The sequence below is a fragment of the Bacillus sp. Root920 genome (assembly GCF_001429445.1).
In the GTDB taxonomy this organism is placed as follows: domain Bacteria; phylum Bacillota; class Bacilli; order Bacillales; family Bacillaceae; genus Bacillus; species Bacillus safensis.
Genome location: NZ_LMJV01000011.1, coordinates 1 through 56,796 on the forward strand (window position 1 = coordinate 1; position 56,796 = coordinate 56,796).

The 56,796-nt window shown below is 41.7% G+C and carries 61 protein-coding genes, 6 tRNA genes, 6 pseudogenes and 1 riboswitch; of the genes and pseudogenes, 60 read left to right on the forward strand and 13 right to left on the reverse strand.

The features are described from left to right. The 7 genes and pseudogenes from ASE42_RS16970 to ASE42_RS16990 form a co-directional block, all read left to right on the forward strand. Positions 1-1,078 (forward strand): pre-toxin TG domain-containing protein (locus ASE42_RS16970; protein ID WP_082580803.1); only part of this gene is annotated, 1,078 nt, incomplete at its 5' end. Positions 1,079-1,099: 21 nt separating this feature from the next. Next, a complete protein-coding gene (locus ASE42_RS16975) occupies positions 1,100-1,417 on the forward strand; it encodes a hypothetical protein (RefSeq protein WP_025093598.1) in 318 nt (105 codons plus the stop codon). 571 nt (positions 1,418-1,988) lie between these two features. Further along, positions 1,989-2,368 (forward strand): annotated as a pseudogene (locus ASE42_RS19285) (pre-toxin TG domain-containing protein); the annotation flags it as partial. Between the two features lies 1 nt (position 2,369). Beyond that, positions 2,370-2,705: pseudogene (locus tag ASE42_RS19290) on the forward strand (T7SS effector LXG polymorphic toxin); the annotation flags it as partial. A gap of 139 nt (positions 2,706-2,844) precedes the next feature. Then, positions 2,845-3,216, forward strand: a complete 372-nt coding sequence (locus ASE42_RS18960) for a hypothetical protein (RefSeq protein WP_235566812.1) — start codon at positions 2,845-2,847, stop codon at positions 3,214-3,216. 14 nt (positions 3,217-3,230) lie between these two features. Next, entirely contained in the window at positions 3,231-3,584 is a 354-nt protein-coding gene (locus ASE42_RS16985) for a hypothetical protein (protein ID WP_056768331.1), read from the forward strand. A 246-nt stretch (positions 3,585-3,830) separates the two neighbouring features. Next, on the forward strand, positions 3,831-4,055 hold the full coding sequence (locus ASE42_RS16990; protein ID WP_024425367.1) for a hypothetical protein: 225 nt from the start codon (positions 3,831-3,833) through the stop codon (positions 4,053-4,055). Between the two features lie 40 nt (positions 4,056-4,095). On the opposite strand, the gene ASE42_RS16995 is transcribed toward ASE42_RS16990, so the two are convergent. The 4 genes from ASE42_RS16995 to ASE42_RS17010 form a co-directional block, all read right to left on the reverse strand. After that, a complete protein-coding gene (locus ASE42_RS16995; protein WP_008346966.1) occupies positions 4,096-4,359 on the reverse strand; it encodes a hypothetical protein in 264 nt (87 codons plus the stop codon). A gap of 98 nt (positions 4,360-4,457) precedes the next feature. Further along, positions 4,458-5,027: a GNAT family N-acetyltransferase gene (locus ASE42_RS17000; protein WP_024427358.1), complete on the reverse strand. Its 570-nt coding sequence runs from the start codon at positions 5,025-5,027 to the stop codon at positions 4,458-4,460. A gap of 71 nt (positions 5,028-5,098) precedes the next feature. Then, on the reverse strand, positions 5,099-6,376 hold the full coding sequence (locus ASE42_RS17005; protein ID WP_056768339.1) for an Nramp family divalent metal transporter: 1,278 nt from the start codon (positions 6,374-6,376) through the stop codon (positions 5,099-5,101). Positions 6,377-6,598: 222 nt separating this feature from the next. Beyond that, the gene (locus tag ASE42_RS17010; protein ID WP_024427360.1) at positions 6,599-6,859 is read right to left on the reverse strand and encodes a GlsB/YeaQ/YmgE family stress response membrane protein; all 261 of its coding nucleotides are present in this window, start codon (positions 6,857-6,859) and stop codon (positions 6,599-6,601) included. 156 nt (positions 6,860-7,015) lie between these two features. Between ASE42_RS17010 and ASE42_RS17015 the strand changes: the two genes are divergently transcribed. Then, a complete protein-coding gene (locus ASE42_RS17015; RefSeq protein ID WP_056768341.1) occupies positions 7,016-7,846 on the forward strand; it encodes an EcsC family protein in 831 nt (276 codons plus the stop codon). A gap of 25 nt (positions 7,847-7,871) precedes the next feature. On the opposite strand, the gene ASE42_RS17020 is transcribed toward ASE42_RS17015, so the two are convergent. Further along, positions 7,872-8,969 (reverse strand): TRAP transporter substrate-binding protein, encoded by a 1,098-nt coding sequence (locus tag ASE42_RS17020; protein ID WP_056768344.1) that lies wholly within the window; start codon positions 8,967-8,969, stop codon positions 7,872-7,874. Positions 8,970-9,036: 67 nt separating this feature from the next. Between ASE42_RS17020 and ASE42_RS17025 the strand changes: the two genes are divergently transcribed. The 8 genes from ASE42_RS17025 (at position 9,037) to ASE42_RS17060 (ending at position 17,714) form a co-directional block, all read left to right on the forward strand. Further along, positions 9,037-10,656, forward strand: coding sequence for a sensor histidine kinase (locus ASE42_RS17025; protein ID WP_056768421.1), 1,620 nt, complete (start codon positions 9,037-9,039; stop codon positions 10,654-10,656). Then, a complete protein-coding gene (locus ASE42_RS17030) occupies positions 10,653-11,336 on the forward strand; it encodes a response regulator (RefSeq protein ID WP_024425373.1) in 684 nt (227 codons plus the stop codon). The genes ASE42_RS17025 and ASE42_RS17030 overlap by 4 nt, the downstream gene beginning before the upstream one ends. A gap of 123 nt (positions 11,337-11,459) precedes the next feature. Continuing rightward, entirely contained in the window at positions 11,460-12,728 is a 1,269-nt protein-coding gene (gene dctP, locus ASE42_RS17035; RefSeq protein WP_024425374.1) for a C4-dicarboxylate transporter DctP, read from the forward strand. A 197-nt stretch (positions 12,729-12,925) separates the two neighbouring features. Beyond that, positions 12,926-13,948, forward strand: coding sequence for an AI-2E family transporter (locus tag ASE42_RS17040; RefSeq protein ID WP_024425375.1), 1,023 nt, complete (start codon positions 12,926-12,928; stop codon positions 13,946-13,948). 63 nt (positions 13,949-14,011) lie between these two features. Then, positions 14,012-14,144: riboswitch (cyclic di-AMP (ydaO/yuaA leader) on the forward strand. A 76-nt stretch (positions 14,145-14,220) separates the two neighbouring features. Further along, positions 14,221-15,462, forward strand: a complete 1,242-nt coding sequence (locus ASE42_RS17045) for a dicarboxylate/amino acid:cation symporter (RefSeq protein WP_024425376.1) — start codon at positions 14,221-14,223, stop codon at positions 15,460-15,462. Positions 15,463-15,589: 127 nt separating this feature from the next. Then, on the forward strand, positions 15,590-16,501 hold the full coding sequence (locus ASE42_RS17050; protein ID WP_025093589.1) for an ABC transporter ATP-binding protein: 912 nt from the start codon (positions 15,590-15,592) through the stop codon (positions 16,499-16,501). Continuing rightward, positions 16,494-17,261 (forward strand): ABC transporter permease, encoded by a 768-nt coding sequence (locus tag ASE42_RS17055; protein WP_024427365.1) that lies wholly within the window; start codon positions 16,494-16,496, stop codon positions 17,259-17,261. Before ASE42_RS17050 ends, ASE42_RS17055 begins: the two co-directional genes overlap by 8 nt. A 117-nt stretch (positions 17,262-17,378) precedes the next feature. Next, positions 17,379-17,714, forward strand: coding sequence for a hypothetical protein (locus ASE42_RS17060; protein WP_024427366.1), 336 nt, complete (start codon positions 17,379-17,381; stop codon positions 17,712-17,714). A gap of 97 nt (positions 17,715-17,811) precedes the next feature. Here the strand turns inward: ASE42_RS17060 and fbpB are convergent, their stop codons facing one another. Together fbpB and ASE42_RS17065 are read right to left on the reverse strand one after the other, a co-directional pair. Continuing rightward, positions 17,812-17,961, reverse strand: a complete 150-nt coding sequence (fbpB, locus tag ASE42_RS18860; protein WP_065215285.1) for a Fur-regulated basic protein FbpB — start codon at positions 17,959-17,961, stop codon at positions 17,812-17,814. A gap of 314 nt (positions 17,962-18,275) precedes the next feature. Further along, positions 18,276-18,596: a thioredoxin family protein gene (locus ASE42_RS17065; RefSeq protein WP_012008983.1), complete on the reverse strand. Its 321-nt coding sequence runs from the start codon at positions 18,594-18,596 to the stop codon at positions 18,276-18,278. Positions 18,597-18,780: 184 nt separating this feature from the next. On the opposite strand from ASE42_RS17065, the gene ASE42_RS17070 reads away from it, so the two are divergent. The 7 genes from ASE42_RS17070 (at position 18,781) to ASE42_RS17100 (ending at position 26,233) form a co-directional block, all read left to right on the forward strand. Further along, complete coding sequence (locus tag ASE42_RS17070) at positions 18,781-19,863, forward strand: D-alanine--D-alanine ligase (RefSeq protein WP_034622594.1); 1,083 nt, start codon at positions 18,781-18,783, stop codon at positions 19,861-19,863. 80 nt (positions 19,864-19,943) lie between these two features. Beyond that, entirely contained in the window at positions 19,944-21,308 is a 1,365-nt protein-coding gene (locus ASE42_RS17075; RefSeq protein ID WP_044334729.1) for a UDP-N-acetylmuramoyl-tripeptide--D-alanyl-D-alanine ligase, read from the forward strand. An 18-nt stretch (positions 21,309-21,326) separates the two neighbouring features. Further along, entirely contained in the window at positions 21,327-22,019 is a 693-nt protein-coding gene (locus ASE42_RS17080) for an alpha/beta hydrolase (protein ID WP_024427369.1), read from the forward strand. 127 nt (positions 22,020-22,146) lie between these two features. Further along, entirely contained in the window at positions 22,147-22,485 is a 339-nt protein-coding gene (locus tag ASE42_RS17085; RefSeq protein WP_056768347.1) for a hypothetical protein, read from the forward strand. 165 nt (positions 22,486-22,650) lie between these two features. Then, positions 22,651-24,150, forward strand: a complete 1,500-nt coding sequence (cshA, locus tag ASE42_RS17090; protein WP_024427371.1) for a degradosome RNA helicase CshA — start codon at positions 22,651-22,653, stop codon at positions 24,148-24,150. A 117-nt stretch (positions 24,151-24,267) separates the two neighbouring features. After that, the gene (locus tag ASE42_RS17095) at positions 24,268-24,747 is read left to right on the forward strand and encodes a PH domain-containing protein (protein ID WP_024425383.1); all 480 of its coding nucleotides are present in this window, start codon (positions 24,268-24,270) and stop codon (positions 24,745-24,747) included. Then, the gene (locus ASE42_RS17100) at positions 24,737-26,233 is read left to right on the forward strand and encodes a PH domain-containing protein (RefSeq protein ID WP_056768349.1); all 1,497 of its coding nucleotides are present in this window, start codon (positions 24,737-24,739) and stop codon (positions 26,231-26,233) included. Before ASE42_RS17095 ends, ASE42_RS17100 begins: the two co-directional genes overlap by 11 nt. Before the next feature lie 54 nt (positions 26,234-26,287). On the opposite strand, the gene ASE42_RS17105 is transcribed toward ASE42_RS17100, so the two are convergent. Further along, positions 26,288-26,893, reverse strand: a complete 606-nt coding sequence (locus tag ASE42_RS17105) for a rhomboid family intramembrane serine protease (RefSeq protein ID WP_024425384.1) — start codon at positions 26,891-26,893, stop codon at positions 26,288-26,290. Positions 26,894-26,987: 94 nt separating this feature from the next. On the opposite strand from ASE42_RS17105, the gene acpS reads away from it, so the two are divergent. From acpS to ASE42_RS17175, 14 genes are all read left to right on the forward strand, one after another. Next, positions 26,988-27,353, forward strand: coding sequence for a holo-ACP synthase (gene acpS, locus ASE42_RS17110; RefSeq protein ID WP_041089202.1), 366 nt, complete (start codon positions 26,988-26,990; stop codon positions 27,351-27,353). 160 nt (positions 27,354-27,513) lie between these two features. Then, complete coding sequence (locus ASE42_RS17115; protein WP_087975235.1) at positions 27,514-28,530, forward strand: outer membrane lipoprotein-sorting protein; 1,017 nt, start codon at positions 27,514-27,516, stop codon at positions 28,528-28,530. Positions 28,531-28,671: 141 nt separating this feature from the next. Further along, positions 28,672-29,853 carry an alanine racemase gene (alr, locus tag ASE42_RS17120; protein ID WP_056768353.1) on the forward strand — a complete coding sequence of 394 codons (1,182 nt, stop codon included), beginning with the start codon at positions 28,672-28,674 and terminating at the stop codon, positions 29,851-29,853. A gap of 294 nt (positions 29,854-30,147) precedes the next feature. Beyond that, complete coding sequence (locus tag ASE42_RS17125; protein ID WP_003214273.1) at positions 30,148-30,429, forward strand: hypothetical protein; 282 nt, start codon at positions 30,148-30,150, stop codon at positions 30,427-30,429. Positions 30,430-30,433: 4 nt separating this feature from the next. Next, the gene (gene ndoA, locus ASE42_RS17130; RefSeq protein ID WP_024425388.1) at positions 30,434-30,784 is read left to right on the forward strand and encodes a type II toxin-antitoxin system endoribonuclease NdoA; all 351 of its coding nucleotides are present in this window, start codon (positions 30,434-30,436) and stop codon (positions 30,782-30,784) included. Between the two features lie 116 nt (positions 30,785-30,900). Further along, positions 30,901-31,731 carry an RsbT co-antagonist protein RsbRA gene (locus ASE42_RS17135; protein ID WP_034622604.1) on the forward strand — a complete coding sequence of 277 codons (831 nt, stop codon included), beginning with the start codon at positions 30,901-30,903 and terminating at the stop codon, positions 31,729-31,731. Positions 31,732-31,735: 4 nt separating this feature from the next. Then, positions 31,736-32,104, forward strand: coding sequence for an RsbT antagonist protein RsbS (gene rsbS / locus ASE42_RS17140; RefSeq protein ID WP_003214235.1), 369 nt, complete (start codon positions 31,736-31,738; stop codon positions 32,102-32,104). A gap of 2 nt (positions 32,105-32,106) precedes the next feature. Further along, the gene (locus ASE42_RS17145) at positions 32,107-32,508 is read left to right on the forward strand and encodes an anti-sigma regulatory factor (RefSeq protein WP_024425390.1); all 402 of its coding nucleotides are present in this window, start codon (positions 32,107-32,109) and stop codon (positions 32,506-32,508) included. A 10-nt stretch (positions 32,509-32,518) separates the two neighbouring features. Continuing rightward, on the forward strand, positions 32,519-33,526 hold the full coding sequence (locus tag ASE42_RS17150) for a PP2C family protein-serine/threonine phosphatase (RefSeq protein WP_056768356.1): 1,008 nt from the start codon (positions 32,519-32,521) through the stop codon (positions 33,524-33,526). A 59-nt stretch (positions 33,527-33,585) separates the two neighbouring features. Then, the gene (locus tag ASE42_RS17155; protein ID WP_024425392.1) at positions 33,586-33,915 is read left to right on the forward strand and encodes an anti-sigma factor antagonist; all 330 of its coding nucleotides are present in this window, start codon (positions 33,586-33,588) and stop codon (positions 33,913-33,915) included. Further along, complete coding sequence (rsbW, locus tag ASE42_RS17160) at positions 33,912-34,400, forward strand: anti-sigma B factor RsbW (protein WP_024425393.1); 489 nt, start codon at positions 33,912-33,914, stop codon at positions 34,398-34,400. The genes ASE42_RS17155 and rsbW overlap by 4 nt, the downstream gene beginning before the upstream one ends. After that, positions 34,366-35,154 carry an RNA polymerase sigma factor SigB gene (gene sigB / locus ASE42_RS17165; protein WP_024427378.1) on the forward strand — a complete coding sequence of 263 codons (789 nt, stop codon included), beginning with the start codon at positions 34,366-34,368 and terminating at the stop codon, positions 35,152-35,154. The genes rsbW and sigB overlap by 35 nt, the downstream gene beginning before the upstream one ends. Next, on the forward strand, positions 35,154-35,753 hold the full coding sequence (locus ASE42_RS17170; protein ID WP_024427379.1) for a PP2C family serine/threonine-protein phosphatase: 600 nt from the start codon (positions 35,154-35,156) through the stop codon (positions 35,751-35,753). Before sigB ends, ASE42_RS17170 begins: the two co-directional genes overlap by 1 nt. A 76-nt stretch (positions 35,754-35,829) precedes the next feature. Further along, positions 35,830-37,989: a Tex family protein gene (locus ASE42_RS17175; RefSeq protein WP_056768359.1), complete on the forward strand. Its 2,160-nt coding sequence runs from the start codon at positions 35,830-35,832 to the stop codon at positions 37,987-37,989. A gap of 19 nt (positions 37,990-38,008) precedes the next feature. On the opposite strand, the gene cmpA is transcribed toward ASE42_RS17175, so the two are convergent. Continuing rightward, a complete protein-coding gene (gene cmpA / locus ASE42_RS18965) occupies positions 38,009-38,143 on the reverse strand; it encodes a cortex morphogenetic protein CmpA (protein WP_008346893.1) in 135 nt (44 codons plus the stop codon). 99 nt (positions 38,144-38,242) lie between these two features. Between cmpA and ASE42_RS17180 the strand changes: the two genes are divergently transcribed. From ASE42_RS17180 to ASE42_RS17235, 12 genes are all read left to right on the forward strand, one after another. After that, positions 38,243-38,716 (forward strand): SprT family protein, encoded by a 474-nt coding sequence (locus tag ASE42_RS17180; RefSeq protein ID WP_056768360.1) that lies wholly within the window; start codon positions 38,243-38,245, stop codon positions 38,714-38,716. Positions 38,717-38,915: 199 nt separating this feature from the next. Further along, positions 38,916-39,893, forward strand: a complete 978-nt coding sequence (locus tag ASE42_RS17185; protein WP_056768361.1) for a thiamine pyrophosphate-dependent dehydrogenase E1 component subunit alpha — start codon at positions 38,916-38,918, stop codon at positions 39,891-39,893. A 19-nt stretch (positions 39,894-39,912) separates the two neighbouring features. Continuing rightward, a complete protein-coding gene (locus ASE42_RS17190) occupies positions 39,913-40,950 on the forward strand; it encodes an alpha-ketoacid dehydrogenase subunit beta (RefSeq protein WP_008346887.1) in 1,038 nt (345 codons plus the stop codon). A 17-nt stretch (positions 40,951-40,967) separates the two neighbouring features. After that, on the forward strand, positions 40,968-42,098 hold the full coding sequence (locus ASE42_RS17195) for a dihydrolipoamide acetyltransferase family protein (protein ID WP_056768362.1): 1,131 nt from the start codon (positions 40,968-40,970) through the stop codon (positions 42,096-42,098). Positions 42,099-42,116: 18 nt separating this feature from the next. Then, positions 42,117-43,496, forward strand: a complete 1,380-nt coding sequence (gene lpdA / locus ASE42_RS17200) for a dihydrolipoyl dehydrogenase (RefSeq protein ID WP_056768423.1) — start codon at positions 42,117-42,119, stop codon at positions 43,494-43,496. A gap of 103 nt (positions 43,497-43,599) precedes the next feature. Continuing rightward, positions 43,600-45,447 carry a sigma-54-dependent Fis family transcriptional regulator gene (locus tag ASE42_RS17205; RefSeq protein WP_056768365.1) on the forward strand — a complete coding sequence of 616 codons (1,848 nt, stop codon included), beginning with the start codon at positions 43,600-43,602 and terminating at the stop codon, positions 45,445-45,447. A gap of 223 nt (positions 45,448-45,670) precedes the next feature. Further along, positions 45,671-45,745, forward strand: a tRNA-Asn gene (locus ASE42_RS17210). A gap of 4 nt (positions 45,746-45,749) precedes the next feature. Continuing rightward, positions 45,750-45,840 (forward strand) — tRNA-Ser (locus ASE42_RS17215). A 67-nt stretch (positions 45,841-45,907) separates the two neighbouring features. After that, a tRNA-Gln gene (locus ASE42_RS17220) sits at positions 45,908-45,982 on the forward strand. A 31-nt stretch (positions 45,983-46,013) separates the two neighbouring features. Next, positions 46,014-46,089: transfer RNA gene (locus tag ASE42_RS17225), tRNA-Lys, on the forward strand. 7 nt (positions 46,090-46,096) lie between these two features. Beyond that, positions 46,097-46,179 (forward strand) — tRNA-Leu (locus ASE42_RS17230). Positions 46,180-46,227: 48 nt separating this feature from the next. Next, positions 46,228-46,311 (forward strand) — tRNA-Leu (locus ASE42_RS17235). Positions 46,312-46,423: 112 nt separating this feature from the next. Here the strand turns inward: ASE42_RS17235 and ASE42_RS19415 are convergent. Further along, positions 46,424-46,598: pseudogene (locus ASE42_RS19415) on the reverse strand (site-specific integrase); the annotation flags it as partial. A gap of 120 nt (positions 46,599-46,718) precedes the next feature. Between ASE42_RS19415 and ASE42_RS19420 the strand changes: the two are divergent. The 3 genes and pseudogenes from ASE42_RS19420 to ASE42_RS19295 form a co-directional block, all read left to right on the forward strand. Then, a pseudogene (locus tag ASE42_RS19420) lies at positions 46,719-46,858 on the forward strand (hypothetical protein); the annotation flags it as partial. A gap of 149 nt (positions 46,859-47,007) precedes the next feature. Then, complete coding sequence (locus ASE42_RS17240) at positions 47,008-47,553, forward strand: HAD-IIIA family hydrolase (RefSeq protein ID WP_008346879.1); 546 nt, start codon at positions 47,008-47,010, stop codon at positions 47,551-47,553. A 254-nt stretch (positions 47,554-47,807) separates the two neighbouring features. Then, positions 47,808-47,885: pseudogene (locus ASE42_RS19295) on the forward strand (hypothetical protein); the annotation flags it as partial. Positions 47,886-48,072: 187 nt separating this feature from the next. On the opposite strand, the gene ASE42_RS17250 reads toward ASE42_RS19295, so the two are convergent. Then, positions 48,073-48,636, reverse strand: coding sequence for a GNAT family N-acetyltransferase (locus ASE42_RS17250; protein ID WP_056768368.1), 564 nt, complete (start codon positions 48,634-48,636; stop codon positions 48,073-48,075). A gap of 205 nt (positions 48,637-48,841) precedes the next feature. Here ASE42_RS17250 and ASE42_RS17255 point away from each other — a divergent pair, with 205 nt between their 5' ends. The 3 genes from ASE42_RS17255 to ASE42_RS17265 all read left to right on the forward strand — a co-directional run bounded on the left by ASE42_RS17255 (position 48,842) and on the right by ASE42_RS17265 (position 50,436). Further along, positions 48,842-49,354, forward strand: a complete 513-nt coding sequence (locus ASE42_RS17255; RefSeq protein WP_056768372.1) for a GrpB family protein — start codon at positions 48,842-48,844, stop codon at positions 49,352-49,354. Between the two features lie 212 nt (positions 49,355-49,566). Next, a complete protein-coding gene (cspC, locus tag ASE42_RS17260) occupies positions 49,567-49,770 on the forward strand; it encodes a cold shock protein CspC (protein WP_008346765.1) in 204 nt (67 codons plus the stop codon). 282 nt (positions 49,771-50,052) lie between these two features. Continuing rightward, positions 50,053-50,436 (forward strand): hypothetical protein, encoded by a 384-nt coding sequence (locus ASE42_RS17265; RefSeq protein WP_056768375.1) that lies wholly within the window; start codon positions 50,053-50,055, stop codon positions 50,434-50,436. 120 nt (positions 50,437-50,556) lie between these two features. On the opposite strand, the gene ASE42_RS17270 is transcribed toward ASE42_RS17265, so the two are convergent. After that, on the reverse strand, positions 50,557-51,606 hold the full coding sequence (locus ASE42_RS17270; protein WP_056768386.1) for an NAD(P)-dependent alcohol dehydrogenase: 1,050 nt from the start codon (positions 51,604-51,606) through the stop codon (positions 50,557-50,559). Positions 51,607-51,801: 195 nt separating this feature from the next. On the opposite strand from ASE42_RS17270, the gene ASE42_RS17275 reads away from it, so the two are divergent. Continuing rightward, positions 51,802-52,203 carry a MerR family transcriptional regulator gene (locus tag ASE42_RS17275; protein WP_008346757.1) on the forward strand — a complete coding sequence of 134 codons (402 nt, stop codon included), beginning with the start codon at positions 51,802-51,804 and terminating at the stop codon, positions 52,201-52,203. A 43-nt stretch (positions 52,204-52,246) separates the two neighbouring features. Here the strand turns inward: ASE42_RS17275 and bglS are convergent, their stop codons facing one another. After that, positions 52,247-52,975, reverse strand: a complete 729-nt coding sequence (gene bglS, locus ASE42_RS17280) for a beta-glucanase (protein WP_025093569.1) — start codon at positions 52,973-52,975, stop codon at positions 52,247-52,249. 268 nt (positions 52,976-53,243) lie between these two features. Between bglS and ASE42_RS17285 the strand changes: the two genes are divergently transcribed. From ASE42_RS17285 to ASE42_RS19300, 4 genes and pseudogenes are all read left to right on the forward strand, one after another. Continuing rightward, positions 53,244-53,819, forward strand: coding sequence for a TetR/AcrR family transcriptional regulator (locus ASE42_RS17285; RefSeq protein ID WP_206698596.1), 576 nt, complete (start codon positions 53,244-53,246; stop codon positions 53,817-53,819). A gap of 79 nt (positions 53,820-53,898) precedes the next feature. Further along, positions 53,899-55,338 carry a DHA2 family efflux MFS transporter permease subunit gene (locus ASE42_RS17290; RefSeq protein WP_034622733.1) on the forward strand — a complete coding sequence of 480 codons (1,440 nt, stop codon included), beginning with the start codon at positions 53,899-53,901 and terminating at the stop codon, positions 55,336-55,338. Positions 55,339-55,531: 193 nt separating this feature from the next. Beyond that, positions 55,532-56,425, forward strand: a complete 894-nt coding sequence (locus ASE42_RS17295; protein ID WP_056768387.1) for an alpha/beta hydrolase — start codon at positions 55,532-55,534, stop codon at positions 56,423-56,425. Between the two features lie 102 nt (positions 56,426-56,527). Beyond that, positions 56,528-56,656: pseudogene (locus ASE42_RS19300) on the forward strand (MmcQ/YjbR family DNA-binding protein); the annotation flags it as partial. Positions 56,657-56,796 lie beyond the last annotated feature (140 nt).

Genomic DNA, 56,796 nt, shown 5'->3' on the forward strand with positions numbered 1-56,796 from the left:
ATATGCTTTGTCAGAGACGGAGCAGCAAGCTACAATGGCATTGTACGCTGAAATGATGAATGCGACAAATGACGGAAAAGCGATTTCGCCTATGAATTTTGACAAGAAAGCGTATCAAAATAGCGAAATCTACAAGGCAAAAAGCGATATTGAAAAACAAACTTCTGAATATCTGAAAATCAAAAAAGAACAAGAAGAAGCCCGCAAGATCGCAAAGGAACAAGAAGCCCTCGCCAACCGCCCTTGGTATGAAAAAGCCCTCGATTATGGTGGAAACATCGTGAATGAACTAACAGGTGTGAACGATGCAAAACGTGCCGCAACAGGCGTTGATCCAATCACAGGCGAGGAACTCACTGCAGGCCAGCGAGTCGCGGCAGGCGGCATGGCAGCAGCAGGCTACATCCCAATCGTCGGCTGGGCAGGCCGCATTTTCAAAGGCGGAAAAGCTGTCTATAAAACCACCCAAGCCACATCAGCCGCAGTCAGGGCAGTCGACATTTACAAGACAACACAAAAATCCTTTGACGCCTTAAAAACATCTCAAAAAGGTTTATATGGTCTCACCGCCACCAACGGCTTCAGCGAAGCGATCACAGGCCGAGACATGTTTGGAAACAAGATCTCAAAAGAACAGCAGGAAGCAAGTATGAACGCGGCGCTTGGAATGCTTTTGCCGTTTGGAGCGAAAGGGTTTCATGGTAAAATGGGGATTAAGGGTACGGGTGAAATTGGTTGGAATATGTCAAAAGGTGGAGGAGAAATAAATGGAAGAAAGTATTCTCAGCATGCTTTGGAAAGAATGGCACCTGATATTCCTGAAGTACAAGCTACTTTAACAAGTAGAGCAATTAAAAAAGCTGAAGAATTAGGATTTAAACCACAAACAAAAGAATTTAGTGATTTCATCAAAAAATATGTTGATCCAAGAAATATTCCACCTTCAGTTATTGAAGACGCTATAATGAATACGAAAAAGATACCTGGTAATAGAAGCGGAACGTTTGTTCATGAAACAATGGATGTCAAAGTAATTATAAATGAAGCTGGCGATGTTATCACAGTTATACCGAAATAATTAATAAAAGGATGAATACGAATGTTTATCAAGTATGATGAATATGATCTATTAGAACTTTTTCAAAGTGAGCCGGTGAGTATAACAGGCAATATAGATGATGGAGAATTAATCTATACTTACAAAGATGACCAAAATTTCAAGGTGATTTTAACTTTAGATGTATATAAGCAAACGAGTAGTCTAAGTATTACATTTAATGATTCTATAGTATTTACAGGTGATTTTAATAATGTAACAAGTATAAAAAAAGATGACAATGCTATGGTAATGAACGTGGGCGAAGAAGAGAAGCTAAAAGTTAAATTTTATAAACAAGTTGGAGTGGAGTTACTTTAAAATAGCCTTATTATATTAGAAAGAAATATAAAACAATTATGATATTCTCTCAGATAAATCAGTAGGTGAAGTAGTTGATACTTCTAAATATAATGTTATTGTTATCATACCTTGACTGGCTATATGCCTTTCAAGGTTTTTGTGTTTATTGGCTTTCATACCGAGAAAAACCGTTAAAATGGGAATCTTTTTCCTGAGTGGTTCATCGTATGATAGAGACAAGCAAAACGAACGTATTGAGCACTCTAAGTGCCTTGGTTGGTGTCCCCTGTTTTTATTGGGAGACGCGCCTCTCCCTTATCAATGGCATATCTGGATACGGAACAAAAGTGTTGAGGAATGTGGCTATACGAGAGGGACATTCTGAGCCTGAATAGCAGCTGGTCTGCGGCAGCCGTATCGAGGACAGTTTTTCATTTCAATTGATATTGACTGTAATTGGCATCCTCTCGGAGTGTAGTCATCATTTCAAAATCTATTTAAGCGAATAGCGTAAGGTGGTGTTTATTCAGCTAACAGTGTTCTGTTTCGAAAGAGACAATAAAGCAATCGAAAAGCATTGCAGCTTGATCAAAATAGCGAAATCTACAAGGTAAAAAGCGATATTGAAAAGCAAACTTCTGAATATCTGAAAATCAAAAAAGAACAAGAAGAAGCCCGCAAGATCGCAAAGGAACAAGAAGCTCTCGCCAACCGCCCTTGGTATGAAAAAGCACTCGATTATGGTGGAAACATCGTGAATGAACTGACCGGCGTGAACGATGCAAAACGTGCCGCAACAGGCGTTGATCCAATCACAGGCGAGGAACTCACCGCAGGACAGCGAGTCGCGGCAGGAGGCATGGCAGCAGCAGGCTACATCCCAATCGTCGGCTGGGCAGGCCGCATTTTCAAAGGCGGAAAAGCTGTCTATAAAACGACCCAAGCCACATCAGCCGCAGTCAGGGCAGTNGCAGGCTACATCCCAATCGTCGGCTGGGCAGGCCGCATTTTCAAAGGCGGAAAAGCTGTCTATAAAACGACCCAAGCCACATCAGCCGCAGTCAGGGCAGTTGACATCTATAAGACATCACAAAAATCCTTTGACGCCCTGAAAACATCGCAAAAAGGTTTATATGGAATCACCGCCACCAACGGCTTCAGCGAAGCAATTACAGGCCGAGACATGTTTGGAAACAAGATCTCAAAAGAACAGCAGGAAGCGAGTATGAACGCAGCTCTTGGAATGCTTTTGCCGTTTGGGGCTAAAGGGTTTCATGGGAAGATGGGGATTAAGAGTACAGAAAAAACTTTGAGTAATAAAAAAGTAGCAGTAGGTGAAGAAATTATTGCTCAGAGGGTACAGATAGTAGAATTAGATTTAACTACAAAAGTTACACCTTACAAATCGTTAAGTCGGAATCAGCAGAAGAAAATAAAGGAAAAGATTGAAAATCGTACTGTTACAAAGGAAGAGTATAAACGATATCAATGGGATAAAAGATTCTCCAAAAGAAGGGCTGCAGGGGTTACTGAATTCTGGAAACAAGAAAAGAATTTTAGATGGAGAATCTACAACAAGGAATTGGACTAATGAACAAAAACAAGAGATTTTAAAAAGCAAAAAACCACAATATAATGGGAAATCCATTATCGGACACCATACTTACAATGCTATGAATTATCCACATATCAGTAATAGAGGAGAATTAATTTATCCTGTGACTGGAAGAGAACATTTAAAGGGTTGGCATGGAGGAAGTTATAGCAAAAATGCACCTGGTAGACCTGTTAATCCAGATTATTTAGAGGAATTTTAATAGGGAGGAAAAATATGAGTAAGATAGCTATTAAGATAAGCTCAAAAGATCCAATTAATAAATATGTATTACCTTTAAGAAAGTACACCGGTTTAGGAATTACAGATATAAAAAGTGGGATTGAAAACAAGGACTTTTTTTCCGAAACGGATGCAAATGATATTGATAGTATGGAAAGTTTAAAGGAATTAGTTGATGCTTTACTGTATTTGGGAGCGGATGTGAAAATCTTTGATAGTGATGAATATGGTGAAGGAATATTTAATTATCAAGAAATTTCTTACGATGAATTGATCAATAGTATTGAGCGATTAAAAGAAATAATGGAAGAATTACGGGATTACGACGATGCTATATCTGATGAGTGAAAGTGAACAATTAATAAAAGAATAATGAATGGAGCTTTGCCAGTAAAAGAACCTATGTAATTTTAACGTCTAAATGATGACATAAAAACTAAAAGATTACGATACTATGTTAACCTTGATTTTTTTACGAAATATCAAGGTTTTTTAAACTGAAAATGCACTTGCAAACTCAATCACCCACTCATATTTGGAAATTACATGTTAAACTTAAACTAATCCAATCACCACAAAAAAGGAGCTAAAACCATGCTATGGATTTTCACACAAAACCAGCAAAGTTTCGTTCATGTCCACGAAATCACAGTAGCCGGCAAAAAGATTGAAGGGATGATCGCAGGAAGCGATACTTGGGTCAAGACGCTCGGTAAGTATGACTCAAACGATCGTGCAGCAGAGATTCTTCAAGACATTGTGAAAGTAATTGAAGCCAATCAAGATGCCACTGTGACTTACAGAATGCCAAATCAATAAAAAAGAAACCACCTTTCCATTGAGAAAAGGTGGTTTTTGTTTATGATGGTGTTTTTGTAAAGGCTAAAAATAAAGGGATGCCTGTGCCGACAAGGGTGGTGGCAAATAGGAACATACCGCAAATGAATAGAAAATGGCTGGCTGAAAAGACAAGTGCCAGAATGAGAAAAACGATGCTGAGTCCTGCCATGCTATATGATGGGACAAAGCGGCGTTTGTATGTGGCTTTCTTTGTTAAGAATGAGAAGAAAATGCCAAATAATAAAGGGACAATCCATAAGTAAAATAAAATAATAAGAGACATACTTCATACCTCGATTTTTCCTTCTATTTTATCAGATGCTGATCGCAATCGATACTACAAAGCTTCACTTTGTAAAATAATTCATGCAATCGACACAATTACGTGGGCTGATTCATAGAATGCGTTTTTTCTTTCATATATTCAGGCTGCAAAAGGGCGTATACACAATGATCCGTAAAGCGGTCGCCCAGCCATTCACATTGTCTCAAAATGCCTTCAAGCGAAAAGGATAATCGCTCTGCGATGCGTCTGCTCTTCAGGTTATCGACAGCAGCCCTGATTTCAATGCGGTGCAGTCCACAATCTTCAAATAAATAATGAATGACTGCTTTGCACGCTTTTGTCATAATGCCTTTTCCTTGATAGCCTTCTCCGAGCCAATAGCCAATTGAAACAGTTCTGTCGATCCAATGAATTTGGTGGGTGCCGATGATCCCGACAAGTTCTCCATGTGACCAGATGCCCGCTTGAAAACCGTTGTTCTGCATGGCTTGCTGCATTGCGCCTTGAATGAACGCCATGCTGTCTTCTTCTGTTTTCGTTGAATCCACCCAAAGCATCCATTCACGTAAATGCTCTCTTGACCGCTGAATGAGCAAATATAGACTTCGTGCGTCTCTTGGCTCAAGCAGCCGCATGGATATCTCTTGATCTTGATAAAAAAACATGTGCCCACATCCTCTCAGGGGAATTTTACCATAACCATATGAAAAGAAAAAGACAGCATCACTACTGTCTTTTACATAAATGTATCCACAATTAAAAAGAGATTGAGTGCGACAACAAGAGCTGCTATCACCCAAGATATTCCTGTTACCCAGCGGGCATTCGTTAATTCGCCCATAATTCGTTTTTTACTTGTAAATAAAATGAGCGGAATTAAAGCAAAGGCAATACCAAAGGATAAGACCACCTGACTCATCACAAGTGCGGATGTCGGATTCACCCCAGATGCAATGATCACAATAGGGGGAATAATAGTAATCAGCCGGCGGACATACAGTGGAATGCGGTATTGAATAAAACCCTGCATAATGATATCGCCTGACAATGTACCGACAGAAGAGCTGGATAGTCCGGCTACAAGCAGGCCTACACCAAATAAGATAGCTGATACAGGACCTGCGAGTGTGCTAAAATGCTGGAACGCAACATCCAGATCTTCAACAAAGAGACCATTTTTATAAAATAGAGCGGCTGCCACAATCAACATACTGGCATTGATGGCTCCAGCGACTAGCATCGCAATGAGGATATCTAAAAACTCAAAGCGGAAAATCTGTTTTTTCTCCTTTTCCGTTCTGCCGACGACTCTTCTTTGGGTTAATGCTGAATGTAAATAGATCGCGTGCGGCATCACAGTGGCACCTAAAATTCCAGCTGCAAGCAGTACACTATCTGTGCCTTCAAATTTTGGAATGAAAAGCCCGCCTGCGACACTTGCCATATCAGGCTTGGCGACAAAGGTTTGCACAGCGAAAGCGATTACGACAACGAACAGCATGCCGGTGATGCCGGCTTCTAATGCTCGATATCCACGTCTTTGCAACTCTAAAATCGCAAATGATCCGATGGCTGCAATAATAGATGCTTCAAGCAAAGGAATCCGAAAGAGCAAGTATAAACCAAGTGCCGCTCCAATAAACTCAGCTAAATCTGTGGCAATAATAACGAGTTCGCCCTGAATCCATAAACCGATGGAGACGGGTTTTGGAAACTCTTCACGTGCGATTTCAGGTAAATTTTTCCCTGTCGCTATTCCAAGCTTTGCGGATAAGGATTGGATGAGCAGCGCCATGAGATTTGATATGAGAATGACCCATAAGAGAAGATATCCATATTTAGAGCCAGCCGCAATGTTGGTGGCAAAATTCCCTGGATCAATATATGCAATGGCAGCGATAAAAGCAGGGCCTAGAAAAGGAAGAAGCCTTCTAAATCCTTTGACCTTACCTTCAAGTGCACGCTCAGCTGCCGCTGACATGTGTGCCTGTGCCTCGATGTATTTGTTTGTCATATGTCATCACCTAGATTCTACAAAGTTTTGCTTGGGCACAAAAAGTTTCCTTCATGCAATTTTCAATCATCATATGCCCATCTTCATGAAAAGTCAACTATCTGAACTAATAGGTTTGTTTATCATATGTAAGTGAAAAAAATAGATACCTTGTCAACGCGCAACATAAAAAACACCGCCCCTTAGACGGTGTCCCTACTGCTTCCTCTTTTATTTGTTTTTTTAAGATACCCTTGATCCCACGCTGCGGAAGATCAGGCTTAAAATAATGACAAAGATGGCTGCTCCTAAGATCGCTGGAATGATCGCAAAGCCTGCCAGACTAGGACCCCACGTTCCAAGTAATCCATGACCAATCCAAGCGCCTACAAACCCGGCAATCATTGAGCCGATCCATCCTCCTGGTACACTGCCTCCAGCGAGTGCACTCCCAATGAGACCAATGACAATCGCCACAACTAATGAAATTAGAAATCCTAACATGTTGATCACTCCTCTTTTGTTTGTTTATTAAGCAATAACCGTTTTGAAAAAGATTAAAACCTTTCGGAACCGCTTCAATGTTCTATACGTATGATGGACAAGGATTGTGTATAATAACAGACAAATACTTCAGCGGCATCTAAGGAGGCATATTGCATGGAGGAAAGAGAGTGGCTAAAAGCACAATTAAAAGAGATTGAAAAGTGGGAGAAAGACCAGCAAAAGGTATGGTTCTGGGAGAAGCTCAGCCGCCTTCCATTTCAAATGCTGGACAAGCTGACGCCTGCTTTTATTCAGAAAAAAATCGGTGTGCTGCTAGACGAAATGGGTCATTACATTCAATCTGGCGGTGCCTATTTGACGTCGGAAAAAGGCATCATTCATCAATTTCAAAAGAAGTGTGAGGGCGAATCCATTCAGCGTATAGAGGATATTAGAAAGGCCCCGATCGACATGATGGATGCCATTAGTGAACATATGGGGAAAAACAGAACGAATCTCGCGACTGTGCAAGGGGCGACAACTGGTGTCGGCGGAATGTTTACGCTAGCTGCTGATATTCCTGCGGTCCTGGGCCTCTCTCTGAAAACATTACAGGATATTGCCGTCACCTATGGCTATGATCCTAAAAACAAAGAGGAGCGGGTCTTCATCATTAAATGCTTGCAGCTGAACTCTGCGGATGTCGTTGGAAAGAAATCGATTCTAAAAGAGCTGAAAAGCTATCATGCATCCGAAGGGAAGCATGAAAACATGATTTCCCAAATCCAAGGGTGGCGTGAGGTCGTCTATAATTACCGGGATTCGTTCGGCTGGAAGAAACTGTTTCAGCTTGTGCCTATCGCTGGGATTTTGTTTGGTGCCGTTTCGAACCGCTCACAATTAAAAGGAATTGCCGAAACCGGCATGATGCAATACCGAAAGCGAAGAATTTTAACAAGATTAGAAGAGCTCACGCAGCAAGAACAGAGTGAGTCCGGCGCATAAAAAAATCCCATATCAAAGGGATTTTTTATTTGCTCTCATCCTCTTCCTGAAAAGCATGAATAGGTGAGTGTTCATAACGTGCACGCAGTTCGCGGATCTGTTTGATGAGGGTGGAGCCGATCGTTTTTTCGGCTTCATCATACAAAGGATCAAGGGCTTTCATCCATTTTTGTCTTTCAGCTGGCGTCAATTCATGAATGGCAATCGGCGATTCACGTTTAATGTCCTCCAGCTGTTCTTTGTTCATCTGTTCTGCATGCTTTTCATTCCAAGCCGTTGTTTCTTCCATGGCTTCAAGTAAAATTCGTTTCGTTTCGGGTGTCTGGCGGTCAAAGAAAGATTGATCTGTTAAGACCACATAGCCTAAATACCCGTGATTGCTGATCGTCATATAGTCTTGTATATGATAGAATTTTTTTGAATAAATATTTGAAATGGTATTTTCTTCACCGTCTACTTTTTTGGTTTCTAATAGCTGAAACGTTGAATTAAATGATTCCTGATAGGGCTTTGCGCCAAGGAGTTTGAATTGTTTTTCAATCATGTCGCTTTGCATAATGCGGAGAGACTGGTTTTTTAAATCAGCCGGCTGTTTGATTGGCCCTTTATTAGAAGTAATTTGCTTAAAGCCATTTGTCCAATAAGCCATTCCCTTTAACCCATCTTTTTGCAGCGTGCCAAACAACCTTTGTCCAATTGCACCTTGCAGGCCTTCTTGAACCGCATTGTAATTTGAAAAAGCAAAGGGAAGATCAAGTGCCAGCCACTCAGGGGACAGCATGCCGAGCTTCGAGGTAGACGGAGCAATAAATTGAACTTGATTCTCTTTGAGTGCATTTATTTCTTCAATATCAGAATAAAGGCTTCCATTGGAGAAAATTTGAATGCTGATCTTTCCATCGGATTTTTCGTGCACGAGCTCAGCAAATTTCTTTGCGGCAAGTCCTTTAGGTGTATTGTCTGCCACGACATGGCTGAATTTGAATACAAGCTGGTCCTTCAGCCCTGTCTGTTCATCATCAAAAGTTGTCGCTGATTTTGGCATCATATGATAAAAACCAAAGTATAAAGCGGTTACAAAACCGATCATGAGCAATAGTGTATAAGCGAGTAAATTCTTCATGCGTCAGATCCCCCTTATGTCAAGCATACTTGACAGAGGAAGAATCCGTAAAGATACAGGTGAAAAAATGATGAGAAATCGATTGAAATTACAACAATTATCTATTAGATGGAAGCTTACCATCCTCACATATTTCGTTGTCATTTTCGCCCTTTTAATCGGAGGAATTGTCCTTGTTGGGGGAATTCAGCAGACAGAGGAACGGGAGCTTCGAAAAAGACTCATGAACACGGCGAGAACCGTGGCTGAGATGAATGAGGTGAAGCAGGCGTTAGCTGATCAGACAAAGGATCGTGATCAATTACAGCATGCAATCGAAGAGATTCGGATTATTCAAGATGCTGACTATATTGTCGTGATGGATATGGATCATGTGAGATTAACGCATCCAGTGAAAACGAGGATTGGCCAGCGCTCAGAAGGAACTGATGAAGAGCCGGCTTTTGCAGAGCATATTTATTTCTCAGAAGCACAGGGAGAGCTTGGAACAGCCATCAGAGCTTTTTATCCAGTCAAGGATGATCAATTTAATCAAACAGGGGTTGTGCTTGTAGGAAGAACTCTGCCAAGTATGGCAGATATATTAGGAGAAATGAAGCAGGATATCCTCATGATCCTCCTGCTGACGCTCAGCTTTGGGCTTGTGGGTTCATTTTTGCTCGCCCGTCATATTAAACAGCAAATGTTTAAGCTGGAGCCGCATGAGATTGTCAGAATGCTAGAGGAACGTACTGCAACCTTTCACTCTATTAATGAAGGGGTCATCGCCATTGATAATCAGCACATGATCACCATTTTTAATGAGAAGGCGAAGCAGATTTTTGGCGTAACAGGTGATGTCGTGGGCCGGAATATTTGGGGTGTGCTGTCTGATACGAGACTTCCTGAGATTATTGATCGCGCAGAACCCGTCTACAATGAAGAAATTCATATGAGCGGAAAGCGGATCATGAGCAGCCGGATTCCGATTGTCATGAAAAAGAAGATCATCGGAGCGGTCGCCATTTTTCAGGACCGGACAGAAGCGGCAAAATTGGCGGAGGAGCTCACAGGGGTTAAGAACTTTGTGGACGGTTTGCGGGTGCAAAACCATGAACATATGAATAAGCTTCATACGATTGCCGGGCTGATTCAGCTTGGTAAAGCCGATCAGGCGCTCGATCTAGCCTTTCAAACAACAGAGGAGCAGGAACATGTGACGGACTTTCTTCATCGCGTCATAGAGCATGATGCTGTCGCAGGGTTATTGATGAGCAAAATCAGAAGGGGCAAGGAGCTTGGCATCATGGTCGAAGTAGATGAACATAGCTGTCTGCGTGATTTCCCTGAACGGCTTGATCAGCATGATATGACAAAGCTGCTCGGAAATCTCATTGAGAACGCCTTTGCTTCGTATGATACTGTAGAAAGAGACACAAAAGTCATTTCCATTAGTATCGATCAAACGGAGGATGTTCTCGCAATTTTAATTGAAGACAATGGATCCGGGATCGAAGAAGAAATGATTCCTTCTATTTTCGATAAAGGCTTCACACATGGCAAAGAGGGTGGAACAGGCTATGGCCTGTATATTGTAAAAACGATTATCGACAAAGGGATGGGAAATGTAGAGGTCACATCAAGCATCGGCATTGGTACCACCTTCTCAATCGAATTCCCAATGACCATAGAGGAGAGAGACAGATGACTCAGATTAAGGTGCTGTTAATTGAAGATGACCCGATGGTGCAAGAAGTGAATAAAGAGTTCATTATGAGTGTTCCTGGCTTTCAAGTAGCAGCTGTCGCTGGAAATGGGGAGCAGGGCATCCAGCTGATCAAAGAAATTCGTCCAGACCTCGTGGTACTTGATGTCTATATGCCAAAAAAGGATGGCGTCAAAACGCTGCAAGACATCAGAAAACAGAAGATGAAAGTGGATGTGATTGTCATTTCAGCAGCGAAGGACAAAGAGACCATCGGCATCATGCTTCAAAATGGTGCGCGGGATTATATTATTAAACCATTCAAATTTGAACGAATGAAAGAATCACTTGAAAGCTATAAGGCGTTTAAATCAAAAATCCAAACTGCAGCAGAATTCTCTCAGGAGATGCTCGATGATATCATACGAAAGCCTGCTGTCAAGCAGGAAGATACTTGGCTTCCTAAAGGGCTGAATGTGCATACGATGAACGAAATTAAAGCGTATATGGGCTTGCAGGAAGGCGCGCAGTCTGCAGAAGAAGTCGCCAATGCACTTGGCATTGCCCGCGTCACGGCACGCCGGTATTTAGACTTTCTCGTTAAAGAAGGCGAGCTGAAATTAGATATGCAATATGGCGGGGTAGGACGGCCTGTGAATAAATATATCGTACATTCTGACTAAGAGACCAAAAAGACCAAAATGTACGATATGTCCATAAGCTTCACAGCCTTTGATGAAATCGCTATCATTTATCTACAGATAATAGTTAAGCGTTTACATCAAAGGGGAGGGAGTTGATTTTTTATGAAAAGGATTTTTAAGAACCTGACATTTCAGGTAATTGCAGCTGTCATTATCGGGATCATTGTCGGAATGGTTTGGCCAAACGTCGGAAAAGAAATGAAGCCGCTTGGTGACACCTTTATCAATGCCGTTAAAATGGTCATTGCACCAATTATTTTCTTAACCATTGTTCTTGGTATTGCCAAGATGGGTGATATGAAAAAGGTTGGGAAAGTTGGGGGAAAAGCATTTATTTATTTTGAAGTTGTCACGACACTTGCTCTAGTCATCGGTCTTTTTGTGGTGAATATCATGAAGCCAGGTGCTGGTCTTGACTATAGCAAGCTTGAAAAAGGGGACGTTTCACAGTATACCCAAAATGGGGGACAGGGTATCGACTGGATGGAATTCGTCACACACATCGTTCCTTCTAACATGGTAGACGCCTTTGCGAAGGGTGATATTTTACAGGTCTTATTCTTCTCTATTCTATTCGGTGTCGCGCTCGCTGCTCTTGGCGAGAAGGGGAAAGGCATCATCGAATGGCTTGATAAGCTGTCACTTGTTTTCTTTAAAATCATTGGTTATATCATGCGTGCTGCGCCTCTTGGTGCATTTGGGGCGATGGCTTATACGATCGGACACTTTGGAGTGTCATCGATGAAGCAGCTGGGATTTCTCATGCTGTCTGTTTATATGACTATGTTTCTTTTCATTTTTGTTGTACTATTTAGTATTTGTAAATTATATGGTTTCAGCCTGTTTAGCTATCTGCGATTTATCAAGGATGAAATTTTGATTGTTCTTGGCACAAGTTCTTCAGAATCCGTGCTGCCAAGAATGATGGATAAAATGGAACGCTACGGGTGCTCTAAGTCTGTTGTTGGTCTTGTCATTCCAACAGGTTATTCCTTTAACCTAGACGGAACTTCCATCTATTTATCGATGGCCGTGGTCTTCTTGGCGCAAGTGTTTGGCGTAGACCTGTCGATCGGTCAGCAGATTACCATTATTCTTGTGCTGATGCTCACATCCAAGGGAGCAGCTGGGGTGACAGGAAGCGGATTTATCGTGCTCGCATCTACTCTTGCTGCAATTCAAGTTATCCCCATTGAGGGGCTTGCACTGCTGCTTGGGGTTGACCGCTTCATGAGTGAAGGAAGAGCGATTACAAACCTCATTGGAAATGGAATCGCAACAATTGTTGTCGCGAAGAGTGAAGGTGAATTTGACGAAGCGAAGAGCAAAACAGCACTTCAGGAAATGCGGAATATGAAGCAAGCTGTTTAGTATAAAAACAACCAAAAACCGAAACCTTATGTTCTACATGGGTTCGGTTTTTTTGTGTAAAAAAGAAAAACCAATAAAATTAATACAAATCGTAAGACCTCTTTGACCTTTTATTATATAATTTACAGAAAGATCCGATATAATGTATATCAGATACGATGAAAAATAGACTTTAGTCCTGGCAGGTGTGTAACGTAATGACGGCATTTTTAAAATTGTTCGAAAAACCCGGTGTTAAGCGGTTTTCAGTATTTGTAGTATTAGCTACAGCATTATATCTATTAAGAGGAATGATGAATTTAATTCTTTTGACCTTCATTTTCACCTTTTTGATGAATCGGTTGGAAGAGGTCATTAGAGGCTTTTTAAATCGCTTCCTGAAAATAGGACAGAAATCGGTCATTACCATTTTGTATATTCTTCTGGCTGGTGGATTGACATTTGGCGGATTCGTTTTTGTACCAATCATCGCCAAACAGGTAGAGCAGCTATTCCATTTAGGAAAGAAAATTGCAGATCACCCACAAGATTTACCCTTCTTTGACGTCATCACGAACGTATTCGGAGATTTCAAAATATCAGCTTTCTTTGAGAAAGGGTTTAATTTCCTCTATACATACATAACCGATTTCAGCACGTTCAGTATCCAGGTCATTATGTCCTTAATATTAAGCATGTTCTTCCTGTTCGAAAAAGAACGCCTCATTCAATTCATGAACAAGTTCAAAACGAGTAAAATCTCCGTATTCTATCATGAAATTGCCTTCTTTGGACGTAAATTTTCCCGAACGTTTGGAAAAGTACTCGAAGCACAGTTTATTATTGCAACCGTTAATTGTGTGCTAACGACCATTGCGCTAGGCATTATGGGCTTCCCGCAGTTATTTGGATTAGCGGTCATGGTCTTTTTGCTAGGCTTAATCCCAGTAGCGGGTGTGGTTATCTCTCTTATTCCACTCAGCATCATTGCGTATACACTCGGAGGCGGAATGTATGTCCTGTATATTGTGCTGGTAATTGTGATTATCCATGCTATTGAAGCATACTTCTTGAATCCGAAGCTCATGTCAGCTAAAACAGAACTCCCTATTTTCTTCACGTTTATTGTGCTGATCTTCTCTGAACACTATATTGGCATTTGGGGACTTATTATCGGTATCCCAATCTTTGTGTTTATTTTAGATATTCTTGAAGTGACAAATAGGGAAGAAAGTAATTAAAAAGTTCATATGAACCTGTTTACAATTTTCTAAAAATAAGGTATAAATGGTATGAAAATATCATATTACCACACGCTTAATCCTTCTAAAGGAATGGGGGACCCATGTTTTTGGGGTGAATTTTTCTTATCTGAGAAAAAGGACATCTCTTCGTCCTAACCCGTCAGCTAACCTCATCAGCGTGAAGAGAGTAGACAGTGGTACACGTATGGACACGCAGGCCCACGAGAAGACTCTCTCGTGGGCTTTTTGACGAGGAAGGGGAGATTTTATTGAAGCTGGCGACGAAAATTATTATTGCCTTGTTTGTAGGTGCAATCACAGGATTGCTGCTCAACCTTTTTGCTCCAAATGTATTCAAAGTGTTAGACCCTTATTTATTTACACCTCTAGGTCAAATCTTCTTAAACCTGATTAAAATGCTGGTTGTGCCCATTGTATTCTTTTCGATCACGCTCGGTGTAGCAGGCCTTGGCGATCCGAAGAAGCTAGGCAGAATCGGCGCAAAAACCATTACTTATTTCCTGCTCACTACGACTTTTGCCATCATCATTGGCATCTCATTAGCCTTATTGATCAAGCCGGGAGCCTTCGGCGATTTTGATACAAAAGCGGCTGATTATTCCGCAGAGGAAGCCCCATCAATGGCAGAAACACTACTCAACATTATTCCAACCAATCCAGTCCAATCGTTAGTTGAAGGAGATATGCTTCAAATTATCGTCTTCTGTGTATTTTTAGGTCTTGGCATAGCCATGCTGGGTAAAAAAACGGAAGGCTTACTGAAGCTGTTTGAACAAGGAAATGAATTAATGATGTATCTTGTCGGTGTTGTGATGAAATTTGCACCGTACGGGACATTCGGTTTGATTGCAACGGCAATCGGCAGTCAGGGGCTGGATGCCATGAAAGCGATGGGACTTTACTTCTCGGTCGTGTTAATTGCGCTTATCCTGCATTTCTTCCTGACATATGGATCAACCATTGCTATCTTAGCTAAACGAAATCCAATGGCATTCTTTAAAGGATTTTCACCAGCGATGGTTGTTGCGTTTAGTACATCAAGCAGTAACGCAGTACTGCCGGTATCAATGGAAACAGCGCAAAAACGCTTAAAGGTGCCAGAGCCGATTTCAAGCTTTGTGCAGCCGCTGGGTGCAACCATTAATATGGATGGCACAGCCATTATGCAAGGTGTTGCGACCATTTTTATCGCTCAAGTGTATGGGGTTGAACTGACGCTTGTTCAAATGCTGACGGTTGTCTTAACAGCTGTTTTAGCAAGTATCGGTACAGCAGGTGTCCCAGGGGTAGGACTCATCATGCTGGCCATGGTGTTAAATTCCGTGAATCTTCCTGTTGAGGGAATAGCGCTGATCCTTGGTATAGACCGCTTATTAGATATGGCAAGAACCGTAGTTAATATTACAGGTGACGCAGCATGTGCGGTCATTGTTTCTGAAACTGAAAAGAAACACGAGAAAGAAGCACCGACACCTAACTTATCACTGTAATAAGCAAGAAGGGCTGACTGGATCAGTCCTTTTTTTCATGGATTGATTTGTCTCGCGTGATATACTTTTTACAGGATGAGCGGTCATAACTGCCGCCACAGGCTTTACATCAGAAGGAGGAACCACTTTGCAGTCTGCTGTTTTAAAAGTAGAGAAAGTCGATAAACAAATTGGCCGGAAAATGATCTTGCAGGATATTTCTATAGATATTGGGCAAGGAGAAATTGTTGGATTACTTGGACCCAATGGGTCTGGAAAAACAACTTTGATTCGATTGATCGTTGGCTTGATGAAAAAAAACAATGGCAACATCATGATCAATGGATATTCCCAAGATGAGGATTTTCTTAAGGCGATGTCGTCTGTTGGTGCGATCATAGAAAACCCTGAATTTTATTCGTATTTAACGGGCTTTGAAAACCTTGAAATGTATGCAGCGATGCACGATGGCGTGACGGAGGAACGCATTCAGGAAGTGGTGGAAAGAGTTCGTCTTGAGGATGCCATTCATCAGAAGGTCAAGACGTATTCACTAGGGATGAAACAAAGGCTTGGGATTGCACAAGCTATTTTGCATCGGCCGAACCTGCTCATTTTAGACGAACCGACAAATGGACTGGACCCTGCAGGAATGAAGGAATTCCGGGAGCACTTACAAATGCTTGTAAAGGAAGAAGGAACCTCGGTGTTATTTGCGACGCATTTATTGCATGAGGTAGAGGAGCTATGTGACCGAATGATTATCATTCAAAAGGGACAGATCAAAGCTAGTACTCATCTCCGGGATATGGAGGGGAAAGAGCAGGTGCTGATGAATATTCAGCCAGTAGAAAAGGCGGTCTCATGGCTTGACGCACACGACTATACATATGAACGAAATGGAGCGCGTGTACTGCTTCAACTGAACAAAGAACGTGTGCCAGAGCTGAACAAACAGCTTGTGCTGGCGGGGTTTGATGTACTTGAAATGATGCCTCAAAAGCAGTCAATTGAAGAGGCATTTATGAAATGGACGGAAGGCGGGACGACAGATGCTTAACCTCATCAAGAATGAGCATAAGAAAATCATGAAGAAAAAGATCACATTCATTGCTCTTTTATTGATCGTTGTATTTCAACTGGCCATGGCTCTAACCTTGAAACGAGTCATATCAAGCTTTGGTGGACAAGACACAGTCGCGAACTATTTTGCTTATTCCACGAACGTCGTGTTTATTTTGCAGGTACTTGCTGTTGTTATTGGCGCGACCTTGATCTCAACAGAGTTTCAGAAAAGGACGATCAAGTTTCTATTGATCCGGCCAAAAACAAGACTGCACATTTTTCTGTCAAAATACATCACACTTGTACTGACAGTCATTTATTTGTTTGTTTTTTATTATGTTTTGGCTTTTCTATTTGGTCTTATTTTCTTCGGTACTGATTTTGATGAAAGAACGGGGCAATTATTTCAGCATACGTTTGCCGTCATTGGATCTCAGTGGGTGGAAGTGATCATGATGGCAAGCTTTGCTTTTATGTGTTCCAGTTTGTTTAGAAACAGTCTTGTTGCCCTTGTGACCTCGTTTTTTGTTTTATATGCGGCGAAATCACTTGTACCCATCATGTCTCTCTTAGAAAATCAGTGGGGGAAAATCCTCCTTTTCGCGAATACGGACTTTACTCAGTACAGCTTTCAAGGACCGCCGCCTTTTCATGGGATGAGCATTCTGTTTTCTCTATTTATAGTAGGGGCGCATTTTGTTTTCTTTATTGGATCGGCTTGGATTCTTTTTTGGAAACGTGATGTAAATGTGTAAAAATTGTGTCAAATAACAAGAAAAATTCGTGACATCTTTGTGAAAACGAGTCTGTATTTCACGATAACCGGCTGATTTTGTCTTATAATAAGAAGGAGTCATGGAGGTGGCACTATCGTGAAAAATTTCATTACGGCTTTACCAATTTTGTTGCTGCTGTCGTTTTCGTTTGTGTCTTTTGCCTTCCAGTTTGATCACCTTGTTTATTTCAGACTAGCGCTGGGGATCTTTTCGTTAGCGGGTCTTTTCTTTCTGTATACACTTAAAAGAAACATGAAATGGTTCATGGTCTATTTATATGCGAGCTGGATCGTTCTTGCTGCCGTCACGACATTTGAGGAACCAGTCTTTTCTCAATTTTTCTTCGGTGGTTTAACGATGACAATGGGTTATCTCACATATATGCTCATTTATTTAGGAATGAAGCAGGACCGTGTAGCGAAAGCAAATTAAAACAAAAGCCGATAAAATCGAATAACAGATTTTATCGGCTTTTTTATTTTATTGAAGCAGACAAAAGAGCAGCCAGCGATGACTGCTCCTCTTGTACTTATGATTCACGCCCAGCAGCTGCAAGCTGCTTCTGGTGTTTTTTGTCAATGGTTTCGTAAATACTTTCCATCATTTGAGGATCGCGCATGATGGCCTTTTTGTTCTCTTCAATCAATTGCTGATAGGTTTTAATTTTCTTCTTAGACATGTGACTTATCGCTCCCTTATTAGAATGGACGTCTATAGGATTTCACATAGATGAAATTGATAATCATTTTCAATTAGCAACTCCATTATACAAAGACAAATGTCAGAAGTAAAGATTCAATTCAGAAAATTCACGTAACCGACATATTCCAAGCTGGTTCGACGCTGCATTCTTTCCCAGGAAATAATTTGTCATGACTTGTCGTAAGTGAAACATCAATTTGAAACGTTTTGGCTGTGCAGCTCGTCTTATGAAGAGATTTAAAAAGAAAAAAGACATCAGCAAGTGTTTGCTGATGTCCTTCGTTTCATCAATTAAGAAACGTGCTCTTGAAGAAATTCTGTCACTTCTTCAGGCGATTTTGCATTTGCACTGTGTAAATGACCTGTTTTTTCACCATTTTTGAAAATTAACAGGCTTGGAATGCCCATTACCTGATACGTTTCAGCTAATTCTGGGAAATCATCTTTATTTATTTCAAACCATTCATGGTGAGCATAAGCTTCTAGGATGTCTGGAATGAACATGTCCATTCTTGTACAGTCAGGACACCATGTTGCAAAGAATTTAACGATGACTTCTTTGTCTGATTGAATAATTTCATTGAATTGTTCAGTACTTGTGATTTTTTTCAATTTGTCACAACTCCTTTTCAATGTCATTTTAATATAAAATAAAGGCGAATGACATACAAATGCTCGGGAGGCGCTTACAACCTTTACAAATCATTTCAATTACGTAACAACAAAAATTAATTAGAGCATTTTTGCTTGAAAGTGATAAGATAGTAAAGATGAATTTTAGTGGGGGGAGTATCCATTGAAAATAAGTTTAGGATTGATTTACGGCGGAAAGTCAGCCGAACATAATGTATCACTGCAAACAGCCCTTGCAGTTACAAAAGCACTTAACACTGAGAAGTTCGATATACATCCAATTTATATTACAGAAGAGGGTGAATGGTTAAGAGGAGAAAAACTCACTGAACCAGTATCAAACGTCAAAATGCTTCAATTTGAACAGAACGCAAAGACGTTTTTACCAACTTCTTTAAATGAAAGCATGTTTCCACAGCCTGCATCGGCTGATGAGAAAATTGATGTTGTCTTCCCGTTGCTGCACGGACCAAATGGAGAAGATGGCACAATGCAAGGATTACTTGAACTGTTAAATATCCCGTATGTCGGCAACGGCGTTCTCGCGTCTGCCGCGGGTATGGATAAAGTCATGATGAAAGATGTTTTTGCACAAGCAGGACTTGCACAAGCAAAGCACCTTTCTTTCAATAAAAAAGACTACGAGAAAGCGACACGAGACAGCTTAGAACAGGTGGAAAAAGTACTGGGCTATCCATGCTTTGTGAAACCTGCCAACATGGGATCAAGTGTTGGAATTAGCAAATGCCGCAGCAAAGAAGAACTCCAGACTGCATTTGACCTCGCTTTCCAATATGATCGTCGTGTGGTCGTAGAAGAAGGCGTCGTTGGAAGAGAAATCGAGATTGGTGTATTAGGCAATGATGAGCCGAAGTGCTCTGTCGTTGGTGAGATTGCACCTAAAACAGATTTTTATGATTACAAAGCAAAATATGAAGATGGCGATACAGATTTGATCATTCCGGCGAGTGTGTCAGAGGATGAATATAAGACGATTCATGACATGGCGATTAAGGCATTTAAAGCCCTCGATGGATCTGGTCTCGTACGTGCAGACTTCTTCCTGACAGAAAAAGGTGAAGTGTTGATCAATGAAGTGAATACAATGCCTGGATTCACACCATTTAGTATGTTCCCATTACTTTGGAAGCACACTGGTGTAGAGTATCCAGAGTTAATTGAAAAGCTGGTGTCACTTGCAATTGAACGCCATCGAGAAAAACAAACCATTAAAACAACTTTTTAATGTGAGCAGCAAGCAGACACTATCCTTAGATAGTGTCTCTTTTCCTTCAAACGTGAAATGAGAAAGAGAGGCGAAAAATCATGATCAAACGTACAGTGAAACAAATCGCCCAAATGGCTGGTGGAACCCTATCTAATCAAGCTTTTGGCGAAGAACAGATTCACGGAGTGACAACAGATACACGAAAAGTATCAAACGGCGCCCTGTTTATCCCGCTTATCGGAGAACATTTTAACGGTCACACATTTGCTTCAAAAGCAGTGGAGCTAGGAGCCTCAGCTGTTCTTTGGAATCAAAAAGAAGCCAATCCGCCAGAAGGCGTTCCAGTAATTCTTGTAGAGGATACACTAGCTGCGCTTCAACAGCTGGCGAAATCATACTTAAAAGAAGAAAACCCTCGTGTTGTCGGTATTACAGGAAGTAATGGGAAAACCACAACGAAAGATATGATTCATTCCGTCTTGCAAACAGCGTATCGAGTTCATAAAACAGACGGTAACTTTAATAATCATATCGGTCTTCCGCTCACCATTCTTGCAATGCCAGAAGGAACCGATATTGCGGTTTTGGAGATGGGCATGAGTGCAAAAGGCGAAATCGAATTTTTATCAAATCTCGCTGAGCCGGATGCGGCAGTCATCACAAATATCGGGGAATCTCATATGCAAGATTTAGGATCAAGAGAAGCCATTGCTGATGCAAAATGTGAGATCGTCAAAGGGTTAAAAGAAGACGGCATCTTTTATTACTTAGGTGATGAGCCTTTGCTTCGCGAAAGAGCAAGTTCACTCTCTCAGCGTGTAAAAACCTTTGGAGAAGCAGAGGACTGTGATATCAAGGTAACGCACATCAACCAGCTTGCAGAAGGAACAGAATTTCAGGTCGAAGGGTATGCCCAAGGTTTTCTCATTCCTGTATTAGGGAAACATAATGTGAAGAATGCACTTGCTGCTATTGCTATTGGCCAGCATTTTGGGCTGAATGAAAGACAAATAGCCCAGGGACTGATGCAAACGAAGTTGACGGGGATGCGTCTTGAGCTGTTTAAAACAGATAAAGGAATCACTGTCATTAATGATGCGTATAATGCAAGTCCTACTTCTATGAAAGCAGCCATTGATCTAGTGGGAGATATGGACGGCTTCGCCAATCGTATTCTTGTACTTGGAGATATGCTCGAAATGGGCAGTGAAGAAGAAACGTATCATTATGAACTTGGCCGTTACATCAAGCCGGAATTTATTGATCATGTCATGACATATGGCCGTCTAGGTGCATTCATTGCTGAAGGAGCGAAAAAATCATTCGGGGCTGAGCACGTATTCTCCTTTATGGACAAAGAGGACCTGAAGAAAAAACTAGCTGAAGTGGCAGGGCCTGACGATGTTGTGCTTGTCAAAGCCTCACGCGGTATGAAATTGGAAGAAGTCATTACTGCACTATAAAAGTGAGAAGGTGACAGAATGATTGGCTGTTTATGTATCCACGGTTTTACGGGTGCCCCTTATGAAGTAGAACCGCTGGCGCAATATTTAAAACAGACGGCAGATTGGGAAGTGCAGTCTGTCACGCTTCCGGGGCATGGGGATGAGCTTCAGTTAAAAGGCATTCTTTATCAAGAATGGATAGCGACAGCTGAACTCGAACTTCTATCACTTTACAGAACTTGTGACACCGTGTATTTGATCGGCTTTTCTATGGGCGGAATGATTGCTTCTTACTTAGCAGCGAAGTACCCAGTTGCCCGTCTCGTCCTATTAAGTGCTGCGGCTAAATATGTGAACCCAAAACAAATGATGCAAGACACAAGGCAGATGGTGAAGGAGTCCCTGTCAGGGATCATTGATACAAACCCTTTATATGATCGATACCGCCATAAGCTCACAAGCACGCCGCTGTCAGCCGCGATAGAATTTATGAAGCTGGTAAAGCAAACGAAGAATTCGCTTGAGAAGCTTCATCTGCCTGTGTTAATTGTTCAAGGTGAAAGCGACGGGATTGTGCCTGCTTCAAGTGCAGAATTTATTTATCATAAAGTCCCGTCTCGCCAGAAAGAAATGTTTTATTTGCCCGATTGTAAACATCATGTTTGTCATGAGCCATGTGCCCAGCAATTGTTTGAGAAAGTAGAACATTTTCTAAAAAAAGCAATTTAATATATAGAAAAGCTAAAATGTGGCTAAACTAATATAAATTGAATCCCACTTGTTAAAATTTGCATCATTTTTGTCGAATGAGTGACAGGCATATGGTACAATAGGAAAGAAAAGGTGGTTGATTCGGTTGTTTCAATATGACGGAAAAACCTTTATCCCGCAGTCTAATTCGAGTAACGGAGAAGTATCAGAAGGAACCATATTTCAATATCGTCAGGACGGGAATATATTAACGGGCACATATCAAGGCGGCAGTATTGTATCTGGCGTACTTGTAGGAACTGTGAATGAGGATGGAACACTTCATTTTAGATACCACCATGTAAGCAAGGACGGCAGTATGAGAAGCGGGACTTGCAATTCCACTCCAAAGCAGCTGGATAACGGAAAAATTCAACTGTTTGAAAAGTGGAAATGGATGGACGGAGATCAAAGTGAAGGTGAATCTGTCATTGTAGAACAGTAGATATATCCATTTCTGTCTTGTTGAAAAACAAATAGTGTAATGGTAAGATATAAGGTAGGGTAATTCGGGCTTTGTATATAATGGACCTGTCCTTTCAGAAAAGGGCAGTTTTTAATGATCATTCACGAGATTACTGAAACAGCAATTAGAAGGAGTTTGAATAAATTGACTATAACGTTTCAAGATTTTCAATTAAGCGAAAGTCTCATGAAGGCTATTAACCGCATGGGATTTGAAGAAGCAACACCGATTCAAGCAGAAACGATTCCTCTCGGTCTTCAAAATAAAGATGTCATCGGACAAGCACAAACAGGAACAGGAAAAACTGCAGCATTTGGTATTCCTCTGGTTGAAAAAATCGACCCAGCGTCTCCAAATATCCAAGCGATTATCATTGCGCCAACAAGAGAATTAGCGATTCAAGTATCTGAAGAGCTATATAAAATCGGCCAAGACAAGCGTGCACGCGTACTTCCTATTTACGGTGGACAAGATATCGGCCGTCAAATCCGTTCGCTCAAGAAAAATCCTCATATCATCGTAGGGACTCCAGGACGTTTACTCGATCACATTAACCGTCGTACAATGCGTCTTCAAAACGTTGAAACAGTTGTGCTAGATGAAGCAGACGAAATGCTAAACATGGGTTTCATCGAAGACATTGAAGCGATCCTTTCAAATGTACCAAGTGAACACCAAACACTTTTATTCTCTGCGACAATGCCTGCACCAATTAAGCGCATTGCAGAGCGTTTCATGACAAACCCAGAACACGTAAAAGTAAAAGCGAAAGAAATGACAGTATCTAACATCCAACAGTTCTATTTGGATATTCACGAACGTAAAAAGTTTGATACATTGACTCGTCTTCTTGACATTCAATCACCTGAGCTTTCAATTGTCTTCGGCCGTACGAAACGCCGTGTTGACGAATTGACTGAAGCACTTAACCTTAGAGGTTATACAGCTGAAGGAATTCATGGTGACCTGACTCAAGCAAAACGTATGGTTGCGCTTCGTAAATTCAAAGAGGGTTCAATCGATGTGCTTGTCGCAACAGACGTTGCAGCACGTGGACTTGATATCTCAGGCGTAACACACGTGTATAACTTTGACGTACCGCAAGATCCAGAAAGCTACGTGCACCGTATTGGACGTACAGGACGTGCTGGACGTACAGGTATGGCGATGACATTCATCACACCACGTGAAAAAGATATGCTTCGTGCGATTGAGCAAACGACTAAACGTAAAATGGATCGTATGAAAGAGCCTACACTAGATGAGGCGATTGAAGGACAACAGCAAGTAACAGTTGACCGTCTACGCACAATCATCAGTGAAAACAACTTGAACTTCTACATGACAGCTGCTGCTGAATTGTTGGAAGATCATGATTCTGTAACAGTGGTTGCAGCTGCGATCAAAATGATGACAAAAGAGCCGGATGCAACGCCTGTTCGTTTGACAGATGAAGCACCAATGATTTCTAAACGTCATCGTAACAACCGCAGCTCTTCTAAACGCAGAGACGGCGGCGGTGGCGGAGGCTACCGTGGAAAAGGCAAGAACAGCCGTTCATCTTATGGTGATAAAAAGCGTTCTTCAAATGACCGCAATCGTTCTTCTAACGATCGTCGTCAAAAGAAATCTTATAACAACTAACATACAAGAGCGAATCCTTTGCAGGGTTCGCTTTTTTTTTTAATAAGCTGAAATTGAAACTTTTTAGGCTTTGTTACGTAATATATTGATAGAAAAGTAAGAGAATGGGGGAAGAATGTGAGAAAACAGCCGCAACGTCAAATTAGTTTAAATGGTTTAAAGGTATGGCGTCTTCAAAATGGAATTATCTCATTGATTTTCTTACTCATCATCATTGGGGTATTTGTTGCCAGCTACTATTTTCAATGGCCATATTGGATTGGAGCGATCCTTTCTGGTTTATGGGTCTTACAGGTCATTTTTGGCATTTGGCTCATACCAAAAATCCGCCACCACATCTGGCGCTACGAAGTATTCGAAAATGAAATTGAAATACAGCATGGACTCATTCGCGTCACACGTGTCATTGTGCCAATGGTTCGTGTTCAGCATGTTGATACATCTCAAGGGCCGCTTTTAAGGCGCTACCGTTTGGCATCTGTTCAAATTTCGACTGCTGCCACAGTTCATGATATACCGGCGCTAGAATTAGAAGAGGCAGATGAGCTTCGTGATTACATATCTCGTTTAGCAAGGGTGACGGAAGATGATGTCTGAACCAAAACGTGTACATCCCATTTCGATGTTCATTGATTTTATATCAGATGCTGTATCCATGATCAAAAACTTCATTATCCCTTTTTTCGTGTTGATTTTTGTGAACTCGAATTCGAGCATTCGCTTTTATGCATTTATTATTCTTGGTGTGCTTCTTTTGTGGAAAGCCGTTTTTACCATTTTAGAATGGAGACGATTCACTTACCGGATGGAAGACGATGAATTTCGTGTGGAATCGGGTGTGATTACGAAAAAGAAAAAATATATCTCGTTAGAACGAATTCAAACGGTTAATACAAGTGAAGGCATTTTTCAGCGGATTTTCGGTTTAGTGCGGGTTCAAATCGAAACGGCAGGCGGAACGGATGGTCCAGAAGTGAGCCTGACCGCGATTACAAAAGCAGAAGCGGAACAATTAAAGCAGTCGATTTTCAACCGGAAGAAAAGCTTGCAGGAAGAAGAAATGACGGATGAAGCAGGTGATCTGAATGGCCATTTGACTGCGCAAAAACCTATGCAGGAAGAAATCAATGTCTCCTATCGTATGGGTGTGCCAGAATTGCTTTTGGCTGCCACCACTTCAAGCGGTATCGGTGTCATTATCTCAGGGTGTCTCGCCATCTACACGCAAATAGATGAAATTCTCCCTTTGGACGGGTTCTTCAAGCAGTTCTCTTTTTTAAGCCATGCGAGCATTGAAATCTATGCGATTTTGATATTTCTTGCCGTATTGATCGCTTGGATCTTGAGTGTTGGGGTAACAGCACTTCAGTATGCAAATTTTGCTGCAAAACGAAAAGGGAATGACATCATCATTACAAGAGGGCTCATCGAGAGACATCAAATGACCATTCCACTTGCGAGAATTCAAGCAGTGAAAATCAAAGAGAATATGATCCGTGAGCCTTTTGGTTTTGCGACCGTGATGCTTGTTAGTGCAGGAGGTTCAATTACAGAGAAAGAAACCTCTTCCGTCTTATTTCCGCTCATTCGGAAGAAAAAAATAAATGAATTGCTGTCACAATTCACCGATCATTATCATGTAGCACCAGAAACAGAGCTGAAAAAAGTGCCAAAGCGTTCACTCAAACGCTACCTGATCTCATATGGCTTTGTGCCGTTACTTGCAGGTGTCATCCTGTCGGTACGCTTTCCACCATGGGGGTATTTGGGACTCATTCCGTTACCGCTTGCTCTATTCTTCGGCTATTTAGCTTATAAACAATCAGGATATACAATCAAAGGTTCATTGATTCAAATGACATCAAGAGGCATTGGCAAGACCACTGGCATTGTCCTTAGAAAACGAATGCAAAACTATACGATGACGCAATCTTTTTTCCAAAAGAAAGGCCGGGTCGCAAGTATTCACACCTTTGTGAAATCCTCTGCGCTGCTTGATTCCTTTGGTGTGCATCACCTTGAGGAAGAAGATGCGGCACGTGTATTTGATTGGTATTCATATGAAAAAAATCAATCGTCTTAAACGAAAAATGTCGATCAGCTCCTGCTTGAGGAGTGATCGACATTTTTTATGAGATTAATAGCGTCTTTTTTTCGAATGGAAAAGCAGCGTAATCGGTGCTAGAAGCATACCGCCGATCAATCCAAATAAGTGAGCCATGATATTGATGTTTGAATTGACGAACGTCATGATGACAGAAACAGCAAGAATCGTTAAAATCACTTGTGAATTCCCCCGGTCCATCATGTGCGGTTTAAACAGGACAAGGTATAGATAAACCCCAAACAAACCGAAGATCGCACCAGAAGCGCCAACATGTACATACTCTAAAGGCTCCACCCAATAGGTTCCGAGATTGCCAATGAATCCTGCACCAAGATAAATGATCAGAAATCGAACCTTCCCAAGCAAATGTTCAAGCGCTGGGGCGAATAAGAAAAGGGACATGGAATTAAATAAAATATGCGTGAGACTTCCGTGAAGAAAAATAGGTGTAACGAGCCGCCACCATTCCCCAGCCGCTACACCATAATTGAAACCGACGAGATGATCCTGTCCAAGCTGTATAATAGGGATAGGAACCGCAAATATAAGCCACAGGCCAATTTGTAAAGCAAGGATCGCTGTTACGATTGGATACGATCTAATAAATTGTTGAAAGCTCTCCGTTCGAATAAACATAACAAACCCCTTTTGACTAGATAATGGTAAGTTTATAGTAACACGTTTATGAAGCGAACACTTAAATTAGTACGAGTATCATAGGAGGTACCTCATGATTAAAGGAATAGGCATTGATATTGTAGAGATCGACCGTCTTTCGCGAGTACTCAGCAGACAGCCTCGTTTACCGGAACGCATTTTGACTTTAAGTGAACAGGACGTCTTTCGTACACTGAGTGAAAAAAGACAGCTGGAATTTTTGGCAGGGCGCTTTGCGGCAAAAGAAGCTTTCGCTAAAGCATACGGAACAGGAATCGGTCAGCATTTAAGCTTTCATGACATAGACATTCAAAAAGACGATAAGGGAAAACCCTTTATCAAAAGCAAGAAAGCGGAGGGAGATCAGGTTCATGTGTCCATTACCCATACAAAGGAATATGCTGCTGCACAAGTTTTAATTGAAAGGTTGTCAAGCTAGTCTGCATATTGTTTGTCCCCCCTTCATATATTGGGTAGTGCGATAAGGAAGGGCGAGTTGCTAACAGGCTTTGATGGTTCGCGGTACGCAGTTAACTCTTGAGGCGTACTGTTAAAGTCAAACAAGCGGTTTCTTCCTTTTAACACAATTAACGAAGGGGTTGAAAAGGGTGAGAAAAAGCTTTGTTTTGCTTGTAACGGGAATCCTTTTTGTACTGATTCTCTCCGCATGCGGTCAAAAATCTCAGCAAGATATCGTTGGAGATTTAAACAAAAAGGCAGAGGAAATGACATCATACAAAGCCAAAGCAAAAATGACCATTGAGACAGGAAATGACCCGCAGGAGTACCAGGTAGAAATTTGGTACAAAAAGCCGGAGCTTTACCGTGTCTATTTAGAAAATCCGAAAAAGGATCAGAGTCAAGTCATTTTAAGAAATGGCAATGGTGTGTTTGTGCTGACACCTTCATTGAACAAGAGCTTCCGTTTCCATAGTGATTGGCCGAATAATAGCAGTCAGGTCTATTTATTCGAATCACTTGTGAAGGATATTAAAAATGACAGCGCAGCTCAGTTCAAAGCGAAAGAGTCAAAGTATGTGTTCGAAACGAAGACCAATTATCAGCACAACCAAATGCTGCCTACCCAAGAGATTACCTTTCATAAGAAAACAATGGCGCCTGCCAGTGTGAAAGTGCTGGATAGCGACAAAAAGCCAATGGTGAAAGTGGAATTCTCTCACTTTGAATTCAATAAATCCTTTGACAAAGATGCATTTGATGAGAAGAAAAACATGACACTCTCTCAAATGGATGTTGCCACAAGTGCAGACCCATCTGACAGCTTTGCGGTGAAAACACCAGTTGATATGCCAGAAGGCGTGAAGAAGATGGAAGAGAAAGAAATGACGACAGATGCTGGGAAGCGTTATGTGATTACGTACGGCGGCAAGAAATCCTTCACACTCATTCAGGAAAAAGCGCGAGTAGCTGAAGCATCTACGCCTGTCACGATGAACGGCGAGCCAGTCGATCTTGGTATGACAGTAGGGGTTCTGACAGATCAATCCCTCTCATGGACATCTGACGGAGTTGACTACTTAATTTCCTCAAGTGATCTATCGAAAGAAGAGCTTTTGATGGTCGCAAAGAGTGTAGAAGGCCAGTCAGCTAAATAAATGAGATTCTCAGGCAGAAAGCCTTGATAAATGGAGCATCAGCCCTGTGCAAGGGCTGATTTTCTTTGATTTGTTTCACATTATTCTTGATTTTTAGTATCATATGAAGGGATTGAATCATTCAATAGGGAAGTGTGACTGATGGACACAAATGCCTTTTATAGAGACACTTGGGCAGAAATTAATTTAACCGCAATCAAGCACAATGTTTCACATATGAAAGATCATATCGGTCAAAATGTTCAATTGATGGCTGTTGTGAAAGCCAATGCATATGGACATGGAGATATAGAAGTGGCAAGAGCTGCACTCAAAGCAGGAGCAGACTTGTTAGCTGTCGCCTTTTTAGATGAGGCCATTTCTTTAAGAAATCAAGGCATTAAAGCACCGATTCTTGTACTCGGCGCAGTACCGCCGGAGTATGTCAAAACCGCTGTTCGATACAATGTGATCATGACCGCTTACTCCATAGAGTGGCTGAGGGAAGTCGACGCTATGGTGAAAGGGCAGATGGGACAACCCATTCGTTTTCATTTGAAAATAGACAGCGGAATGAACCGTTTAGGTGTGAAAACGTTGGAGGAAGTCAGCGAAGTAAAGAAGCTTGTGAGCGAGCATGCTTATTTACAACTGGAAGGTGTATTTACTCACTTTGCGACAGCAGATGAAAAGGATGAAAACTATTTTGAGCGGCAGGTCGACACTTTTCAAACTCTGCTTCAGCCGCTTCATACGGACGAACTGCTCGTTCATTGTGCCAATAGTGCAGCAGGTTTAAGGTTTAAAGAAGTGTTGTTTAATATGGTTCGCTTCGGCATCAGTATGTACGGGCTGTCACCATCAGAGGAAATCAAAGATGAACTCCCTTTCAAGCTGGAAGAAGCCATGTCTCTTCATACAAAGCTCGCCCATGTGAAGCCCATTCAAAAGGGTGAGAGTGTCAGCTATGGGGCGACGTATACCGCCAATCAAGATACATGGATCGGTACGGTACCAGTCGGCTATGCAGACGGGTGGATCAGGAAGCTGGCAGGCACGGAAGTACTTGTTGGCGGAAAGCGCCGGAAGATTGCTGGAAGGGTATGTATGGATCAATTCATGGTTGAACTGAAAGAGAATTTTTCAGCAGGGGAGCCTGTCGTTTTGATTGGTGGACAAGGTGAAGAAATGGTATCAGTCGATGAAATTGCAAAAAGGCTTGAAACCATTAACTATGAAGTCACTTGCTCCATTGGCCACCGCGTCCCAAGAGTATATATAGAGGACGGCAAAAGGGTGCATGTGCGGAATCCGCTGCTTCAAGGCGGATCAAGCTTTTTCTAAGCAGCTTTCACAGGAACGATCGTCAAACTGACATCGTTCCTTTTTATTCTACAAAGAAGGGGTAAACATTCTCCCTTTTTTAGAGATTTTGGAAATACCGTATGATTTTCGGAAAAAAGCGTATAATGTGAAAGAGGAACTCCATTATCATCTTTGATTTACGGGTGAACAGCCGCTTCATGTTCTAATAAGAAATCATGAAAAAACAGCTTTGCTTGCGCATTGAATAATGGTATGATTAGTCTTGGAATGGATCGAAACGGTATCCGTAAGTTTTGTGGAGGTGTATGTTTTTTGTCTGAATCCAGCGCAACAAACGAAATGAAGATTCGACTACCGGAGGCTTTGATGTCTGAAATCGAACGAGTAGCAGAGCAGGATAAGGTAACAAGAAATGAATTGATCTACCGAGCGACAAAAACGTATATTCGTGAACGTAATATTCGACAAAATCGTGAATCGATGAGACGCGGCTACATGGAGATGGCGAAAATTAATCTGAATATCTCTTCAGAGGCACAATACGCAGAATTTGAGGCTGAGAATACAGTTGAGCGATTAGTCAGCGGGGGTTAAACATTTGATTGTTAAACGCGGTGATGTTTACTTTGCTGATTTATCTCCTGTTGTTGGCTCCGAGCAGGGCGGGGTTCGCCCAGTATTGGTGATTCAAAATGACATTGGAAATCGCTTCAGCCCGACTGCTATCGTTGCAGCCATAACAGCCCAAATACAAAAAGCGAAATTACCGACTCACGTCGAAATTGATGCAAAGCGCTACGGCTTTGAGCGAGATTCTGTCATTCTCTTGGAGCAGATTCGTACAATCGATAAACAAAGATTGACAGATAAAATCACACATCTTGATGATGAGATGATGGAGAAGGTTGATGAAGCCTTACAAGTTAGTTTGGCTCTTATTGATTTTTAATATGGTGAGATTTGGTTGCTCTCTTGGGAGCAACTTTTTTTTGTGTTCAATTTTTATTAACGTTATAATGAAGGAAGACTAAAAGAAGTGCTGTTTATGTACGTAGGGGGTAAAACATGTCGAATCATATCGTGTTAGCTTTTGCAAGAGAGCATCGAGAGGAATTACAAAAAGAGTGGACGGAAATACTGAAACGACTCGGAGAAAAAGAAACGGACATGATGCTGAACGACAATATGTATGAAACCATCTGTTCGGAATATGTTCAATTAATCATTACATCTCTTTCAGAAGGGTATGCTGAAGATTTTGAAGAAAAAGTGCAAACTTTTGCTTTAAAAATTGTTCAAATGGGTATATCACTTAAGTTACTGGCAAATGGTCTAACAGAAATCCGTTCACATTTATATCAAAAAATGAACGATGACAAAGATACAACAGAAGAAAGTCATGACCTCATCTGGCAAATTGATCGATTCATCACACCTATTCATAACGAGATCTTAAACCAGTATTCCATCTCATGGGAGAAAACAGTCAACCTTCAAAAAATCGCGCTGCAGGAACTTTCTGCCCCGCTGATCCCAGTATTTGAGCACATTACCGTCATGCCGCTTGTTGGAACAATTGACACAGAACGTGCCAAAAAAATTATGGAGAATCTGCTCAACGGTGTCGTCAAACATCGCTCACAAGTCGTCTTAATTGATATTACGGGTGTACCTGTCGTTGACACAATGGTGGCGCATCATATCATTCAAGCATCAGAGGCTGTGAGATTAGTAGGTGCGAAGTGCTTGCTTGTCGGTATTCGTCCAGAAATAGCCCAAACCATTGTGAACCTTGGAATTGATTTATCTCAAGTTACAACAAAGAATACCCTTCAAAAAGGAATTCAAACTGCTTTGGAAATGACAAATCGAAAAATTGTTTCATTGGAGGGATAACCCAGTGAGAAATCACCCGAAGATTCCAATCTTAAAACTATATAACTGTCTTCTGATTTCGATACAGTGGGAGCTTGATGACCAAACAGCTCTCCACTTTCAAGAAGACTTGCTGAATAAAATTCATGAAACAGGAGCAAACGGTGTTGTCATTGACCTCACATCCGTTGACATGATTGATTCCTTTATTGCAAAGGTATTAGGTGATGTGATCACGATGTCCAAGCTCATGGGGGCAAAAGTTGTATTAACAGGAATACAGCCGGCAGTCGCTGTGACGCTGATTGAACTTGGAATATCGCTTGAAGAAATTCAGACAGCACTAGATCTTGAACAAGGGCTTGAGACACTGAAGCGGGAATTGGGGGAATAGATATGAAAGACCAATCCTGTGTAAGAATATTGACGGAATGGGACATAGTCGCAGCAAGACAATTGGGGCGCAATGTTGCAAAAGAACTTGGATTTGGAACAGTTGACCAAGCAAGAATTACGACGGCCATTTCAGAATTAGCTCGAAACATTTATTTATACGCTGGTAAAGGTCAGATTTGTATAGATGAAGTGATGGAGCGCGGAAAGCGTGGACTCAAAGTCATAGCAGCCGATGAGGGGCCAGGTATCATGGATATACGTAAAGTAATGGAAGACGGATTTTCAACATCAGGCGGGCTCGGAGCAGGTCTTCCGGGCGTCAGACGACTGATGGATGAATTTAAATTAGATTCTGCACCAGAACAAGGAACGGAGATACAAGCTGTTAAGTGGCTTCGCTAGGAGGGAAACCATGGATTTTAAGGAGGTAATGGAGCAGCGGTACCATCAGCTGCTCAGTCGTTATATCAGTGATTTAACTGAAACATCGCTTTATCAAGCTCAAAAATTTAGCCGTAAAACCATTGATCATCAAATACCTCCTGAAGAAATAGTGAGTGTTCACCGAAAAGTGATTCAGGAGCTTTACCCTGATTTGCCGGAAGATGTTTTTCATTCACTAGACTTCTTAATTGAAGTCATGATTGGGTACGGACTTGCCTACCAAGAACATTTAACACTCAGAGGCATCCAGCAAGAAATAAAATCTGAAATCGAAATTGCTGCAAATGTTCAGCAAACCCTTCTGGAAACGAAAATTCCAGAAGGAGATACCTTTGATATTGGTGCAATTAGTGTACCGGCAAAACAGATGAGTGGAGATTATTACCACTTCGTGACGGATCACGATACAATCAATATCGCGATCGCAGATGTCATTGGAAAGGGAATCCCGGCCGCGCTCTGTATGTCGATGATTAAATATGCGATGGATTCCTTGCCAGAGTCAGGGAGCGGCCCAACAAAGGTGCTGAAAACCCTGAATCGTGTAGTCGAGCAAAACGTAGACCCAAGTATGTTTATCACGATGTTCTATGGCAGCTATAATAAAGAAACGCATGAGTTTAAATACGCATCGGCTGGTCATGAGCCGGGCTTTTTCTATTGCAAAAAAGAGAACACATTTTACGATTTAGATGCAAAAGGGCTTGTCCTTGGGATCGCACCAGACTTTGACTACAGACAGTACGAGAAGCATTTGGACGCAGGAGATATGGTGATCTTATTCTCTGATGGGGTCACAGAATCCAAGTCAGAGGATGGTTTCTTAGAGCGGGAGGACATCAAAACACTCATATCTGAGCACCTATCCTATTCAGCTCAAGAAATGGTGGATGCCATCTACGCCAGCTTACTCAAACTGCAGGATTTTCAGCTGCACGATGACTTTACTTTACTTGTTCTCAAAAGAAAGGTTTAGAAAGTGAACATGCGGGTATATAAAACTTTAGGAAACAAGAATTTCGAGGTGAATGCATAATGAATATGTCTGTAAAAGAGCATCAAATAGATCAAAAAACGAAAATCAGTGTCAGCGGAGAAATTGATGTGTACTCCGCTCCTGAGCTAAGAGAAACGCTCATGCCTAAAGCTGAGGCGGGAGAGCATCTTGAAATCTGTCTAAAGGATGTTACGTATATGGATAGTACAGGTTTAGGTGTATTCGTTGGGCTGTTTAAAGCGGCTCAAAAAGCAGGTGGCACATTAAAGCTTGAGAACTTGTCAGAACGGCTTGTAAGGTTGTTTGAAATCACTGGATTAAAGGACATCATTGACATTTCTGCAAAGTCAGAGGGTGGGGTACAATGAACGAATCAGTAGATCTAATCGAGATGAAAATACCGGCAAAACCAGAATATGTAGGCATCATTCGCTTGACTCTGTCAGGCGTAGCGAGCCGGATGGGCTATGCCTATGAAGAGATTGAGGACTTAAAAATTGCCGTCAGTGAGGCCTGTACAAATGCAGTTCAGCATGCCTACAAAGGTGAAGACGGCGAAGATGGAGAGGTGGCTGTTCGCTTTCTTGTCTACGAGGATCGTCTAGAAATCATTGTCGCTGACAAAGGCGGTAGCTTTGACTTTAAGCAAAAACAGGAAGACCTCGGACCGTACACATCTGCTCATACGGTGGATCAATTGGCAGAAGGAGGTCTTGGTTTATACTTAATGCAAACATTGATGGATGAAGTCGAGGTGCAAGCAAACTCCGGAGTTACCGTGGCGATGACAAAGTTTTTAAACAGGGAGCGAGTTGACCATGACACAACCATCCAAAACTATGAAACTAACTAAAGATGAAGTAGACCGCCTCATCCAAAGCTATCAAACCAATCAAGACGAGCAGGCGCAGCTCACGCTGGTCGAATGCTATACAAACTTGGTTGATATGCTGGCGAAAAAATATTCTAAAGGAAAAAGCTTTCATGAGGACCTTAGACAAGTTGGAATGATAGGTTTACTTGGCGCTATTAAACGATACGACCCGCTCGTCGGTAAATCATTTGAAGCCTTTGCTATTCCAACCATCATCGGGGAAATCAAACGCTTTTTACGAGATAAGACATGGAGTGTCCATGTACCAAGGCGGATTAAAGAGCTTGGACCAAGAATCAAAATGGCAGTTGATCATTTGACAACAGAGACACAGAAATCACCTAAAGTCCAAGAAATTGCAGAATACCTAGATGTAACAGAAGAAGAAGTACTTGAAACCATGGAGATGGGCAAAAGCTATCAAGCACTGTCTGTTGACCAAGGCGTAGAGGCTGATTCTGAAGGAAGTACTGTGACGATTTTAGACGTTGTCGGCTCACAGGAAGAGGGCTACGAACGTGTGAATCAAAAAATGATGCTTGAGAGTGTGCTTCATGTGCTGTCGGATAGAGAAAAAGAGATTATCAATCTGACTTACTTGCAAAATAAGAGTCAGAAAGAGACAGGCGATTTACTTGGTATATCTCAAATGCATGTATCGAGACTTCAGCGGAAGGCAGTGAAAAAACTGCGAGATGCATTATCAGAAGATGCGTCTATGGAGCTAGGGTAATGAAACAGATTGAACAGCATGAGCATGTAAATGCCATTATCTATCAATCGAATAAAGAAGGAAAAGCATGCTGCGGGGACAGTTTTTTTATTAAAGCAGATGATGAAGAACTAATTTGTGCTGTAGCAGACGGATTGGGCAGCGGCCAGTACGCCAATGAATCATCTTCTTTAGTCAGCGAAATTGTCGAAGAATATGGACATGAGGATGTGGCGGCCCTCATCGACAGATGCAATCAGGCTATGAAAAATAAACGCGGGGCCACTGTGGCCATATTAAAGGTGAATTTTTCCCAGCAGCAATTTACCTATTGTTCGGTTGGTAATATTCGGTTTATCTTGAATGCACCTTCTGGCGACTATATTTATCCACTTCCGACATCAGGATACTTATCAGGGAAACCTAGAAAATATAAAACTTACACCTATTCCTACGAAAAAGGATCGATATTCATTATGTATTCAGACGGACTGAATGTGCCAAACATGCGCATGTGTTTAAAGCATGGACATTCAGTTGAAGACATCGCCAAACAGCTTGAAACATACACACAAGACAAAAAGGACGATCTCACCTATGTACTTGGTCAGCTCACGTAAAATAGCTGACCTTTTTTCTGTTTTGCCGGTTTTTTTGATACACTAAAAGAGAAGACACAGTGAGAGGATGCAAAGTATGAAGACATCTGACTTTTTATTGAAACAAATTGCGACAGAATTAAAGCTTTCAACAAAACAAATTGAAAGTGTGATCAAGCTTTTAGAGGATGGCAACACCGTCCCGTTTATTGCCCGTTATCGGAAAGAGCAGACAGGCTCACTGGATGAGGTGCAAATTCAAACCATTTCAGAGCGCTATACATATATCCAAAATGTCACGAACCGAAAAGAAGAAGTCATTCGCTTAATTGCTGAACAAGACAAACTGACCGATGAATTAAAACAGAAAATTGAACAAGCTCATAAACTGCAAGAGGTCGAAGATTTATACCGGCCATTCAAACAAAAGCGCAAAACAAAGGCGAATGTAGCCAAAGCAAAAGGGCTGGAGCCGCTGGCGGAATATTTACTCACGCTGCCAAGCGATCAGATCGAGAAGAAAGCAGCTGCTTTTATTAACGAAGAAAAAGAAGTGACAAATGTAGAAGAGGCACTTGAAGGTGCGCAGCACATCATTGCTGAACAGCTGGCAGATGATCCTGATATGCGAAAATGGATTCGCAGTGAAACGTACCAAAAGGGCAGTCTGGTCACATCAGGAAAAGACGTCGAAAGCGATGAGAAAAACGTCTATGAAATGTATTACGATTATCAAGAGCCAATCAAAAAGATTGTCCCGCACCGTGTACTAGCGGTCAACCGCGGGGAGAAAGAGGGCATTTTAAAGGCAGCCATCGAACCACCTGCTGAAAATATTCGCTTCTATCTCGACAAACAAGTTCTAAAAGGCAAACAGACGACGGCGAGACCGTTTATTGAAGCGGCAATCGATGATGCGTATAAACGCCTCATTCAGCCTTCCATCGAGCGAGAAATACGAAAAGAGCTGACAGAAAAAGCAGAGGAACAAGCGATTCATATTTTTGCTGAAAACTTAAGAAAACTGCTGCTTCAGCCGCCGATGAAAGGGAAGCGTGTACTTGGAGTCGACCCCGCATTTCGGACAGGCTGTAAATTAGCTGTCGTGGATGATACAGGCAAAGTCCATCATATTGGCGTCATTTACCCGCATCCGCCCGTGCAGAAAAAAGCGGAAGCGAAACAAAAAGTCAAAGAGATCATTCAATCATCAAACATTGAAGTGATTGCGATTGGAAACGGAACAGCCTCAAGAGAGACAGAACAATTCATTGCAGACTTGATTCAAGAACTGGATCAGCCGGTGTCTTATTTGATCGTGAATGAAGCTGGAGCAAGTGTTTACTCCGCATCTGCACTTGCGCGAGAAGAGTTTCCAGATTTGCAAGTCGAAGAACGAAGCGCCATCTCAATCGCTAGAAGATTACAAGATCCTTTAGCAGAGCTCGTGAAAATTGATCCGAAGTCTGTCGGTGTGGGCCAATACCAGCATGATGTCAGCCAGAAGCAATTAAACAGCTCGTTAACCTTTGTGGTCGAAACAGTCGTCAACCAAGTCGGTGTGAACGTCAATACAGCTTCACAGGCGCTGCTGCAATATGTATCAGGCCTTTCAAAAGCCGTCGCAGGGAATATCATCAAGCGCCGCGAAGAGATTGGGAGATTCACAAGCAGAAAAGAATTGAAAGATATCCCAAGGCTCGGTGCTAAAACATATGAGCAGTGTATCGGTTTCCTTCGCATTACAGACGGACAAGACCCGCTTGATCGTACAGGTATTCACCCTGAGAGCTATAAAGAAACAAAACAGTTTTTACGCATGATCAACATGACGCCAGACGATCTTGGCACAGAGCAGTTAAAAGAGAAAATTGCTGAAGTGAAACTGGACGAAGCAGCCCAGCAGCTGGACATTGGGACAATTACACTTCAAGATATCATTGATCAGCTGACAAGACCTGAGCGTGATCCGCGGGATGAAGTGCCAAAACCGCTGCTCAAAACAGATGTGTTGAAATTGGAAGACTTGAAGCAAGGAATGGAGCTGCAAGGAACGGTGAGAAACGTTGTGGACTTCGGTGCATTCATTGATATTGGTGTAAAGCAGGATGGGCTTGTGCATATTTCCAAGCTAAGCAATCGTTTTGTGAAGCATCCGCTTGACGTTGTATCAGTTGGTGACATTGTGACCGTATGGGTGGACTCCGTTGACCAGGCAAAAGGCCGCGTTGCCCTCTCCATGCTGAAACCAGAGTAACAAAAAAACGAGGCGCACCTTAGGATGGGGTGTGCCTTGATGTGACTGAATGTTTTTTTCTATAAAAGTACCAGCATTGATTCAGCAATTTGATTTGATAATGATTTTTCTCATAAAATGCCTTCTGCATCTGATTTTTCAGCCAGTTGGGCATCGCCCATTCCTCCTTTGATCGAAACAGTGGATGTACCTTCAATGTATGCATAGGGGAAATTGTCCCGTTCGAGGTTTTTATAGAAAGGAACGATCTTGATTGAACGAGAGAGAGTTACAGCAGTTAACAGAGCACATTTCCCAGCAGTTCTTTGGCAAGGCATTCCGCCATCAGGCTATTTTTAATGACCGTCTAAAAACGACAGGCGGACGATATTTACTTGGTACACACAACATCGAACTGAACCGCCGATACCTAGAGGAGCATGGACGAGAAGAATTAATCGGGATCATCAAGCATGAGCTGTGTCATTATCATCTGCACCTTGAGGGAAAGGGCTATCAGCATCGCGACCGTGATTTTAAATCCTTATTAAAACAAGTAGGAGCCCCGCGTTTTTGTACACCGCTAAAGACCGTACAAAATAAGCGCCGTGCGGAGAAACGCCATGAATATATTTGCACAGGATGCGGCCGGTCCTTTATAAGGAAAAGACGGTTTGATACCTCTCGTTATGTATGCGGCGTCTGCAAAGGGAAATTAAAGTGGCTGCGCACAACCAATTCATTGTGAAAAGCATTCCTCTATGGGGATGCTTTTTTTGTTCCAATAGATGTGTGGACATATGGAGACAAAATGAGACATGCGTCTCTTTTTGTCTCTTTTTTCATCGGTGTGATTCGGTCAAATCCTAAGTGTTCATGCGTCGTCATGTTGGCACGATTTTTGCTTGTATAGAAGTGCAAGCAAAAAAGATAGGAGGTTTTACCAAATGGAAATGGCATTGACTAAAGAAAAAGCCGTATGGATGTATCAAAAAATGCAGGAAATCCGCCAATTTGAAGACCGGGTGCACACGCTTTTTACAAAAGGAATTTTGCCGGGGTTTGTCCATCTTTATGCTGGCGAAGAAGCTGTTGCCGTAGGAGTCTGTGCTCATCTGAATGAAAAAGACAGTATTACAAGTACACACCGGGGCCACGGCCACTGTATAGCGAAGGGCTGTGATCTAAAAGGAATGATGGCAGAAATCTATGGGAAAGCAACAGGTCTCTGTAAAGGCAAAGGCGGATCCATGCACATTGCAGATTTTGATAAAGGAATGCTTGGTGCCAACGGAATTGTTGGAGGGGGCTTTCCTCTTGCGTGCGGGGCAGCCCTCACAGCTAAATATAAAAAGACAGAAAATGTAAGCGTTTGCTTTTTTGGGGATGGTGCAAACAATCAAGGGACTTTCCACGAAGGAATCAATCTCGCGGCCATCTGGAAACTGCCTGTCATTTTCATCGCAGAAAACAATGGGTACGGGGAAGCGACACCATTTTCTTATGCTTCAAGCTGCAAATCAATCGTAGATCGAGCGGCCGGTTATGACATTCCTGGGATTCAAGTAGATGGAAAAGATGTGATGGCCGTTTATCAAGCTGCAGAGCAAGCAATTGAACGAGCAAAAAATGGAGAAGGTCCGACATTAATTGAATGCATGACATATCGAAATTATGGCCATTTCGAAGGAGACGCCCAGCGTTACAAAACCAATCAAGAAAAAGCAGAACACCAAGAAGAGAGAGATGCGATCGCTCTTTTTAAAAATGAATTGTTCAAGCAGCAGCTGCTGACGAATGGGGAGCTATCAAATATTGAAGCGGCTGTAGCAGAAGCGATAGATGAAGCCGTTACATTCAGTGAAGAAAGTGAATATCCAGATCAGGCCGAATTATTGACCGACGTGTATGTTTCGTATCAATAAATCAAAGGGGGAGAGGAAAATGACAAGAGAAATCAGCATGTCTAGTGCATTAAATGAAGCGATTAAACTTGCCATGAGAAGAGACGAGGATGTCATTTTAATGGGGGAAGATGTTGCTGGAGGTGCTCATGTCGATCACTTACAGGATGATGAAGCATGGGGCGGTGTGCTTGGTGTAACGAAAGGAATCGTTCAGGAGTTTGGACGTGAGCGAGTTCTTGACACACCGATTAGTGAAGCTGGCTATGTAGGTGCGGCCATGGCAGCAGCTTCCACAGGGCTAAGACCAATTGCAGAACTCATGTTTAATGATTTTATCGGCACCTGTCTGGATCAAGTGCTGAATCAAGGAGCAAAATTCCGATATATGTTTGGCGGAAAAGCAGAGGTACCGATCACGATCAGAACGACACATGGGGCGGGTTTTAGAGCAGCTGCTCAGCATTCGCAAAGCTTGTATGCGCTATTTACAAGCATCCCAGGATTGAAAGTAGTGGTGCCTTCCTCACCATACGATGCCAAAGGATTGCTGCTGGCAGCCATCGAGGATCAGGACCCTGTCATCTTTTTTGAAGACAAAACGCTTTACAATATCACAGGAGATGTTCCAGAGCGATACTACACGCTGCCGCTTGGCAAAGCAGATGTGAAAAGAGAAGGCTCAGATGTGACCATTTTTGCAGTAGGCAAACAAGTTCATACCGCACTCGAAGCGGCAGAGCAATTAGCTGCCCAAGGAATTGAAGCAGAGGTGATTGATCCAAGAAGCTTGTCACCGCTCGATGAAGAGGCCATTCTAACTTCAGTAGAAAAAACAAATCGGCTTGTCATTGTAGATGAAGCAAACCCAAGGTGCGGAATTGCCGCAGATATTTCTTCTCTGGTGGCGGATAAAGGATTCGATTTACTTGACGCTCCAATCAAAAAAGTGACGGCTCCTCATACACCGGTTCCGTTTTCACCACCGCTTGAAGATATCTATTTGCCGACACCTGATAAGGTTGTGAACACCGTATTAGAGATGGTTGGAAAGAGTCATGACAAGATCTTGAACTAAAGAAAGGAGAGAGGGAGATGGCTGTCGAGGTTGTGATGCCGAAATTGGGCATGTCAATGAAAGAAGGAACGGTATCTGTCTGGAATAAAGAGGTCGGAGAAACCGTAAATAAAGGGGAAAGCATTGCAAGCATCAACTCTGAAAAAATTGAAATGGAGATCGAATCACCTGCAGAAGGAACCATATTGGATATAAAAGTGCCTGAGGGAGAAGGTGTACCGCCTGGCACGGTCATCTGCTATATCGGTGAAGGAAATGAACAGGTCGAGGAAAAGAAAGAAAAAGACCTGCCGCCAAAACAAAAGAAAGAGAGAAAGAAAATCTCCCCTGTGGCACGTAAGATTGCTCAAAGCGCTAATCTGGACATTCATACTTTAGTGGGAACAGGACCAGATGGGAGAATCACGAAAGCGGATGTGCTTCGGGCACTTCCTGATGAAAAAGAAAACCAACAAAATGAACCAAAGCATCAGCCAGTCAGTATGATGCGGAAAACCATTGCTTCGCGAATGATGGAAAGCCTGCAAACAAGCGCACAATTAACAATAACGATGAAAGCGGATGTGACAAAGCTGACAGCATTACAGTCTGAGTTGAACGAAACAGCCGCAGCACGACACGATATAAAATTAACTATGACCGATTTTGTAGCCAAAGCAGTGGTTCTTTCCCTGCTAGAGCATCCTGCAATGAACAGTCAATATCAGAATGATAGAGTCGAAACTTTTGAGTATGTTCATCTTGGAATCGCTGCTGCTTTAGATCACGGTCTGGCAGTGCCTGTTATTCAGCACGCGGAAAAACTTTCACTTATTGAGCTGGCGAAGAGCATCAAATCGTATGGCAAAAAAGCACGTGAAGGCAGACTTCTCCACGATGAAATTGAAGGCTCTACCTTTACAATCACTAACCTAGGCGCCTATGGTGTGGAACATTTTACACCGATTTTGAATCCGCCGGAAGCAGGTATTCTTGGCGTTGGCAAAGCGGATCACATGCCTGTATATCATGGGAATGAATTATGTAAAGGGACGATCCTGCCACTCAGTCTGACATTTGACCATCGCGTGCTGGACGGGGCTCCGGCATCACAATTTTTATCAACTGTTAAAGCGTATTTAGAAAATCCAATATCCATTCTTTTATAGGAAGAAGGTGAAATGACCATGACGCTAGTCATTATAGGAGGCGGGCCAGCAGGATATGTGGCGGCAATAACAGCCGCCCGTTTTGACAGAGAGGTTGTACTAATCGACCAAGGCCTGTTAGGAGGTACCTGCCTGAATGAAGGCTGTATTCCAACGAAAGCACTTTTGCAAAGCGCTGATATGTACGAGCATGTGAAATCAGCTGGACATTTTGGAATTGAGCTTCCAGGGAAGGAGCCTGTCATTCATTGGGATGCCGTTCAAAGGCGGAAGCGGTCAGTCGTCAAGCAGCTGACTGATGGCGTTCGTTATTTGATGAATAAAAACAAAATCAGCGTGTTAAATGGGAAGGCATCATTTCTTTCAGCACATGAGCTATTGATAGAAAGTGAAGGGAAATCTGACATCATTCAGGCAAAACAAATCATTATTGCTTCAGGATCAGAACCTGCTGCTTTACCTTTCGCCCCATTTGACAGAGAGTGGATCATTGATAGTAAGGATGCGATGACGCTCCCTTCAATACCAGATTCGCTTTGTATCATTGGTGGAGGGGTGATCGGCTGTGAGTTTGCAAGCATCTTTAGCAGAATGGGGTCAAAGGTTGTCATGGTGGAACAGGCAGCACACATTTTACCTGAAGAAGATCACGATACGGCTAAATGTCTTCACGATCAGCTTCAAAAAGCAGGTGTGGAGATTTTGACATCAACCGCAGTCAAACAGCTTGATGCAATTTCAAAAAAAGTGGTCATTGAGAAGGATCATGGGGAGCGCTGTGATATCCAGTCTGATCATTGTTTAGTCGCCATTGGCAGAAAGCCGAGGCTGGGAGAGCTGAATCTTGAGCAGATCGGCATTGAATTTGACAGGAACGGCATCTGCGTGAATGAGCATATGCAAACCAATCTCCCGCATATCTATGCGTGCGGTGATGTGACAGGCGGCGTTCAGCTTGCTCATGCTGCTTTTCATGAAGGAACGATTGCGGCATCACATGCATCAGGTGAAGATGTAAAGGTCAATGAACACGTGATTCCAAGGTGCATCTACACGTCTCCAGAAATCGCTAGTGTCGGTTTAAATGAAGAGAGTGCTAGAAAACAATATGGGGAGATTCGAATAGGGAAATTCGCATTTTCTGCAAATGGAAAAGCATTAATTTTAAATCAGCCAGCTGGTCAAGTAAAGGTTATTGTCGAACCGCAATATCAAGAAATTTTAGGTGTATCCATCATCGGGCCGAATGCAACAGAACTGATTGGACAAGCGGCGGTGATGATGCATACAGAGCTGACAGCTGATACATTAGAGCAGTTTATTGCGGCACATCCGACACTCTCTGAGGCGGTACACGAAGCCTTGCTGCAAACAAATGGACGAGCGGTGCACTGCTGATAGAGAAACTTTCTATCCGAATGACTTCCTGGGTCAGCCAATAATTGAAAGCGCTTTTATAATTATCTATAATGGATAAAAAGCCCCCAGAGGAGAGGATGGAATGAATCCGACGCCTTGTTATTTAAATACTTGGAAACGTTTTGTTCATGAAGGTTTGCTTGATAGGTCTCGTCTGGATAAGAGAGTGATGGAGTCATGGCACAGATGTAAACAGGCAAATGTGAACCCGTATTTAGATAAAGGACAGTCGTTGTTAGAAAAGGAGTTATTCAGTGTTCAAAAAAAGAAGTACTCACTCTTTCTAAATGCAGCTCTTCCTTACTTAAATAAAATCAGTCAGCAATTAAAAGAATCGGACATGATGGCATTACTTATCGATGCAGATGGTTATGTGCTAAGTCTGACAGGAAGTCAAAGGACGCTGGTCGAAGCGAAAAAAATAAATTTTATGGAGGGCGCGCGCTGGACCGAAGCCGATGTGGGAACGAACGCTATTGGAACGGCACTGGTCATTGGGGAAGCCGTAGCCATCAACGGAACTGAGCATTTTTCAGTCGCTTCCCACCATTGGAGTTGTTCAGCGGCCCCTATTCGTGATGCAGACGGCACGATCATAGGAGTCATTGATATCTCCTGTATGGCGGATCAAAGGCATCCTTTTATGCTTGGGATGGCTTCAACAGTTGCATATGCCATCGAGAGAGAAATTCAGGTCCAGCAAAAAAGGAAAGAGATGGAGCTGATCAGTCATTGTCTCCAGCAGGTAGAAGCGGACGAGCCGTATGTTGTCTGTAATGAGAAAAAGCAGATTGTTTTGGCAAGTAAGCCGATTAGAGACCGATTTTCAGACTGGTACGGAATGGATGTTGAGCTGCTCATGGACGATACATTTGTTACACGGGACAAGCAGATCATTCAGTCAGAACAAGACGGAAAGCTGCTTGGGATGTCTTTTTCTCTTGAAGAAGCAGCGAAGAGCAATATAACTGTTTCTTTTGCTCAATTTCCCGGGGAATCTGGAACAAGTACGGCCTTTCAGAAGACGCTCAGCGAATTGAAACGAGCGGCACAAACAGATGCAAATGTCTATATTTGGGGAGAAACAGGTACAGGGAAAGAACTGGCCGCTCGAGCGATTCACTTAGCTAGTGAAAGACATAAAGGACCGTTTATTGCCGTGAATTGCGGAGCCATACCTGAAAGCCTGTTAGAAAGCGAACTATTTGGTTATGCTGAAGGGGCTTTTACAGGGGCAAAACGTCATGGAGCAAAGGGGAAATTTGAACAGGCGCAAAAAGGAACGCTCTTTTTAGACGAAATTGGCGAAATCCCTTATGCGATGCAAGTGGCGCTTCTTAGGGTCATTGAAGAAAGGAAAGTCGTACCGCTCGGAGGGACACACGAAATCCCTTTGGATATTAGAATCATTACAGCGACACACCGAAATATGAACGAACTGTTGAAGGAAGGTAAAATACGAGAAGATTTGTATTACCGACTTCATGTCTACCCAATCAACATCCCGCCGCTTAGAGAAAGAAAAGAAGACATTGTTGATTTATATCGTTATTACCAAAAGAAACACCAATGGAATGCGACATTTCCTGAATCTTTTTTTCGTAAGCTAGAAGCGTATCATTGGCCTGGAAACATACGAGAGCTTTTTAATCTGTTTGAACATATAAGGGTAATGTTTCCTAAAGGAGGATGGATTGGTGAATCGCAATATGCGGAGGTATTAGAGACGATGGATCAGAAAAAGCAGAAGCTGCATTTACCAGAGTATACCGAGAATCCAAAAGAACTCACGCTAAGGGAACGCATTCAAAAGCAAACAGTGATAGACGCACTGCACAAAACGAAAGGTCATGTGACAGAAGCAGCGAGGTCAGCAGGGGTGCCAAGAAGCACCTTTTATAAGTGGATGCGAAAGTATAAGCTGTCATGAACCTATAGGGAGCGCAGCAGCAAGGAGACCTTGGTCTTTCAGTTAGAGGTCGGGGTCTTTCTGTCATGTCTAAACAGAAAACAAAAAGGAAGGAAGAAAGGCTTGACTGTTATATTAGTATATGTTAAATTATAAAAGCCGTCGCTAATGAGACAGGAATGAAACACTTAAAAATTCTTGACACATTTTTCTGGCATAGATATAATGAAACATGTCTTATTATTCCGCAGTAGCTCAGTGGTAGAGCTATCGGCTGTTAACCGATCGGTCGTAGGTTCGAGTCCTACCTGCGGAGCCATAATGGAGAAGTACTCAAGTGGCTGAAGAGGCGCCCCTGCTAAGGGTGTAGGTCGCGTAAGCGGCGCGAGGGTTCAAATCCCTCCTTCTCCGCCATTATCCCTTTCACGGCGGTAACACGGGTTCGAATCCCGTACGGGTCATGTTTTGTTTTTTGATTCGTTGGGCTATAGCCAAGCGGTAAGGCAACGGACTTTGACTCCGTCATGCGTTGGTTCGAATCCAGCTAGCCCAGCCATTTTTTATATATGTTTTTCTGCATAGCAGATGAGCCATTAGCTCAGTTGGTAGAGCATCTGACTTTTAATCAGAGGGTCGAAGGTTCGAGTCCTTCATGGCTCACCATTGTCACGCGGGTGTGGCGGAATTGGCAGACGCGCTAGACTTAGGATCTAGTGTCTTTATGACGTGGGGGTTCAAGTCCCTTCACCCGCATTGTTTTTTCAAACAGTGCACTTATGAATATATGAGCACATCATACACGCGGTCGTGGCGGAATGGCAGACGCGCTAGGTTGAGGGCCTAGTGGGTGAATAACCCGTGGAGGTTCAAGTCCTCTCGGCCGCATCTAAAAAACCAAAGGTGGTAGACCTTTGGTTTTTTTATTTTTTATAACTTCTAAATGAATCTGTCCACTGATTTTAAGTAAGTGGGCTTTTTTTGTTTGAGGTTGATATTTTTATATAATGTCATCCAATTTTTCTTCAGCCATAGCCTTTTGTTTGTTAGGAAATAAGTGAACATATACGTCTATTGTTGTCCGAATAGAGGCATGTCCTCTTTCTTTGATTGTATAATATTCTTCTTCTTGAAATTAATAAAGCAACATGAGAGAGCCTAAGATCATGCAGCCTAGCCTTATTTTCTTTGTTTTGGGCTCTATTAGTACATGATGTTCTCCATTAATAAATGTTGAGGCTTTGTTGACATCAATTTCTTTCTTATATCTATCGTGGTCTATTTTGTCACAAGAGTTTGCTGAATATCGTTACACATTTTACAAGACAAGTTATTTGCTGGATGGTCTAATGACGAGCTTAAAAATTTATATTGAGAAGCAAAAGATAAAAGGGTGTTACTTCGTGTAGCGTCCTTTTTATCTTGGAAAGAATGAAACAAATTGAAAAGAAGAAGAGTGGAAAAGATTTTAATTGTATTAGGGGACTTTGATAATAAATATTTATGATAAACTGATGTCATCAAAATTTTCTAATTGAAATGAATCTTAACGTAGGAGCAGTTGCTAGATAATGGAGGTATAACATGAAACAGATAGAAGCAATTTTTTTAGATAGAGATGGAACAATTGGTGGTGATGATACTATTCATTATCCCGGAAAATTTGAACTCTTTCCTTATACAGCAATTCAAATCAATAAACTAAAAAAAGATAATGTGAAAATATTCTCTTTTACAAATCAACCTGGTATATCAAGTGGATTTGCTAAAGTAGAAGATTTTAAAGAGGAATTGAAAGGTTTTGGTTTTGATGAAGTATATATATGTCCACACGGTCATAATGATGGATGCTCTTGTAGGAAGCCTGGCATAGGAATGTTAATGGAAGCTCAACAAAAACACGATTTAACTCTCGAAAATTGCGTCGTAATTGGGGACCGTTGGAGTGATATTGTTGCAGCTGATAAAGTAGGAAGTATTAAAATTTTGGTTAGAACTGGGGCTGGTGAATATTCACTTCGTGAACACTTTGATAAATTAAGTGGGATTAAAATAGATTATATAGCCAATGACCTTAATGATGCTATAAACTGGTTGTATAAAAATTCTTGTTTAAATAATCAAGTGTAATATTACCCTGCTAATGAGAGCTGTCAATACAAACAAGGTGTTTCAACATGTAGCATCTTTTTTTGAAATAAAAAGGTTACGAGTCCTTTCATAAACAGAGTGTTGAGGTCGTTGGAATTAAGGTAAACCAGTAGAAGTGATGGTGACGGAATTAAAACAGACCGAACTATGAAAAATGACAAGAAACATGAAAGCTAACCAGGGGGAAATTGCTTAGAAATCTATGAATGGAGAGTGAATCGAATTGCTCCATAAAAGAAAAACAAAAAGCACCTCGTGACCGGTCGAAGCTGATTGCAGTTACATTGTGGTCTTGTGTTGGGAGCCTGCTGCTGAAAACTTTCTGTCAGAGTTTATTAATGAAAACACCAGATTATGAAGAAGTAAAGGCAATAAGGACAAAGTTAGAGGAGTAGACCCACTTATCAAGGCCAAAATTAAAAAACATAGCATATAATTAATATGCTATGTTTTTTCTTGTTACACTAATGCACCCATTACTTTAATTGCTACATAAGGTTATCTTATGATGGAATAAAAACAAGTGTCAGTCAGCTTGTTGCCATCTGCGGATAAATCATCATTTCTTAAAGTGCCTTCAAATACAAAGCCAAGTTTTTCTGGGATAGCCCGACTTTTAAGGTTTGTAGATTCACACCTTATTTCAATTCTTCTAAATTTGATATTGTTTAATCCGAAGTCAGCTAATTTCTCCACTGCTTCTGTCATATATCCATTCCCACTAAATTTAGTATTTACCCAATACCCAATCTCACATTTAGGAATGGTCCAGTCAATCCTCTGAAGACTAGTTACCCCAATGAAGTGATTGCTGTTTTTATCAAAAATAAGAAAACGGAAACTTTCTCTCTTTAAAAAATTGATATGAGCATTTTTTAAATTGATCTCTGTTTCTTCAACAGTAGGAAGTTCTTGAGCAAATGGCAACCACGCTTTTAATTCAGAAAAGGAATCCTTTATTGCTTGGTTTACAATTTTCCCGTCTCCTGTTTGGTGTGGTGCTCGAAGAATAAGTCTTTCTGTTTCTAATTGTAAAGGAATATCTAACAGCAAAGGATTCATTTGGCTTCTCCTCTCGGAATTTTATATTTTAGAGTATGTGGTTCAAACTGTACGTTGTTAATTTATTGTAGCAGATACCTGATCAATTCTTTAGAATATGAAAGAGCATCTTAAGTAAGTGGACTTTTTGTTTGAGTTTTGTTCTCTAGTTATTTGTATTAAAATTTCCAACTGAACAACAAAATCATAAAGTGGGGTTGAGTAAATGCTTGGATTACCAAGAGGGGAAGTTTTTTTAGTACCTTGGTCTGCTGAATGGGTCAAAGAATTTGATATGGAAAAGAAACGAATAATAGAAGTTATCGGTCAGTACATAGTGAATGTCCACCATATAGGAAGTACAGCAGTAAATGGTTTGAGTGCGAAACCCATTATTGATATTGCGATCGAAATCAATCATTTTCTTGACGGAGAACAGTGCGTAACAGCTTTGCAAGGGCTGGGTTATTCTTATAGAGGGATCAATGTGTTACCTGAAAGACACTATTTCAGTAAAGGAAAACCACGTACACATCAAATCCATATGTATCAAACAGGCAATAGATATCTACTCGAACAAATAAATTTTAGGGATTACCTGAGAAGTAACGAACTAGCAAGAAGTGAGTACCAACAGCTTAAACTTAACCTAGCAAATGTAAATAAAAATGACAAACACAAATATGCAGAGGGAAAAACAGAATTTGTTAAGTCGATTTTAGATAAAGATTCTCTTTAGGTGCTTTTTATGCATAAGAAAAATCGCTGCAAAGAAGAGTTTCTTCTTTTTAATCAAGAAATTGCAATTATTACCGATTCATGCTATAATGAAAAGTAATTATTTTTGTTCGGCGTAAAGGATAGTATGAAGATTGACTTTTCGTCTTGAGGGTACTTTGGGCAAGGATAGTATAATACATTGTGTGGTAAACGCACGAGGAGGCAACAATCATGGAACAAGGTACAGTAAAATGGTTTAACGCAGAAAAAGGTTTTGGATTTATCGAACGTGAAGAAGGCGACGATGTATTCGTACATTTCTCAGCTATCCAAGGCGACGGATTCAAATCTTTAGACGAAGGTCAAAAAGTATCATTTGACGTAGAGCAAGGTTCTCGTGGAGCTCAAGCTGCTAACGTTCAAAAAATTGCTTAATCTTCATTCTTAAAACAGGTTCTCTACGGAGAGCCTGTTTTTTTTTGCATGAAAAAACCCTACTCAACGTACAAGTAGGGAGATGGTACAAGGTATTCGTAAAAATTTCATGCTTCAAAGGTTAGTTAAGTATAACATACTGGATTGACAATATGCGGAATTTCCATAAATTATTTTATTTTCTTCTTAACAGAATCTTGGACGAAAAAAATAGCCTTTGAATATTTAGTTTATTTTGGTATATTTTATAATAAAATGTAAGGTCAAATAAGGAGATATCAAATGCTAAAACGATTCTTATTTATTTTTTCAACGCTCCTCATGGCGATTGCAGTATTGTTTATCGCCGCAAAGGATTCACCGGGTAGGAACACGATTTCGTTAGAGGACCCATTACCATTTATGCTGTCAGTAGGGATGGTGATTTTCTTATTTATTCCTCCTTTGGTGATGTCGTTTTTTGATCATATTGTGGTTAGGGTAATATCTGGAATCTATCAATGTTTTATTGTGTTCTCATTCCTTGTCTTAATCCCTATAGGCTTTTTTATTCCGAACGGGGGAATGACTATTTTGATTTCAATTTTAGGTTTTTTGGTTAGCTTGTCCAGTATGGTTGTTACATTTATGCGAGGTCATCATAAAGAAAAAGAAGTTAGCATATAGCGATCCATGAAAAAGCCACGACTCAATAGAGAAGTGGCTTTTTTACGTTTGATCAAAAATCATAGAATTCTCTTCGGTCAGTCATAATGTAATAAAATACTGCCATTTCAAAGAATCCAATCACAACGTCGAAATATCAATCACAAACCGGTAACGAACATCACTTTTCAGCACCCGCTCATACGCTTCATCAACTTGATTAGCATGGATGACTTCAATTTGTGGTGCGATGTGGTGAGCAGCTGCGAAATCGAGCATTTCTTGTGTTTCTTGGATGCCGCCAACGAGTGAACCAGCAATGCTGCGGCGGCCGGAAATTAATGAAAAGACGTGGAATTGATCCGGCTTAGGCGGTGCACCGACGTTCACCAAGGTTCCATCTACACGGAGTAAGGACAAATAGGCATCCACATTAATGTTGGCAGAGACCGTATTGAGAATAAGGTCGTACTGACCGGCTAGTGTCTGAAACGTATCAGGATCACTTGTAGCAAAGTAGTCTTTTGCGCCAAATGACAGTGCTTCTTCTTTTTTATTCAAAGAGCGGCTCAACACCGTCACTTCAGCACCTAGAGCGCTCGCGAATTGAATGGCGACATGACCGAGTCCGCCCATTCCGACGATAGCAACCTTTTTGCCAGGACCTGCCTTCCAGTGCTTTAATGGTGAATAAGTTGTAATGCCAGCACAGAGAAGAGGGCTTGCGGCATCAAGAGGCAGTTGATCAGGAATGCTGACGACAAATCGTTCAGTCACGACAATTTTTTGACTGTAGCCGCCATAAGTCGGCTCCCCGTCATAGTCACGGCTGTTATACGTTTGGACGACTCCTTTTGTGCAGTACTGCTCGTCTCCATTTTGACAATATTCACAGGTGCCGCAGGAATCCACAAAGCAGCCAACGCCTACACGGTCTCCGATCTGAAACTTCGTCACATCATCCCCTACAGCTGCAACGACCCCAGTAATCTCATGACCAGGAACCATCGGGAAAATGCCCCCGCCCCATTCATCAAAAGCGCTGTGGATATCTGAATGACAGATCCCGCTAAATTGAATATCAATTAAAATATCATGTGGACGAAGCGCTCTTCGTTCAATGGTCGTCCGTTCAAAATTTGCTTTTGCGTGTGAAACACTTAAAACATTTGATTGGTGCGTCTGACACATTCTTGATCATCCTTTCAAAAATAAGATTCGATTCTTTCTTCTATACTGTACGTCTTAAAGTGAACTCTAAGTCAATAGAAAAACCTCTTCAGGCTTTTAATAAAAGAATTGAGCCAAAAGCATCTTGCTTTCTTTTTCAAAATGGAGATGATGAGGAAAGGGAGATCGGAAGGTAAGAGAAAGAAGGAGAGTACAATGAAAATAGCACAAGCAGCAAAACAGCTCGATTTATCCACTGCAACACTTAGATATTACGAAAATATTGGTTTGATTAGGGAAATCAAACGTGACGATCATGGGATTCGTGATTATACAGAGGATGATCTTCAATGGATTGAATTTATCAAGTGTATGAGAAATGCAGGGCTCTCGATTGATGCGCTTAGAGAATATACAGCCTTATTTTTTGAGGATGATGATCATACGTTATCTTCGCGAAAAAACATTTTGGTCAATGAACGAGAAAGACTCGTCCAAAAACAAAAGGAAATCGAAGAGACCATTAAACGGTTGGATTTCAAAATAGAAAGTTATGAAGATATTATCCACAATCATGAGAAAAAACTCGCTCATCAGCTGAAAACTCATTCTAATTAAACGAAGAAAAACCTGTGACTTGTCACAGGTTTTTTTGATAGAGTTATCTTTTTGTGTAACGCACCCAGTTATAATGCGCATGGAGTGGTGTAACACCGTTGTAGGAGCCGAGCCATTCATCGACACCTGCACCATTCCACAGGTTCATCATAATTTTCCCTGGTGTTTGAGGAATTTGTGTGGTGGCGGTATGCTTTAATTGCCCATCGACATACCATTTGATGGAGTTTGGCTGCCAGTCAAATGCATACGTGTGATAAGAGTTCGCTGCATCGAAACCAAGGTTGACGATCTTTTCATGATTTCCTACACCATTGGTATAGTAGTTAAACTGTACCTTTGTCGTGTCTTTTCCTAGAAATTCAATGTCAATCTCATCCCAAGGCGTGCCATCAGTCGGTCCCGTATAAGTGAAGAAAGAAGAGACGATCCCCACATTTTTGGCTGGCTTCATGTTGACTTCATATAGCCCATAGCCGTACGTTTGAACGGAGCGGTTTTCTCCGCAGTCAAACTTGTTATAGGCGGGACTTGTAAGCGATAAACGCATTTCACCTGATGATGTCATCGACACGTTATTTGCACGCCACGTACAGTTAAACATGTTTCCATTCGAGTATCCATCGGCTTTTTGCCATAACCCCGTATTATAGTTATTAAAAGGTTCATAAAACGATCCACCCGTTTGTGCCGAGGCACCCGCTGTAAATGTGGACAAACTCAAGACTAATCCAGTGACAAGCAGCATTAACATTCGTTTCATACGGTACATATTCGCATTCTCCTCTCCTTTTATGGAAGCGCTTTCTTTATTGATCATACATGATTCTTTCAAAAGGGAAAATCGGTCTAAATAATGATAAACAGTGTGCATTATTTAATAGAATTGAAAGAAGGATCATAAGTAAAAAATAATGATTGACATTGCGGACAGTTGTCCGTAAGATAATATCGGGATAATTGTCCTAAGAAAAACCTAAAGTGTTTTGATTTAACACATAGAGATACGTGCAATGTGGATGAAGGTAAAGAAGGTGAGCATGGTGGAAAAGGATATTGGGGAGGAAATTGAAGAGATCGCATTCTCCTTGTTTCAAGAATTTGGTGTAGAAAATGTCAGCATGCATAAAATTGCGAAAACAGCTGGTGTTGGGCAGGGCACTTTATACCGCCGCTACGCCAATAAAAGTGATTTGTGCCTTTCTATCCTTGGGGAGAGATTTGAACAGCTGATCCCAGCTTTGCATCTTTACTTGAGCAAAATAAGTGATCAGCCGGTTCGTGAACGTTTGCGCTACGTTCTCGAAGAAATTCATCTGATCGTCGGTCACCATTTAGACTGGATTCGGATGCTCACAATCTCTGGGAATTTAGAGCAGACAAGTAAAGTGTATGAGAGTCATTACAGTCAATCACTTAGACAAATCATTCGTGATTTGCTTGAGGAAGCGAGAGAAAAGGGAGAAGCAAACATACAGGATATAGAACTGACAACGTTATGTATGTCCTCTCCAATGACGCCTGAGCTCATGTTTTATATACATGAATCTGGCTATTCAATCGAAAAAATTGCTCAATTTGCTGCAGAAAAACAGATTTTATCCGTCTTTCAATAGACATGAAAGTGGCTCATTTCTGACCACCCTGACTTCCTAAGGTTCATCTAAATTGAAAAAGAAAAGGAGCCAACTTAATATGAACAAACAGAAAGCAGCAGCTTCTGAAATTCGAACGCTGCCCATTATTATTTCTTTTATCACGGCTGGATTTATTGGCCTGTTCAGTGAAACGGCATTAAACATGGCGCTGAGAAGTTTAACGTTAGACTTTGGAATTGAAGCGACGACTGCTCAGTGGCTGACAACAGGATATTTATTAACACTTGGTATTCTCGTACCGATTTCAGGACTCATTCTTCAATGGTTTACGACAAGACAGCTTTTCATTACATCGCTCGTCTTTTCAATTATCGGAACATTTATTGCGGCGGTTGCGCCGGTCTTTAGTATATTAATGGTAGCACGTGTCGTGCAGGCAGTCGGCACAGCATTGCTTCTGCCATTGATGTTTAATACGATTTTGGTCATCATCCCGCCTCATAAACGAGGCAGATCAATGGGGATTATTGGTCTTGTGATCATGTTTGCACCAGCTGTCGGCCCGACCGTCTCTGGTCTTATTCTGAAATCGCTGACGTGGCATTGGATTTTCTGGATTTCACTTCCTTTATTAATTGCTGCACTCGTATTTGGTTATATCTTTATGCAAAATATTACAGAACCAACAAGACCGAAAATCGACATCTTATCAATTGTGCTTTCAACCATTGGTTTCGGCGGAATTGTGTATGGCTTTAGCAGTGCTGGAGAAGGTGGCGGCTGGAGCAGTATGCATGTCATCGTTGCAATTGTAGTTGGTGTCATAGGGATTCTCGTGTTCTCCTTAAGACAGTTGAACATGAAAGAACCAATGCTGAACTTAAGCCCGTTTAAATATCCGATGTTTGTCATTGGGTTACTTTTGATTTTAGTATGTATGATGGTGATGCTGTCTGCTATGATGATTTTGCCATTGTATCTGCAAACGTCCTTGGCGCTTTCTACATTTACAGCAGGTTTAATGCTATTGCCAGGTGGAATTATCAACGGACTGTTATCTCCAATCATGGGTGGTCTATTTGATAAATTTGGTCCAAAATGGCTTGTCATTCCAGGTCTTGTCATTGTCGCAGCGACGATGTTTGGCTTTACGAATCTAAGTGTGAATACGTCGATTGGATTCATTGTAACCCTTCATATTACATTAATGATCGGAATCGCGATGATCATGATGCCTGCTCAAACAAATGGATTGAATCAGCTGCCGCCAGAGCTATATCCGCATGGTACAGCGATTATGAATACATTGCAGCAGGTGGCAGGAGCCATTGGTACTGCGATCGGTATCTCGATCCTTTCATCAGGAGCCCGCAGCTTTATGGAAAATGTGTCTGATCCCGCAAATCCGATGAATCAGCTGCTCGCCTTTACAAATGGCGTCCAGCATGCATTTATCTTTGCAGTGATCATGACGATCATCGGTTTGATTATTGCCTTCTTCATTAAACGAGTGAAGGTAGAACAACAAGTATCATAAGAGAAATGAAAAGCACTGTGGACATAGAGCCGCAGTGCTTTTTTATTTGCTCAATGCTTGTTTCAAAGAGAGAGAAAAAGGGGAGATAGGTAAAAAGTGAACAAATGAAAATTGCTGCTGGTTTAGTAGGAGGAAAAGAGGAAAAGGAAACGAATGAGTAACTAAGAAATGAATAAGATAGGAGTCTGAGATCATGAACTTAGAAGAACAAATCAAAATCGCTGCTTCATTACGCCAGCCATCTGAAGATTCATTAGCGAGTCAATCGGAACTAAAGCCAGTAAATCCTCCTGAAGTGAACAAAATGGAATATGATATTCCAACAAGTGCTGGTGAAACAAAGGTGTGGGTATTTAAGCCAGTGAACACATCAAAACAGCAGCTTCCTGTTTTTATGAATTTACATGGCGGCGGATTTATCATGGGCAGTGCTGAAATGGATAATCCATGGTGTCCAGTTATTGCAGACCGGGCGCAATGTATCGTCGTCAATGTCGAGTATCAGCTTGCACCCGAGCACCCTTTCCCAGCCGCTCTCCATGAATGCTACGATGTACTGAAGTGGCTGTATGAACACCCTGATGAACTTCAAATCGATCGGAATGCATTAGCTATTGGCGGACATAGCGCAGGAGGAAATTTGGCAACGGCTGCTTGTCTATTGAATATTCAAAAAGGAAATACACTCCCAATTGCCTATCAAGTGCTTGATTATCCGCCGCTCGATCTAGCCACTGATCCAGCACAAAAGCCAGCGTTTGAAGAAGCGATCCCAGTTGAATTGGCGAGACTCTTTAATTCCTTCTATCTGCAAGGCCAAGATCCGCACAATCCGCTCGTTTCTCCGGTTTTTGCAGATCGTTCATCCTTAGCACAAATGCCTCCAGCTCTCGTCATCACAGCAGAGAGGGATTCGCTGGCTGAAGAAGCCGAGCAATATGCTGCCAAGTTAAAAGAAGCTGGAGTAGACGTCACGTACAGACAATTTAAAGGCGTTCCACACGGCTTCACGCACGCCGGAGATTTAGCCATCGCTGAAGAGGCTTGGCATCTGATGGGGGATCAACTAAAGAAGGCGTTTGAATAAAAAAGCAGAGTGATTCAAAAGCACAGGAGACAATGGGCCTGTGCTTTTATTACTGTTTCTGAAAAAGAAAAGTGAATGTAAAAAGGGTCAGATATCTTTCCTCAAGGAATTATCCCTGGCTACTATATGAATAAGACTCATTGAAATTCCATTTACCTTGATGCAGACATTCCATCCTCATTTGTAGTGGAGTTAATTGAACATTCCTACCAATTGGTTTTTCAAAAATGAACAAAAAAATCTCAACATGACATCCTCCAAAATGATTCAAAAGGAAGTGACTGAGGAGCTGTATCTCAGTTAGACATAATGCCCTTTGACTCTCTTCAAAATTGACTTGAGCGAAACGCTGTCGTTATAATTTAACCAGT

Excerpts from the sequence above, each read along its gene's own strand:
- ASE42_RS16975 (WP_025093598.1), top strand. The coding sequence starts at position 1,100 with ATGTTTATCAAGTATGATGAATATGATCTATTAGAACTTTTTCAAAGT.
- ASE42_RS16985 (WP_056768331.1), top strand. The coding sequence starts at position 3,231 with ATGAGTAAGATAGCTATTAAGATAAGCTCAAAAGATCCAATTAATAAA.
- ASE42_RS16990 (WP_024425367.1), top strand. The coding sequence starts at position 3,831 with ATGCTATGGATTTTCACACAAAACCAGCAAAGTTTCGTTCATGTCCAC.
- ASE42_RS16995 (WP_008346966.1), bottom strand. The coding sequence starts at position 4,359 with ATGTCTCTTATTATTTTATTTTACTTATGGATTGTCCCTTTATTATTT.
- ASE42_RS17000 (WP_024427358.1), bottom strand. The coding sequence starts at position 5,027 with ATGTTTTTTTATCAAGATCAAGAGATATCCATGCGGCTGCTTGAGCCA.
- ASE42_RS17005 (WP_056768339.1), bottom strand. The coding sequence starts at position 6,376 with ATGACAAACAAATACATCGAGGCACAGGCACACATGTCAGCGGCAGCT.
- ASE42_RS17010 (WP_024427360.1), bottom strand. The coding sequence starts at position 6,859 with ATGTTAGGATTTCTAATTTCATTAGTTGTGGCGATTGTCATTGGTCTC.
- ASE42_RS17015 (WP_056768341.1), top strand. The coding sequence starts at position 7,016 with ATGGAGGAAAGAGAGTGGCTAAAAGCACAATTAAAAGAGATTGAAAAG.
- ASE42_RS17020 (WP_056768344.1), bottom strand. The coding sequence starts at position 8,969 with ATGAAGAATTTACTCGCTTATACACTATTGCTCATGATCGGTTTTGTA.
- ASE42_RS17025 (WP_056768421.1), top strand. The coding sequence starts at position 9,037 with ATGATGAGAAATCGATTGAAATTACAACAATTATCTATTAGATGGAAG.
- ASE42_RS17030 (WP_024425373.1), top strand. The coding sequence starts at position 10,653 with ATGACTCAGATTAAGGTGCTGTTAATTGAAGATGACCCGATGGTGCAA.
- dctP (WP_024425374.1), top strand. The coding sequence starts at position 11,460 with ATGAAAAGGATTTTTAAGAACCTGACATTTCAGGTAATTGCAGCTGTC.
- ASE42_RS17040 (WP_024425375.1), top strand. The coding sequence starts at position 12,926 with ATGACGGCATTTTTAAAATTGTTCGAAAAACCCGGTGTTAAGCGGTTT.
- ASE42_RS17055 (WP_024427365.1), top strand. The coding sequence starts at position 16,494 with ATGCTTAACCTCATCAAGAATGAGCATAAGAAAATCATGAAGAAAAAG.
- fbpB (WP_065215285.1), bottom strand. The coding sequence starts at position 17,961 with ATGTCTAAGAAGAAAATTAAAACCTATCAGCAATTGATTGAAGAGAAC.
- ASE42_RS17075 (WP_044334729.1), top strand. The coding sequence starts at position 19,944 with ATGATCAAACGTACAGTGAAACAAATCGCCCAAATGGCTGGTGGAACC.
- ASE42_RS17080 (WP_024427369.1), top strand. The coding sequence starts at position 21,327 with ATGATTGGCTGTTTATGTATCCACGGTTTTACGGGTGCCCCTTATGAA.
- ASE42_RS17100 (WP_056768349.1), top strand. The coding sequence starts at position 24,737 with ATGATGTCTGAACCAAAACGTGTACATCCCATTTCGATGTTCATTGAT.
- ASE42_RS17105 (WP_024425384.1), bottom strand. The coding sequence starts at position 26,893 with ATGTTTATTCGAACGGAGAGCTTTCAACAATTTATTAGATCGTATCCA.
- acpS (WP_041089202.1), top strand. The coding sequence starts at position 26,988 with ATGATTAAAGGAATAGGCATTGATATTGTAGAGATCGACCGTCTTTCG.
- alr (WP_056768353.1), top strand. The coding sequence starts at position 28,672 with ATGGACACAAATGCCTTTTATAGAGACACTTGGGCAGAAATTAATTTA.
- ASE42_RS17135 (WP_034622604.1), top strand. The coding sequence starts at position 30,901 with ATGTCGAATCATATCGTGTTAGCTTTTGCAAGAGAGCATCGAGAGGAA.
- ASE42_RS17145 (WP_024425390.1), top strand. The coding sequence starts at position 32,107 with ATGAAAGACCAATCCTGTGTAAGAATATTGACGGAATGGGACATAGTC.
- ASE42_RS17150 (WP_056768356.1), top strand. The coding sequence starts at position 32,519 with ATGGATTTTAAGGAGGTAATGGAGCAGCGGTACCATCAGCTGCTCAGT.
- ASE42_RS17155 (WP_024425392.1), top strand. The coding sequence starts at position 33,586 with ATGAATATGTCTGTAAAAGAGCATCAAATAGATCAAAAAACGAAAATC.
- rsbW (WP_024425393.1), top strand. The coding sequence starts at position 33,912 with ATGAACGAATCAGTAGATCTAATCGAGATGAAAATACCGGCAAAACCA.
- sigB (WP_024427378.1), top strand. The coding sequence starts at position 34,366 with ATGACACAACCATCCAAAACTATGAAACTAACTAAAGATGAAGTAGAC.
- ASE42_RS17170 (WP_024427379.1), top strand. The coding sequence starts at position 35,154 with ATGAAACAGATTGAACAGCATGAGCATGTAAATGCCATTATCTATCAA.
- ASE42_RS17175 (WP_056768359.1), top strand. The coding sequence starts at position 35,830 with ATGAAGACATCTGACTTTTTATTGAAACAAATTGCGACAGAATTAAAG.
- cmpA (WP_008346893.1), bottom strand. The coding sequence starts at position 38,143 with ATGCCCAACTGGCTGAAAAATCAGATGCAGAAGGCATTTTATGAGAAA.
- ASE42_RS17185 (WP_056768361.1), top strand. The coding sequence starts at position 38,916 with ATGGAAATGGCATTGACTAAAGAAAAAGCCGTATGGATGTATCAAAAA.
- ASE42_RS17190 (WP_008346887.1), top strand. The coding sequence starts at position 39,913 with ATGACAAGAGAAATCAGCATGTCTAGTGCATTAAATGAAGCGATTAAA.
- ASE42_RS17195 (WP_056768362.1), top strand. The coding sequence starts at position 40,968 with ATGGCTGTCGAGGTTGTGATGCCGAAATTGGGCATGTCAATGAAAGAA.
- lpdA (WP_056768423.1), top strand. The coding sequence starts at position 42,117 with ATGACGCTAGTCATTATAGGAGGCGGGCCAGCAGGATATGTGGCGGCA.
- ASE42_RS17205 (WP_056768365.1), top strand. The coding sequence starts at position 43,600 with ATGAATCCGACGCCTTGTTATTTAAATACTTGGAAACGTTTTGTTCAT.
- ASE42_RS17240 (WP_008346879.1), top strand. The coding sequence starts at position 47,008 with ATGAAACAGATAGAAGCAATTTTTTTAGATAGAGATGGAACAATTGGT.
- ASE42_RS17250 (WP_056768368.1), bottom strand. The coding sequence starts at position 48,636 with ATGAATCCTTTGCTGTTAGATATTCCTTTACAATTAGAAACAGAAAGA.
- ASE42_RS17255 (WP_056768372.1), top strand. The coding sequence starts at position 48,842 with ATGCTTGGATTACCAAGAGGGGAAGTTTTTTTAGTACCTTGGTCTGCT.
- cspC (WP_008346765.1), top strand. The coding sequence starts at position 49,567 with ATGGAACAAGGTACAGTAAAATGGTTTAACGCAGAAAAAGGTTTTGGA.
- ASE42_RS17265 (WP_056768375.1), top strand. The coding sequence starts at position 50,053 with ATGCTAAAACGATTCTTATTTATTTTTTCAACGCTCCTCATGGCGATT.
- ASE42_RS17270 (WP_056768386.1), bottom strand. The coding sequence starts at position 51,606 with ATGTGTCAGACGCACCAATCAAATGTTTTAAGTGTTTCACACGCAAAA.
- ASE42_RS17275 (WP_008346757.1), top strand. The coding sequence starts at position 51,802 with ATGAAAATAGCACAAGCAGCAAAACAGCTCGATTTATCCACTGCAACA.
- bglS (WP_025093569.1), bottom strand. The coding sequence starts at position 52,975 with ATGTACCGTATGAAACGAATGTTAATGCTGCTTGTCACTGGATTAGTC.
- ASE42_RS17285 (WP_206698596.1), top strand. The coding sequence starts at position 53,244 with ATGGTGGAAAAGGATATTGGGGAGGAAATTGAAGAGATCGCATTCTCC.
- ASE42_RS17290 (WP_034622733.1), top strand. The coding sequence starts at position 53,899 with ATGAACAAACAGAAAGCAGCAGCTTCTGAAATTCGAACGCTGCCCATT.
- ASE42_RS17295 (WP_056768387.1), top strand. The coding sequence starts at position 55,532 with ATGAACTTAGAAGAACAAATCAAAATCGCTGCTTCATTACGCCAGCCA.